General features: G+C 63.6%; 52 protein-coding genes and 1 pseudogene (2 of these 53 only partly in view). 24 read left to right on the forward strand and 29 right to left on the reverse strand.

Annotated elements, in window-relative coordinates:
- From ACH438_RS39700 to ACH438_RS39725, 6 genes are all read left to right on the forward strand, one after another.
- On the forward strand, nucleotides 1–183 hold the 3' portion of the coding sequence (locus ACH438_RS39700) for a hypothetical protein (protein WP_397015159.1). The gene continues 549 nt to the left of window position 1, outside the view; only the last 183 of its 732 coding nucleotides appear in the window; the start codon falls outside the window, past its left edge; it ends in the stop codon at nucleotides 181–183.
- A 113-nt stretch (nucleotides 184–296) separates the two neighbouring features.
- Nucleotides 297–557: a hypothetical protein gene (locus tag ACH438_RS39705; RefSeq protein WP_397015161.1), complete on the forward strand. Its 261-nt coding sequence runs from the start codon at nucleotides 297–299 to the stop codon at nucleotides 555–557.
- Between the two features lie 152 nt (nucleotides 558–709).
- On the forward strand, nucleotides 710–1,150 hold the full coding sequence (locus ACH438_RS39710) for a hypothetical protein (RefSeq protein ID WP_397015163.1): 441 nt from the start codon (nucleotides 710–712) through the stop codon (nucleotides 1,148–1,150).
- A 157-nt stretch (nucleotides 1,151–1,307) separates the two neighbouring features.
- A complete protein-coding gene (locus ACH438_RS39715; protein WP_397015165.1) occupies nucleotides 1,308–1,871 on the forward strand; it encodes a hypothetical protein in 564 nt (187 codons plus the stop codon).
- A 105-nt stretch (nucleotides 1,872–1,976) separates the two neighbouring features.
- Nucleotides 1,977–2,399, forward strand: coding sequence for a hypothetical protein (locus tag ACH438_RS39720; RefSeq protein WP_397015167.1), 423 nt, complete (start codon nucleotides 1,977–1,979; stop codon nucleotides 2,397–2,399).
- 107 nt (nucleotides 2,400–2,506) lie between these two features.
- The gene (locus ACH438_RS39725) at nucleotides 2,507–4,171 is read left to right on the forward strand and encodes a DNA cytosine methyltransferase (RefSeq protein ID WP_397015169.1); all 1,665 of its coding nucleotides are present in this window, start codon (nucleotides 2,507–2,509) and stop codon (nucleotides 4,169–4,171) included.
- A 136-nt stretch (nucleotides 4,172–4,307) separates the two neighbouring features.
- Here ACH438_RS39725 and ACH438_RS39730 read toward each other — a convergent pair whose 3' ends face one another.
- A complete protein-coding gene (locus tag ACH438_RS39730) occupies nucleotides 4,308–4,517 on the reverse strand; it encodes a cold-shock protein (RefSeq protein WP_397015171.1) in 210 nt (69 codons plus the stop codon).
- Between the two features lie 397 nt (nucleotides 4,518–4,914).
- Here ACH438_RS39730 and ssb point away from each other — a divergent pair, with 397 nt between their 5' ends.
- The 4 genes from ssb (at nucleotide 4,915) to mobF (ending at nucleotide 11,651) form a co-directional block, all read left to right on the forward strand.
- The gene (gene ssb, locus ACH438_RS39735) at nucleotides 4,915–5,556 is read left to right on the forward strand and encodes a single-stranded DNA-binding protein (protein WP_397015173.1); all 642 of its coding nucleotides are present in this window, start codon (nucleotides 4,915–4,917) and stop codon (nucleotides 5,554–5,556) included.
- Between the two features lie 276 nt (nucleotides 5,557–5,832).
- On the forward strand, nucleotides 5,833–5,964 hold the full coding sequence (locus ACH438_RS39740) for a hypothetical protein (RefSeq protein ID WP_397015175.1): 132 nt from the start codon (nucleotides 5,833–5,835) through the stop codon (nucleotides 5,962–5,964).
- Between the two features lie 101 nt (nucleotides 5,965–6,065).
- Nucleotides 6,066–6,386: a hypothetical protein gene (locus tag ACH438_RS39745; protein ID WP_397015177.1), complete on the forward strand. Its 321-nt coding sequence runs from the start codon at nucleotides 6,066–6,068 to the stop codon at nucleotides 6,384–6,386.
- 516 nt (nucleotides 6,387–6,902) lie between these two features.
- Complete coding sequence (mobF, locus tag ACH438_RS39750; RefSeq protein WP_397015179.1) at nucleotides 6,903–11,651, forward strand: MobF family relaxase; 4,749 nt, start codon at nucleotides 6,903–6,905, stop codon at nucleotides 11,649–11,651.
- A gap of 77 nt (nucleotides 11,652–11,728) precedes the next feature.
- Here mobF and ACH438_RS39755 read toward each other — a convergent pair whose 3' ends face one another.
- From ACH438_RS39755 to ACH438_RS39765, 3 genes are read right to left on the reverse strand one after another with little or no spacing between them, the layout of a single operon-like run.
- Entirely contained in the window at nucleotides 11,729–12,415 is a 687-nt protein-coding gene (locus tag ACH438_RS39755; protein WP_397015181.1) for a cysteine hydrolase family protein, read from the reverse strand.
- Between the two features lie 41 nt (nucleotides 12,416–12,456).
- Entirely contained in the window at nucleotides 12,457–13,248 is a 792-nt protein-coding gene (locus ACH438_RS39760; RefSeq protein ID WP_397015183.1) for a GNAT family N-acetyltransferase, read from the reverse strand.
- A gap of 21 nt (nucleotides 13,249–13,269) precedes the next feature.
- Entirely contained in the window at nucleotides 13,270–14,370 is a 1,101-nt protein-coding gene (locus tag ACH438_RS39765; protein ID WP_397015185.1) for an AAA family ATPase, read from the reverse strand.
- Between the two features lie 176 nt (nucleotides 14,371–14,546).
- Between ACH438_RS39765 and ACH438_RS39770 the strand changes: the two genes are divergently transcribed.
- The 3 genes from ACH438_RS39770 to ACH438_RS39780 all read left to right on the forward strand — a co-directional run bounded on the left by ACH438_RS39770 (nucleotide 14,547) and on the right by ACH438_RS39780 (nucleotide 16,922).
- Nucleotides 14,547–15,371, forward strand: coding sequence for a nuclease-related domain-containing protein (locus ACH438_RS39770; RefSeq protein WP_397015187.1), 825 nt, complete (start codon nucleotides 14,547–14,549; stop codon nucleotides 15,369–15,371).
- On the forward strand, nucleotides 15,334–15,966 hold the full coding sequence (locus ACH438_RS39775; protein ID WP_397015189.1) for an HD domain-containing protein: 633 nt from the start codon (nucleotides 15,334–15,336) through the stop codon (nucleotides 15,964–15,966). Before ACH438_RS39770 ends, ACH438_RS39775 begins: the two co-directional genes overlap by 38 nt.
- A 239-nt stretch (nucleotides 15,967–16,205) precedes the next feature.
- Entirely contained in the window at nucleotides 16,206–16,922 is a 717-nt protein-coding gene (locus ACH438_RS39780; RefSeq protein ID WP_397015191.1) for a DDE-type integrase/transposase/recombinase, read from the forward strand.
- Between the two features lie 27 nt (nucleotides 16,923–16,949).
- Here ACH438_RS39780 and ACH438_RS39785 read toward each other — a convergent pair whose 3' ends face one another.
- From ACH438_RS39785 to ACH438_RS39800, 4 genes are all read right to left on the reverse strand, one after another.
- A complete protein-coding gene (locus ACH438_RS39785) occupies nucleotides 16,950–19,001 on the reverse strand; it encodes a recombinase family protein (RefSeq protein WP_397015193.1) in 2,052 nt (683 codons plus the stop codon).
- Between the two features lie 70 nt (nucleotides 19,002–19,071).
- Nucleotides 19,072–19,299 (reverse strand): hypothetical protein, encoded by a 228-nt coding sequence (locus ACH438_RS39790; protein WP_397015195.1) that lies wholly within the window; start codon nucleotides 19,297–19,299, stop codon nucleotides 19,072–19,074.
- Nucleotides 19,300–19,381: 82 nt separating this feature from the next.
- A complete protein-coding gene (locus ACH438_RS39795) occupies nucleotides 19,382–19,861 on the reverse strand; it encodes a helix-turn-helix domain-containing protein (RefSeq protein WP_397015197.1) in 480 nt (159 codons plus the stop codon).
- Between the two features lie 179 nt (nucleotides 19,862–20,040).
- On the reverse strand, nucleotides 20,041–20,319 hold the full coding sequence (locus ACH438_RS39800) for a DUF5372 family protein (RefSeq protein WP_397015199.1): 279 nt from the start codon (nucleotides 20,317–20,319) through the stop codon (nucleotides 20,041–20,043).
- 53 nt (nucleotides 20,320–20,372) lie between these two features.
- Between ACH438_RS39800 and ACH438_RS39805 the strand changes: the two are divergent.
- The 3 genes and pseudogenes from ACH438_RS39805 to ACH438_RS39815 all read left to right on the forward strand — a co-directional run.
- Nucleotides 20,373–20,933 (forward strand): annotated as a pseudogene (locus ACH438_RS39805) (Mu transposase domain-containing protein); the annotation flags it as partial.
- The gene (istB, locus tag ACH438_RS39810) at nucleotides 20,933–21,730 is read left to right on the forward strand and encodes an IS21-like element helper ATPase IstB (protein WP_397015201.1); all 798 of its coding nucleotides are present in this window, start codon (nucleotides 20,933–20,935) and stop codon (nucleotides 21,728–21,730) included. The pseudogene ACH438_RS39805 and the gene istB, both read left to right, overlap by 1 nt.
- A 484-nt stretch (nucleotides 21,731–22,214) precedes the next feature.
- Nucleotides 22,215–22,457, forward strand: coding sequence for a hypothetical protein (locus ACH438_RS39815; RefSeq protein ID WP_397015203.1), 243 nt, complete (start codon nucleotides 22,215–22,217; stop codon nucleotides 22,455–22,457).
- Between the two features lie 74 nt (nucleotides 22,458–22,531).
- Here ACH438_RS39815 and ACH438_RS39820 read toward each other — a convergent pair whose 3' ends face one another.
- On the reverse strand, nucleotides 22,532–23,440 hold the full coding sequence (locus tag ACH438_RS39820) for a hypothetical protein (protein WP_397015205.1): 909 nt from the start codon (nucleotides 23,438–23,440) through the stop codon (nucleotides 22,532–22,534).
- A 223-nt stretch (nucleotides 23,441–23,663) separates the two neighbouring features.
- On the opposite strand from ACH438_RS39820, the gene ACH438_RS39825 reads away from it, so the two are divergent.
- Entirely contained in the window at nucleotides 23,664–24,065 is a 402-nt protein-coding gene (locus ACH438_RS39825; RefSeq protein WP_397015207.1) for a VOC family protein, read from the forward strand.
- A gap of 114 nt (nucleotides 24,066–24,179) precedes the next feature.
- Here ACH438_RS39825 and ACH438_RS39830 read toward each other — a convergent pair whose 3' ends face one another.
- Entirely contained in the window at nucleotides 24,180–24,731 is a 552-nt protein-coding gene (locus ACH438_RS39830; RefSeq protein WP_397015209.1) for a hypothetical protein, read from the reverse strand.
- Between the two features lie 252 nt (nucleotides 24,732–24,983).
- Complete coding sequence (locus tag ACH438_RS39835; protein ID WP_397015211.1) at nucleotides 24,984–25,238, reverse strand: hypothetical protein; 255 nt, start codon at nucleotides 25,236–25,238, stop codon at nucleotides 24,984–24,986.
- Nucleotides 25,239–26,197: 959 nt separating this feature from the next.
- Here ACH438_RS39835 and ACH438_RS39840 point away from each other — a divergent pair.
- Nucleotides 26,198–27,067: a helix-turn-helix domain-containing protein gene (locus tag ACH438_RS39840; protein ID WP_397015213.1), complete on the forward strand. Its 870-nt coding sequence runs from the start codon at nucleotides 26,198–26,200 to the stop codon at nucleotides 27,065–27,067.
- On the forward strand, nucleotides 27,064–27,255 hold the full coding sequence (locus ACH438_RS39845) for a DUF397 domain-containing protein (RefSeq protein WP_397015215.1): 192 nt from the start codon (nucleotides 27,064–27,066) through the stop codon (nucleotides 27,253–27,255). The genes ACH438_RS39840 and ACH438_RS39845 overlap by 4 nt, the downstream gene beginning before the upstream one ends.
- 112 nt (nucleotides 27,256–27,367) lie before the next feature.
- Here the strand turns inward: ACH438_RS39845 and ACH438_RS39850 are convergent, their stop codons facing one another.
- The 13 genes from ACH438_RS39850 to ACH438_RS39910 form a co-directional block, all read right to left on the reverse strand.
- Nucleotides 27,368–28,693: a hypothetical protein gene (locus ACH438_RS39850; protein WP_397015217.1), complete on the reverse strand. Its 1,326-nt coding sequence runs from the start codon at nucleotides 28,691–28,693 to the stop codon at nucleotides 27,368–27,370.
- Between the two features lie 20 nt (nucleotides 28,694–28,713).
- Nucleotides 28,714–30,300, reverse strand: a complete 1,587-nt coding sequence (locus ACH438_RS39855) for a hypothetical protein (RefSeq protein WP_397015219.1) — start codon at nucleotides 30,298–30,300, stop codon at nucleotides 28,714–28,716.
- Nucleotides 30,222–31,586: a DUF1173 family protein gene (locus ACH438_RS39860; protein ID WP_397015221.1), complete on the reverse strand. Its 1,365-nt coding sequence runs from the start codon at nucleotides 31,584–31,586 to the stop codon at nucleotides 30,222–30,224. Before ACH438_RS39860 ends, ACH438_RS39855 begins: the two co-directional genes overlap by 79 nt.
- A gap of 5 nt (nucleotides 31,587–31,591) precedes the next feature.
- Nucleotides 31,592–32,080: a hypothetical protein gene (locus tag ACH438_RS39865; protein ID WP_397015223.1), complete on the reverse strand. Its 489-nt coding sequence runs from the start codon at nucleotides 32,078–32,080 to the stop codon at nucleotides 31,592–31,594.
- Entirely contained in the window at nucleotides 32,073–33,242 is a 1,170-nt protein-coding gene (locus tag ACH438_RS39870) for a type IV secretory system conjugative DNA transfer family protein (RefSeq protein WP_397015225.1), read from the reverse strand. Before ACH438_RS39870 ends, ACH438_RS39865 begins: the two co-directional genes overlap by 8 nt.
- A 724-nt stretch (nucleotides 33,243–33,966) precedes the next feature.
- Entirely contained in the window at nucleotides 33,967–35,403 is a 1,437-nt protein-coding gene (locus ACH438_RS39875) for an ATP/GTP-binding protein (RefSeq protein WP_397015227.1), read from the reverse strand.
- 113 nt (nucleotides 35,404–35,516) lie between these two features.
- On the reverse strand, nucleotides 35,517–37,079 hold the full coding sequence (locus ACH438_RS39880) for an SCO6880 family protein (protein WP_397015229.1): 1,563 nt from the start codon (nucleotides 37,077–37,079) through the stop codon (nucleotides 35,517–35,519).
- A gap of 8 nt (nucleotides 37,080–37,087) precedes the next feature.
- Nucleotides 37,088–39,154, reverse strand: coding sequence for a hypothetical protein (locus ACH438_RS39885; RefSeq protein ID WP_397015231.1), 2,067 nt, complete (start codon nucleotides 39,152–39,154; stop codon nucleotides 37,088–37,090).
- A gap of 88 nt (nucleotides 39,155–39,242) precedes the next feature.
- Entirely contained in the window at nucleotides 39,243–39,665 is a 423-nt protein-coding gene (locus ACH438_RS39890) for a hypothetical protein (RefSeq protein WP_397015233.1), read from the reverse strand.
- A 346-nt stretch (nucleotides 39,666–40,011) separates the two neighbouring features.
- Nucleotides 40,012–40,431, reverse strand: coding sequence for a hypothetical protein (locus ACH438_RS39895; RefSeq protein WP_397015235.1), 420 nt, complete (start codon nucleotides 40,429–40,431; stop codon nucleotides 40,012–40,014).
- Between the two features lie 12 nt (nucleotides 40,432–40,443).
- The gene (locus ACH438_RS39900; protein WP_397015237.1) at nucleotides 40,444–41,790 is read right to left on the reverse strand and encodes a MinD/ParA family protein; all 1,347 of its coding nucleotides are present in this window, start codon (nucleotides 41,788–41,790) and stop codon (nucleotides 40,444–40,446) included.
- A 147-nt stretch (nucleotides 41,791–41,937) separates the two neighbouring features.
- Nucleotides 41,938–43,149: a peptidoglycan DD-metalloendopeptidase family protein gene (locus tag ACH438_RS39905; protein WP_397015239.1), complete on the reverse strand. Its 1,212-nt coding sequence runs from the start codon at nucleotides 43,147–43,149 to the stop codon at nucleotides 41,938–41,940.
- On the reverse strand, nucleotides 43,149–45,044 hold the full coding sequence (locus tag ACH438_RS39910) for a cutinase family protein (protein WP_397015241.1): 1,896 nt from the start codon (nucleotides 45,042–45,044) through the stop codon (nucleotides 43,149–43,151). The genes ACH438_RS39905 and ACH438_RS39910 overlap by 1 nt, the downstream gene beginning before the upstream one ends.
- A gap of 1,179 nt (nucleotides 45,045–46,223) precedes the next feature.
- On the opposite strand from ACH438_RS39910, the gene ACH438_RS39915 reads away from it, so the two are divergent.
- Entirely contained in the window at nucleotides 46,224–46,592 is a 369-nt protein-coding gene (locus ACH438_RS39915; RefSeq protein ID WP_397015243.1) for a hypothetical protein, read from the forward strand.
- 51 nt (nucleotides 46,593–46,643) lie between these two features.
- On the opposite strand, the gene ACH438_RS39920 is transcribed toward ACH438_RS39915, so the two are convergent.
- The 5 genes from ACH438_RS39920 to ACH438_RS39940 form a co-directional block, all read right to left on the reverse strand.
- Nucleotides 46,644–48,215, reverse strand: a complete 1,572-nt coding sequence (locus tag ACH438_RS39920; protein WP_397015245.1) for a class I adenylate-forming enzyme family protein — start codon at nucleotides 48,213–48,215, stop codon at nucleotides 46,644–46,646.
- A gap of 22 nt (nucleotides 48,216–48,237) precedes the next feature.
- Nucleotides 48,238–49,401: an MAB_1171c family putative transporter gene (locus ACH438_RS39925; protein WP_397015247.1), complete on the reverse strand. Its 1,164-nt coding sequence runs from the start codon at nucleotides 49,399–49,401 to the stop codon at nucleotides 48,238–48,240.
- Complete coding sequence (locus tag ACH438_RS39930; protein WP_397015249.1) at nucleotides 49,398–49,922, reverse strand: hypothetical protein; 525 nt, start codon at nucleotides 49,920–49,922, stop codon at nucleotides 49,398–49,400. The genes ACH438_RS39925 and ACH438_RS39930 overlap by 4 nt, the downstream gene beginning before the upstream one ends.
- A 63-nt stretch (nucleotides 49,923–49,985) precedes the next feature.
- Nucleotides 49,986–50,399, reverse strand: coding sequence for a hypothetical protein (locus tag ACH438_RS39935; RefSeq protein WP_397015251.1), 414 nt, complete (start codon nucleotides 50,397–50,399; stop codon nucleotides 49,986–49,988).
- Between the two features lie 127 nt (nucleotides 50,400–50,526).
- Entirely contained in the window at nucleotides 50,527–51,090 is a 564-nt protein-coding gene (locus ACH438_RS39940) for a hypothetical protein (RefSeq protein WP_397015253.1), read from the reverse strand.
- Between the two features lie 277 nt (nucleotides 51,091–51,367).
- On the opposite strand from ACH438_RS39940, the gene ACH438_RS39945 reads away from it, so the two are divergent.
- From ACH438_RS39945 to proS, 4 genes are all read left to right on the forward strand, one after another.
- The gene (locus ACH438_RS39945) at nucleotides 51,368–52,501 is read left to right on the forward strand and encodes a GAF domain-containing protein (protein WP_397015255.1); all 1,134 of its coding nucleotides are present in this window, start codon (nucleotides 51,368–51,370) and stop codon (nucleotides 52,499–52,501) included.
- Between the two features lie 264 nt (nucleotides 52,502–52,765).
- Nucleotides 52,766–55,474: an ATP-binding protein gene (locus tag ACH438_RS39950; protein ID WP_397015336.1), complete on the forward strand. Its 2,709-nt coding sequence runs from the start codon at nucleotides 52,766–52,768 to the stop codon at nucleotides 55,472–55,474.
- Nucleotides 55,475–55,499: 25 nt separating this feature from the next.
- A complete protein-coding gene (locus tag ACH438_RS39955; protein ID WP_397015257.1) occupies nucleotides 55,500–56,849 on the forward strand; it encodes a hypothetical protein in 1,350 nt (449 codons plus the stop codon).
- An 89-nt stretch (nucleotides 56,850–56,938) separates the two neighbouring features.
- A protein-coding gene (gene proS, locus ACH438_RS39960) for a proline--tRNA ligase (protein WP_397015259.1) crosses the window boundary here: on the forward strand, nucleotides 56,939–57,671 show its 5' portion. The gene runs 707 nt beyond the window's last position; 733 of the gene's 1,440 nt are visible here — the first part of the coding sequence; its start codon is at nucleotides 56,939–56,941; the stop codon falls past the right edge of the window.

Genomic DNA, 57,671 nt, shown 5'->3' on the forward strand with positions numbered 1-57,671 from the left:
ATCGCGATCGACGTCTGGACCGCCCGCGTCGCCGGAATCCCCCACCACGACCGCTACCTGCGCCGTGTCGGCTTCTACGACACAGCCGCCGACCTCTACCGACACGTCGCTCACCACTACGCGATCACCCCGACAGTCCTGCAAGCGGTCACCTGGACCGTCATCCGCGGCAAACCCAACTGATCACCGCAACCCCGCCGCCACACGACCTCCTGTCCACCTCCGGAGGGCTTCGCCGTACGGCTCAACCCGATCCGACAACACCAACCCCGCGCAGACAGAAGGGACACCTTGTCATGGGTAAAGGAAGCACCAAACGCACTGTGCAGCACTTCAAGAAGCTCCCCGACGGTTCGATCGGATGCTGGACCTTCGGATGCGACAGCCCCGCGACCCGCTGGATTGATATGGAGCGGTACGGCATTCGCCGTTGGCTCTCCACCGCGTACTGCGACAGCCACGGCGACTACGAGTTACGCGATCCGTCCCATCCCCGCCGCATTCGGCCCATCCCCACCAACCATCGCGATCAGAGCCGCGGCCCCGATCCGGACTAGGCCCACATGCCCGCCGCGATGACCTCAACCACCGCCCGACCCAAAGACCCTAGGCAGAAACGCATTTCGGCAACATCTGGTCGCTGCTGCGGTCGGTATCACTGCCAACCCTCAACCCTCCGCAATTACTTCCCTGGAAGGAGCGCGTTCCGATGAGTTCGATCCAGTTGTGGTTTCCCCTCACCGAGGTCGTTGTCCTGGCCGATCATGCGATGGCCGCCCCCGAGCACACAAGTTCCCCGTATGGTCCCGACGATGCTCCCGCGGCACCGGCGCTGGTGTGGGTCAAGGACGATGGGACCTACTTGATGAGCAACGGGCGACCACGCCAGCTCGCCGATCCCTCCAACCCCACCGGCTCCTCGCGAGTGGTCTACGCCCACGGCTGGGGCAGCGGAACCGGCCCGATGATCGGCGACAGTCCGGTCGGTGGTGACGACTTCGCCGAATACATCACCCTCACAGAACAATTCAACCCGACCAATCGCATCATCGATCTGATCCGCAAGTACGCGCCACGCGACGGCTGGATGGTTCTCACAGTCAAACCGGGACAATTCGAGATCTCGTTCACGCTGTCGCACCCGCACTAGCGCGCCAGAGGGAAGCATCCCCCCGTCTCAGCCGAACCCGACAGGCAGACCGCCCGGGGCGGTCACTGCCCGACCTCCGTACACAACAACCTCCCGTGATGGGTCGGCCGCACATGCGCCCGGTCCATCTCCGTATTCCTGAAGGGATTGATCAGCAATGGATTTCGATTCGATTGGCACCGCCACCGTCGAACTATTGTTCCGCCAGGTCACCACCAGTTGCGGCGACTACGCCCACCAGCACGAGTGGACGGAACAGGAAGTCGCTGCCGCACAGCAGCGCCACCCCGGCCAAGCCGATGTGTTGTTCCACGCGTTTGATCTGATGCACCTGACCAATGTCCGTCTGTGCTGCGAGATGCTGCTGCGCGCGCATTGCCGGGAGCTTCTCGACCGCGTCGCCGCTGGTGAGGACACCCGTCCCGGTACTGCGGTCGAAGTCCTGCTGCTCGTCCACGGCACGAGCCTCACCGCCCCGCTCACCCCCGCGGCGGTCGGGCTGTTCCTGCGGATGTGGAAAGCCACCGCGCTGCCCGACCCGGATCACCACATCGCGAACCTCGATCACTACGAGGCCACTGTCGGCACCCGCATCGACGAGTTCGAGGTCGACGCCCGCGAAACCCAGCGGCAAGACCAGCGGATCCCGGACCCCCACCCCGACTGCACGGGCGAGCATCTCGAACAGCCGGTCACCTGCCGCTACGCGACACCGTCCTAATCCCCTGCATAACGTCCGACCTCCCGATGTGTCGCCCCACCCGATTCATCACCGGATCCCACTTCCCCTGAATCCAATCTGGCACTGCGAGAAAGGAATTCACCCATGACCGCCATTCACTGGTCGCAGGTACGCGGCCTGCGCATCGAAGTCCACCGATCATTGAACGCCACCACGACCGGCATCACCGCCAGCCACGATCAGCTCACCGTGGTCGGCCTCATCGACGAGACCAGCGGCGGCAAGGTCCTACCAACTTTGTTCTGGCGGCTGTCACCGCTCAGTGATGACGCCCCGCCCGTGGCAGTGCACATCGCCTACCGCGACAGCTCCGAACGCGGGCGACCGCCCAGGAAGTACGCCTACCTGGCACCGATCGAGCTCGACCCGGACAAACCAGCCATTCTCCACGCCGCCCACGGTGGTAACTACGCCGGCGGCGGACCGATCTTCACCGACCCCATCGAGGTAGCGCTCGGCTACCCACCCGGACTCGTCCTACCGGTCTACGACCACGACCCCTACTAGCCACTCACACCTCGATACCCACACGGCGAAGGGCCGGGCAGTCCTTACCTGCCCGGCCCTTCGCCGTGTCTGCCCACTGCTTCCAGATGCGAAGGGAGACAACAGCAATGCTGAAAGCGATGTCGTGGTTCTGCGGCGCCGGTGGCGACTCGCAGGCGATGGCCCAGATCCCGGGAGTCGACATGTTCTTCGGCGCGAACCACTGGGACCGCGCCATCGAATCGTTCTGCTTCAACTTCCCCGCCGCGGACTACTGGTGCGGCGACCTCAACACCACCGACGGCCGAGACAGGGTCGCGACATTACCTGTCGCGGATATCTTCTGGGCCTCCCCGGAGTGTCCGCAATGGAGTTGCGCACAGGGCAAGAAGCGCGATTACGACGCCACCATGCAGGGCGACCTGTTCGATACTCCCCGCGACGAGGAAGCCGACCGCAGCCGCGCCCTCATGGAAGAGATCCCCCTCTACCTGCGCGCAGTGATCGCACGCGGCGGACGGATTCGCGCCGGGGTGGTGGAAAACGTGGTCGAGGTCCGGCAATGGGACAAGTGGCCACACTGGCTGGCTTCGATCCGCGAACTCGGCTACGAGACACATGTCATCGCGATCAACAGCATGCACGCCCAACCCTCACGCACACCGGTCGCGCCTCAGTCCCGCGACCGGCTCTACGTCGCGTACTGGGACAAGAAGCTGGGCCGGACACCGGACTGGTCGAAATGGCTGCGCCCGATCGCGTATTGCCCCAGCTGCGACGAATGGGTCCCCGCCCTACAGGTATTCAAGACCCCGGGCGCGGACATGGGACGTTATCGCCAGCAATACCTCTACCGATGCCCTCACACCAGCTGCCGCAACACCATTCTGGAGCCACCCGCTGCCCCGGCCGCGAGCGTCATCGATTGGTCGATGCCCGGCCAGCGCATCGGTGACCGCGACCGCCCGCTCGCCGAGAAGACAATGGCCAGGATCCGAACAGGGTTGCAGCGCTACGCCATTCCGCTCACGGTCCCCGCAGGAGGCACCTGGCGCGACACGGCCAGTCCGGTCACCCAACCGTTCAGCGCACGCACCACCCGCGACAACGACGCCCTGGCCATCCCGGCCCCGTTCCTGGCGCTGCTGCGGTCCGACCGAGCCCGAACCGTGGCCCTGTCCGACCCGCTGGCCACCATCGTCGCCGACGGCAGCAACCATGCCCTCGTCGTGCCGTGTGAAGGCCGCGAGGGCAAGGAAGCGGTACCGGCAAGCCTCCCGCTGCGCACCCAGACCACCCGCGCCGAAACAGGAGTCGCCTTCATCCCGTTCATCGCCGAACTGCGGGGCGGGGCATCCGACGCCCGATCGACTCGAGAGACGCTGGCGACCGTCACCGCGAGCGGCAATCACCACGGCCTGGTCACCCCCGACCAGTTGCCCGAACAGGTACGCCAGTCCCTGCTCATGCCCTACTACGGCACCGGCCAAGCCCGCCCAATCGGCAGACCAGTCTCCACAGTGTCCACCCACGATCGTTTCGCTCTGGTCAATCCCGACACCTTCGGAGCGATCGATATCGAGGACGTGCGATTCCGCATGTTGGAGCCGCCGGAAATCGGTTTGGCCATGGCATTCGGACGCGACTACGTCGTGTTGGGCAACAAGCGTGAACGGGTACGCCAGTACGGCAATGCGGTCACCCCGCCCGCCGCCGAAATCATCGTCTCCGCACTCGTGGAAGCCATCACCGGCGAACAGATGGAGCGCTGGGCGACCCCAGCCGCGGCATAACTCAGCAAAGGGTCCCGGGCAGTCCTTACCTGCCCGGGACCCTCCCACCATATCTATCGAGAAGGACTCGTCACACGGAGGTCAAATCTCAGGCTCAGAAGCGCGGATCAACCCTGTTCCGTGGTTGCCGTTCGACCTACTGTTCGAGGACCACAACGTTCTCGGCCTGTGGCCCTTTCGCCCCTTGCACCAGGTCGTATTCGACCCTGTCATTGTCCGTAAGGGATTTGAAACCGGAGCTCTGAACCGCAGAGAAGTGCACGAAGACGTCCGGCCCGCCGTCGTCCTGAGAAATGAATCCGAATCCCTTGTCCGCGTTGAACCACTTCACGGTTCCTGTCGCCATCGAACTTCCTTCCCGTCGGTGTTCTGCTGCTCGATCCATGTTCCCCTACTCGACTTTGAGGGAAGAGAAAATGGGAGTCCCCCGCGCGGCGTCGCATGCCGGGCATCGACGAGTTTTCAGACAAGCAGTCGAGACACCGCCGCGACGTGTAGTCAGGCGTGCGGCCGCCCCAGCCTGAGCACGCTGCTGGCCTAACCTGTTCCGTCCAGCAACGAGGGGCAGATGAGGTATGTGGGTCATCGGGCGCGTCCCGGAGTCCCGGCGATCTGCCCCAAGGGGATCAGGGGTGGGCCGGGCTCACCGATGAACCTGCGTCACCCAATGGGGATCGCCGCAAAAAGCGCGCGGCGATCCCCATTGCGCGCCGCAGAACCCCCGCCAGCCCGGCCCACCCCTGATGGCGGAGCCGCAGATCGCCAGCCCTCCGGGGCACCACCCGATCACGGGATTTCTCCGTATCGGGATTCCGGAGGAACACGGCGGTCTGTCTCTCGCTCTTTCCCTTCGTCTCAAGGAGTGCATCGTCATGGCTGGAGAACTCATCGTCACCGTTATCGGCAACCTCTGCGCTGATCCGGAGCACAAACTGTTGCCTAGCGGCCAGACCGTCGCCAATCTCACCGTCGCACAGAACTCGCGTGTCTTCGATCGCGCCTCGGGCGAATGGCGCGACGGCGCAACAATGTTCATGCGCTGCTCGGTCTGGGGCGAGATGGCCGATCACACCGCGGCCAGCCTCGCCAAGGGCATGCGCGTGCACGTCACCGGTCGGCTGCGCCAGCGCAAGTACGACGACCAAAACGGGATCACCCACTGGATCGACGAGGTAATGGTCGACGAAATCTCCGTATCACTGCGGTTCGTCACCGTTGCGGTCCTCGTCGATGAACGCGAGGACGCCGCCCCGGTCGAGTTGGACGACGACCCTCACGCGACCACGCCGGTGACGAAGAAGGCACCGGCGAAGAAGATGCAGCCCGCCCGCCGCGGCAAGCCTGCCCTTGTCGGTGCCGGAGTCGGTGACCAGCCCGACTTCTAATCACTCGCCGCTCCTACCCCGGGGCCTTTCTGCCCCAACGCTCCGACCGAACCCGCCCGTGGCGATCGCGGGCGGGTTCGGTCCGGGCCCCAATTCCGTTCGGAGGTGGCCATTATGCCTGCCCACCACACCCCGGCCCCTCGCATGCCAGCCGCTTCGGGCCACAATCGTTGCCCTGTTGCCGGGTGCGATCTCGGTATCTGCACGGCGCTGGTCTTGTTCCTGTCTGCGCATCTGCGAGCTGTCGAGTCCGAGAACCGAGCACTCGCACAGCAAATGCACGAACTCATTCAGGCTCGTGACGATCTGCTCGATGCGGTCAACGCCCATGTCTACTGCGCGCATGAGGAGCGGCTCATCGGTCAGGCCCGCTTCTACGACCGGCCTCCCCGCACCACCCGCTCTTGATCGAATCCAGTTCCCCCGATCCCGATGTCTACCGGCAGGTACCGACGTGCAATGGAAACACCATGCTCCATGCCCGCCGCGTTGTTGGAAGGAGTAGTCCGATGGGCCTGATCTGGCTTGCCGCAATTGCCATACTGCTGATGATGTTGCTGTACTGCGTCTTTCCCCTGCTCGCCCGCTTGATCGGGTTCTTCATCATCTTCGACTCACTACTCGCGATCGTCCTCATACCCGCCCGCGCGATCCCGGGCAGATTGTCCGAGCTCGCGCTCGGCTTCCTCATCTGGCTGATCGGTCACTGGGCGTGGGCGTTCAAACACGGCGTCTGGGACTCGCGTCTGGCGCTGCGTGTGTTCAGCCTGCCCGGACTGCGACGCCTGATCCCCCGTTCCACTCTCATCTACGACGACTCCCACCGGTGAATCCACCCCTCCGCTTTGCGTTCCGACTACGGACCCGTGTTGCTCTGCGATGCGCAGTAGTCGGCGTACTCGTCCGGCGCTCAGCCCTGTGATCTCGCGCAGCTCCGCTTCCCCCAACCCCCGCTCGTGTAGCCGACTCAGTGCGGCCCCTGCGCAGACTTCGGCTTCGGTCTCACTCTGTTGATAGCGGGCATTCACTGCGGCGATCGCCGCCTCCCGTCGATGCGCCGCGCGTTCCCATCGGCCGTGTTGCTTGCGGAACTCCGTCAGATCGGTTTCGTTCTCCCGCAGCACGCTCGCCCGCTCAGCCAGCAACCGCGCTGTCACCTCCCGCGCCCACTTGCGCGCATTCACTCTCTCAGTCATCGCGATGCTCCCTTCGCGTCCAGTGAGCGTGCTGCGCCGGTTCTCGGCTCACGCGCTCATTCAATTTTCCTCACCTCTTCACTTAATTCCAGAATTCCATTCCAGCCCCCATTCAATCAACCTTCCAGAACCGCGCCCATTACATCCCATATGGGCTCTCATCCTCCCCCATTTACACCTCTTGCATTTCCAATGCTACTGGCGGGTAATGTCTTTTCCGGATTCGATTCCGGCGCTATCTTCGATAGGGTGATGACCCTTCACCCGCTCCATGCAGGCGATGGCTATCTGTACCTGACCAGGCAGGTTGCCACCGGCGATCGGTTGCGAGACCGCACTCGGGACCTCACCGCCTATTACACCGAGCACGGTACCCCGCCGGGTGTGTGGATGGGTCGCGGCGCGGCCTCGCTCGGCCTGTCAGGAATGGTGACAGAAGCGCAGATGCAGGCATTGTTCGGCGAGGGGTTACACCCCGATGCCGATGCGATTATTGCGGCTGCCATTGCGAACGGTAAAACAGTGAAGCAGGCTCTCGAGGCGGCTCGGATCGGGCGAATGTTCTACGAATTCTCCACTGAGCCCTCGCCGATTCGGGACATCACCGACCGCCTGATCGCCGAGTTCACGGCTAGCCAGCGCCGCCGCCCCGATTGGGACGAACGCACGATCCTGCGCACCGATGCGGCCCGGGAACATCTCACCGATGCGTTGGGTCGTCCTCCGACGCGCGCCGAGATCGAGCAGGCGCTCGCCGACGAGAAGGCGGGCACCAGGAAGGCGGTGGCTGGGTTCGACTGCGTGTTCACGCCGCAGAAATCGATCAGCATCTTGTGGGGACTCGGCTCGGACGCGGTACGCCGCAGGATCTGGCAGTACCACGTCGAAGCAGTGCGAGAAGTGTTGGAGTTCGCCGAATCCCGGTACGCGGTGACCCGGCGCGGCGCGGACGGGGTAATGCAGATCGACGCGACCGGGCTGATCATCGCGGCGTTCACGCATTTCGACAACCGGGCCGGCGATCCGAATCCGCACACGCACGCGGTGCTGTCGGGCAAGGTACTGGGCTCCGATGGCAAGTGGTCGGCGTTGGATGCGCGCGCCTTGCACGCCGCGGCGGTCTCGCTGTCGTGCCGCTACAACGCGACCATCGTGGGGAAGTTGAAGCGGCGCATGGGGTTACGGTTCGAAGAACGCAGTCATGGTCGCGGCAAAGAACCCGTCCAGGAAGTACTCGGCGTCGGCGATGACCTGATCGCGGAATTCTCGCGCCGCGACCGGATTGTCGCCCGATTCGAGCAGATCGTCGCCGACTACCGCGCCGCCCACGGCCACACCCCCAGCAAGATCACCCAATACAAGTTGGCTCAGCAGGCCACCCTCGACACCCGCGTGGGCAAACCGCTGCCCAAAACACTGCGGTCGATGATCGCCGAATGGGACGCCCGCTACCGGTGCCTGTTCGGACCCGACCGAAGCGGGCAGCAGTTCGTCGACCAACTGCTCTGGGAGCACAACCATCCTCAGGCGAGGGCGTTCGAATTTGACGACGCCGTCGTCGCGATCGGTGTCGAGCTCGGCGGGGCCGAAGCATTGCTGGCCGCCACACCGCAACAGAGACAGCAAGCCATCTCCGCGCAGCTCACCCGGTTTCATTTCGAAACGCCCCAAGCTGCTGCCGATGCTGCCCGAGTTCTGTCGAAACGGCTGGCGTCGGATCCGGACGATACGGTGCTCGACCGCATCGATGCCGCCGTCTTCGTGGCGCGCCGGGCGATCTACGATCCGGTCGCGATCGCCACCGAGGTCGCCGAGACCGTCGCGCGACGGCGCCCGACCTGGACCGAGGCCAATATCCGCTCCGCGGTCGAAGATCGAGTCGGGCTCTGCGATTTCCCCAGCGACGACGCGCACCGCGCAGCGGTCGAGGCCGTCACTATCGCGGTGCGCGATCAGCATTCGATACTGCTGACCGTCGACCCCGATCCCGTTCCAGCCGCGATGGCCCGCGCGTCCGGCGAGAGCATCTTCACCGCCACTGCCACCGCACGCTGGACCAGTCGCACCGTCCTCGATGCCGAAACCAGGCTCCTCACCGCCGCCCGCACCCCGAACACCGAGGCCCTCACCACGCGCGCAGTCGACAAGACGATCCGCCGGATGCAGCGCGACGACGACCGGGTTCTCAACCCTGGCCAGCGGGCCATCGCACAGTATCTGTGCACGGCCACAACCCAACTCGCGGTCGCCATCGGTCCCGCCGGCAGCGGCAAGACCACCGCGATGAAGGCAGTCGCCACCGCGTGGCGTGACAGCGGCCGCGATGTCATCGCGCTGGCACCCTCGGCCTCGGCCGCACGCGAGTTGTCGGCCAGGCTCGGTGTCCCGGCCCGCACCATCCACAAACTGCTCGCCCAGGATGCCTTCGGCGTGCCCACCGGCATCACGCCCGGCGCCATGCTGCTCGTCGATGAAGCGGCCATGGCCGCCACCTTCGACCTCGACGCCCTGCTGCGCCTGGCCACCACCGGCGGCGCGGTCATCCGCTGTGTGGGCGATCCCGAACAGCTCTCTGCCGTCGAATCCGGCGGCATCATGCGCACCCTTGCTCACGACAACCGCGCCCCGTCCCTTTCCCAGCTGGTGCGCTTCGCCGATCCCGAGGAAGCTGAAGCCACCCTGGCCGTCCGAGTCGGGAAAGCCAAGCAGGCGTGGGAGTTCTACGACAGCCACGCCCGCATCACCCACGGCCTCACCGAACAGTTACGGGCCCACATTCTGTCGGCGCACATGGCCGACACCGACGCCGGAATCCCCTCGGTCATGATCGCCGCGACCCTGGTCAACGTCTCCGCACTCAACACCGCCGCCCAAGCCATTCACCTCACCGCCGGCCGTGTCCGCGCCGATCGCGGCCGAATCACTTTGTCCGACCGCAACACCGGACACTGCGGCGACACCATCGTCACCCGCCGCAACAGACCCGACTTCAAGATAATCGGTGGCCACCGCCACAACACTCAGGTCGAAAACGGCGATCTGTGGCGCATCCGCCGCATCCACACCGATGGCTCGATCACCGCCACCGGTATCGGTCACCGCGGACACGTCACCCTGCCACCGGACTACATCGCCACCGAGGTCGAACTCGGCTATGCCACCACGATCCATCGCGCAGAAGGGATCACCGTCCGCCACGCCTACACCCTGCTCGACGACACCCTCGGCCGAGCACTGGCCTACGTCGGCCTCACCCGCGGCTCCGAACTCAACCAGATCTTCCTGGCCACCGATGCCCTCATCGACATCTCCGGCGACGTGCAACCCGACGACCCCCAAGAACCCTTCCGCTGCTTCGCCCGTGTCCTGGCCCGCGAGGACGAAAACCGCTCCGCCACCGACATCATGCGCGAAGAACAAGCCGCCGCCGACCGACGCATCCGCACCAACTACCGCCACGCCATCCAGCTACTGTCCGATGCCCGCGGCCAATATCTGCTCGACCGAGCACTTCCCGCCATGTTCTTCCACGAAGCCAAACAGTCCCCGAACTATCAGGACCTGCTCGACACCATCGCACTAGCCGACGCCCACCACCTCGACACCGACGAACTCGTCACCGCCATCGCCACCAACAATTACGAAGACCTCGGAGAATCACTGGCCAACGCCCGCGACACCGCCGCGGTGCTGCGTGCCCGCGCCGACCGCTGGATCCAACAACGCCTCGCCCCGATCCCTAACCCGCTGGCCGTCGCACCCGTCGAGACCCTCACGACCGCAAGCCCGCAAGCCCTGACCGACCTCGTCGCCCGCCTCAACACATTGCCTGTCCTCACCACGCCGGCCGCGAAACGCTTCCGCGCTTTGCGTGATGCGCCCTACTCCGGCCCGTGGGCACCAGTGCCCACATCGTGGCCCGGTGCCGACATCGATCTCGCCGACTACGCACACGAACTGCACCGACGTCTCATCGGTCCCAATGCAGAGACGGTCCTTCCTACCCCGCCCTCCCCGTGCCCTGCTCCTGCCCAGTCCAACGAAGACAACAACCCCGGCCCCATCCCGACCTCCGAGATCTTCCCCCCTGCCACATGCGTCGCAAACGCCGAAACGCTGTGCTCAATAGACATATACGACCCTCATGCGCTCATCGCACAAGCCAACGCCGCTGAAACCCTTGCGGCACCGCCATATTGCGACAGCAACACCGCAGCCCCCTCCAATTGGCCTCCCAGCAGCCCTGAACGGCTGGAGAGGATGCGCGCGGATTATCACCACTACGTGCGGGAACTCGCCAACCAGCACACCGACCGGTGCCTGTACATCGCTCTGCCCGCCGTGCTGTACCGGTCGGCCGGCAATTCGAGACACTGGCCAGCTCTACAGGAAACCATCGCGCTCGCCGACGCCCACGGCCTCGACACCAACACTCTGATCGCGGCCATCAGCACCGACAACTACAGCGACCTCGGCGCATCACTGCTGCTGGTACCCGATCCCGCACGCGAACTTCGAGACCGCGCCGACAACTGGATCCGCCAGCACCTCTCCGACCTCGGAGTCACAGACACCGATATCACCAGCGAAGCCAAACCTTTCAGAACACTCACCGATCTGCCGTACACCGATGAACTCCGGCCCATACCTGATTACCCCTACTGCGATCAGCAACTGGTCGAGTTCGCGCGCGAAATGCGCCGCCGCGTAGAACAAGCGCGACAGAAGCTACCCACCAGCGCTGCGCGAAAACTATCCCCGGCAGCGATCGACCACCCGATCACCTCGCCCCCAGCCGGCACTCCTCCTACGACGTCGACTCGAAGCAGACCCAAACCCACCCGTGCGCGTCGAAAGCCAAATCCGCCCTCGACCACTCGACGCCGTAGACGACTGTGATCAGCGCAAAGCCGCAACGGCGAGAAGCCTCAGAGTGGGTCAACGACTTCGGTTCATCCAAGCCCCTGAAGGCATCATCATGGTGCGATATTCACCACTGCTTCATCCCAGTACGAAGAGTCACGTCCGTAGTTCGGGGTGGTGTAAGCGCGATCCCATGGGGCGCCTTCGGCTAGGAGCTCGCGCCACGGTGCGACTTCGACGTACAGGACCCGCATCGAATTCAACGCGGCAAAGTGCAGTGCCGGACCGTCAGTGGACACCGCATCCTCAGCGACAGCAACGTCCAGATTGTGCTCCAACGCGCCGCGCACGGTCGCCTCGATGCACACGTTGGTCTGCAGTCCAGCAACCAGAAGTCTTTGTGCCCCCATGCTTCTCAAAATCGGACCGAGCTCGGTGTAGGCAAAGAAATTGTGCCGTGTTTTCTCGAGTACGAGATCTCCCGGTCGCGGCGCGACCGCATCCAGCAGCTCGCCGCGCCATTGCTGTTCCTCCACGGAGAGTTCTGGTAGCCGATCATGACGGGTACGCCAATGCCGGGCGGCCCGTGGGTTCGCGGCCAGCAATCCGGCCGTACTACTGACTTGCCGTGAATACACCACGGGCACACCAGAATCGCGGGCAGCATCGAGCAGGTCCGCACATTCCGCGACCACCTCGTCCAGTCGCCAGATCGGCGGCCACCCGAGAACATCGCGCACCCGATCAGGCGAAATGTATCCGTTCTGCATATCGATCATCAGCACTACAAGGTCAGACATCTGCGCCCTCTCCGTTCACCCACCACGCTCGCGCGTCGCTCTCACCCGATGCCGTGTCCGCTTGTTCCGGACGCGTTCTTACCTTCGCCCGGCCATTTCCCGCTCATCATTCGATGAGTCGTCGTGTACCCCAGGCGTCGATAGATACGGCGGGCGGGGTGGTTCGGATGCCAGTGGTGCAGCGCGCATAGTTGATCGCGCGCCGCGAGTGAGCGCCGCGTCAGCCAAGCACTGACCGCGACGCCGATGCTCTGCCCTCGGGCCGAGGGTAGGGTCGCGACGGAACCCAGCCAGCCAGCGCCGCCGATCCGGCGGCAGTAGGCCCCGCACCCCACCAGAACACCCGCGCTGTCACGGACTCTCGCCCATACCTCGATTCCCGCGTCGCCGGGATGCACCGAGTGCGTCGGGTTGGCACGGGTGAGCAGTTCAATGATTTCGCCGTCACCAGCCGGACTTGTTGTCATCGCCACAACGCGCTCTTCGCCGGGCACCAGTGCCAAAGTCCCCACCTCCGAGCCTCTCACCATCTGATCCCACTGCTCGTACTCTCCGAGCCTGATACCGCCCAGATCTGTTCCCCTAGGTACCGAGATCCCCTCTGGTCGGCTGGGCAACTCAGCCAAGGCGTACAGCAACAGCTCCGATGCGCCGGGACCGATCACCGTTAGCCAGTCGACCAGACCAGGACCCTCATCGGATCCCCCAAAAGCGACACTGCCGTCGGTACTGGCCCACGCCACGGTGTGCTCGTGCGGCTCGATACTCGACGAGAGCAGATGATCCGCGGCCGCAGTTGCCGACAGCTCTATACCGGATTCCAGACGTCGCACTCGCACCGCTCTAGTGTCACCTCAGACGGCGGTCACAACGACCGGATCGAAGTCCGTCGGCTCGGACGGAATGACCAGATCGACTACGGAGTGGGCGATTTCACGAAGGTTGCCGTCCAAGACGGCTGACTGGTAGGTATCCCAGTCAGCCAGTTTGGGTGCGTCACGTGCTTCGCCGCGAGCGGTCATCCGCGAACGGATCTCAGCCGAGGAACAGTCCATCCACACGGTCACCACGGGACTCGGGCTGCTTGCCCCAGACAATCTCCGGAGGTGCTCGCCCAGCGGAATTTCCGCCTTCGCAGCCTGATGAATGAGGGATAGGAACGGTGCATCCAAGACAATCGGGTGTTGGCGCGCGATTGTGAAGCCGACACGAACCAGACCCTCGTAGATGCCTGGGGCGACCACTGTCTTGTAGTCCTGACTGTCGCGGTCGAACGGATTCTCCGTCAGGCGCGCCATCACCGCTTGTTCCAGCGTCGGCGCGAAATCATCTTTGTCCAGCACACTGGCGTCAGTAATGGAGGCGACGAACTGTGCCGCGGTCGACTTCCCGGAGGCGGGGAATCCGCAGATAGCCAAGATGCCCTGGCCGTCAAGACTTTTCGCGCTGCTGCGTAGGAGGGACTTCATCGTCCCAGGCATCTCGGCGACCTCTTGCGGCAGGGATCCCCGCCACCACGTCAGGAACTCGCGGATGCGGGCCAGAGGCATGGCCCCGCTGTTGGGCAGCGAACGCAAGCACCCGTCGGGGGTGGCTGCGAGTTCCTCGACTGTGGTGAATCCGGCGCGCATCAGCATGTTGAACTCATGAACCGTTCCGGTGAGTCGATGAAATTCGGCGGCCATGGGCTGCAGCGGTGTGGCCCCCTCGGCCATTGGCTGTAGCCGCCAGTCCTTGACGGCCGAATCAGCGAGCAGACGAAGACATTCCGCAGCGACCACGCCACGGCCGAGCACGTGCAGCACCTGTCGACCGGGGAACCGTAAGAAGACAACCTCGCCGTCGCCACGGCTACGCCAGTAGTGATGCACCAGATGGGGATCCGCCTCGAAGTGCCCGATCGCGTCCGTCAAGATCTTCAGATCGTTCCATCGACGATCGAACTCGCTCGTCACGAGATCCAGTCCACCACAACAACAGTCACGAGGGAGCCGGATCGCAAACGTCCGAGCCTTCCGCTCGTCGCCAGCCGCGAGTATGCATCGGCACCAGCTGACCCCTCAATCGGCGGTGGCACTCGCGCCTGATCGGGCATTCTTGACACGGCGGGGCATTGGGAGGAGTCGTCGACATGCTGGTCAAGGTTCTGTCCGACCACGGGAGAGACCAACTACAGGTCGCCGGACAGCAACTAGAGAATGCGTCGATGAATCACGCCGCCTGGCAGAGCTATTACGACCAGGCGTGCGATGAGTTGCTGGCGGCACGCCGCGCGAAGCCATTGTGGAGGCGGATGCTCGCCCTATCCTCTGTGCAGGAGCGGGACGCGCAGGATCGTGTAGACGGGGCCACCCGGCAAGTCGCTTTGTCGGAATCCAACGCGCAGGACGCCTACAACCGGGTTCAGCAGCAGAACGCGGGCGTATACGGCGAGGAACTGCTCGCATGGGGTTTGTCCGGCCTGGCCAACGAGTGGGTTCTGTTGCGCGGATACCGTAATCGTCGCGGCGAGACGGACGGCGTGCTTGTCGGTCCGCAGGGAGTCTGGGCTATCGAGGTCAAGCGGCGGCGAGTTCAGCTGCATGCTGTGGGCGATCAATGGTGGTACAGACGTCTCAGCGCGCGCGGCCAGGTGTACGAATCGGAGTGGGCGGTCGACAGTGCCGGCCGCAGCTGGCCGCGCCAGGTCAACGACATCGCTAGCGATCTGGAGGGCTGGCTGCACCGCAACGGGCACCGAATTCGGGTACGGACCGCAGTGATGCTGATGCACGAACAGGCACAGATTGTCGAATCTGCCAGTTCGGCAGTTGATTTCGTCGGAACAGATCCTGCTCTCCTCATCGAGGTCATCGTCCAGATTCCTCCGACCCCACTTGACCAGGACGCCTGCACCGATATCGCCCGACTGATCGAACGTGACCATCGATTTCACGCCAGCCGCCGTAGGCACTGACCCCTGGAGCGTCAATGGCAACCACCATCAACAGATCGACACCGCACGACAACTGACTCAAGCCGAACTCGCTCAAGCCCTGCCACGGCGATGGAACCATAGCCAGGGCGTCGCACGCGCTGCGGAGAGTCTGCGCCACATCGGTGGCCGCGGAGATCTTCTGGTCGCGGCCGCGTGGCTTCACGACATCGGATACGCACCGCGACTGGCTCACACCGGCTTCCATCCGCTCGACGGCGCACGATTCCTGCGTGACGCAGCACCAGACTTGGACCCTCGGATCGTGCAGCTGGTGGCAAACCACTCTTTCGCCCTCCTCGAAGCCGAGGAACGCGGACTGCGTGGCGAGTTGGAAGGAGCGTTCCCGATACTGAACGACGAGCTGCTGGTCGCTGCCCTGGTGTACTGCGATATGACCACCACACCGGATGGCGATCCCACAACCGCCGACGCGAGGATCAACGAGATCCTCGCGCGCTACGGACCCGACACGGTCGTCTCGCGATTCATTCGCCGCGCCACACCCGCCATCCAACACTCAGTACACCTGGTCCAGGACCGCATCGCGGAGGCCAGTCAACCAAATCCGCACTAACGCGAGCGGGATTGCCGTGCCACGCACCACCCAGATCCGCACATACACGATCCGACAGCTGCCAGCGGGCGAGCGCCCGCGAATTCTGCAGTCCCGCAACGTCCGATCGCGTTGTCGAGGGCCAACTGTTCCATCCGAGTGTCGTCGCAGAACCGGCGGATCACGAGAATGTCGCGTCCGGCTGAATACTGACCCTCTGATTCCGGGTGAATTCTGACCCACCTGTGAACGATCATGAGGTGCTGAACGTGGAGGACTGGGCGGAGATTCGCCGGTTGCATCGCGCTGAGGGGATGGCGATTCGGGCCATCGCTCGGCAGATGAAGGTCTCGAAGAACACGGTCAAGAAGGCGCTGGCGTCGCATGCGCCGCCGCAGTATCAGCGCAAGCCGGGCGGGTCCGCGGTGGACGAGTTCGAGCCGCAGATCCGGGCGTTGCTGGCGGAGTTTCCGGGCATGCCGACGACGGTGATCATGGAACGTGTTGGCTGGCAACGCGGCCGGACGGTGTTCTTCGAGCGGGTGCAGCAGTTGCGGCCGTTGTTCCAGCCGGTGGATCCAGCATCGCGCACTGAATATCAGCCCGGCGAGCTCGCGCAGTGCGATCTGTGGTTCCCGCCCGCGGACATCCCGTTGGGGTTCGGGCATGTCGGTCGGCCTCCGGTTTTGGTGATGGTGTCGGGCTATTCGCGGATCATCACCGCGACGATGATCCCGACGCGTCAGAGCCCGGACCTGCTGGCCGGGCATTGGGCGTTGATCTCCGGATGGGGGCGGGTTCCGCGAACATTGGTGTGGGACAACGAGTCCGCAGTCGGGCAGTGGCGCGGCGGCAAACCGCAGCTGACCGAGACGATGAACGCGTTCCGCGGATCGCTGGGGATCAGAGTGATCCAGTGCCGGCCTCGCGACCCGGAGGCGAAACCTCGGGTTGCATACTGCACCTTTCTCGCGTGATTCGATGGTTGTTGCTGTTGATGCTGGTCAGGGCTGTTGGGTGGGTGGTCGGCCGATGCGGGGTCGGTCGAGTGGGTTGTCCGGATTCGGTGGCGGGTAGAGGTTTTCGCCTTTGTCGTTGTAGGTGACCGCGGCGATGATTCCGGTGCGTCGCCAGTACTTCAGGGTGGACAGTGCGATCCCGAGGTGGGCGGCCATTTCGGCGGGGGTGAGCATGCCTTGGTCGCGTAGTCTTTGGCGGCGGGAGCGTAGCCGGTAGGCGCGGATGATGTGGTCGATTATCTTGTGGTGGAACGGTTCTCCGGTCCCGGAGCGCATTCCGCGCTGGTTGAGGATGGTGGCGATCTCGCCGCTGATGTGGTGGTCGAGCAGTTCGTCGATGAGGGTGACGGTCTCGGTGGGGGTGCGGCGGGCTTCGGGTCCGGTTTTCGGGACGGGCATGGTGAGGGTGGTGTCGGTGCCGGCGGGGAAGCGGATGTGGGCGGTGATGGTGTCGCGGTCGCGGGAGACGGTGGCGTCGGACAGCAGCAGCCGCGCGATGCGTTTGCGTTCGCGTGCCGGGGTGTCGGGGTCGTTCCAGATGGCGGGCAGGTCGGTGACCAGTTGGTGGATGCGGGCTCGTTGGGCGTCGGTGAGTTGCCCGGTCTGGGCGGCGGTGGCGGTGTCGTAATCGCGTTGGGCAGTGTTGAGTTCGCGTAGCGCGGTGTTCCAGTCGGCTTCGAGGGTGTCGGCGACGAGCCGGTTGGTGGGGTCGACGGCCAGGTAGCGGCGTCGGGCGAGGTCGGCGAGGTATTGGGCGCGTTCGACGTGGGCTGCGCGTAGTCGGTCGGCGTCGTCGGCGCGTTGTTCGAGTTCGGCGGACACGGCCAGGGCTGCTTCGACGGCCAGCGGGGTGAGGGTGTCGATGAGCAGTTGCCCGATGCGGGTGTCGAGGTCGGCGCCGGGGATGACGGCGCAGATCGGCTGGGCGGTTTCGATGCCGTCGCGTTGACAGACGTAGGTGGGGAAGTCGCGGCCTCGGCGGCGGTGATACCGCACGGTCATGCGTTTGCCGCAGCGCCCGCAGGCGATCATGCCCTGTAGCAGCGCGACACCTTCGCGGGGTGGCCCGGCGACGCGGTCGCGGCCGTGGGCGGCGGCGTTGGCGGTCAGGCGAGCCTGGTTGGCGTCGAACTGGACGAGGGTGATGTAGCCGGGATGAACATCGGGGATGAACGAAATCCATTGCTCGCGTGGTAGTTTCACCGACGATCCGGTCGCTGAGCCGGGGCGGCGGCCGTGACGGCCGTAGGTGAACGCGCCGGCGTAGCGGGGGTTGTGCAGCACCCTCAGCACGGCGTGGTGTTGCAGGGGCTTCCAGTCCAACTCTCCCTTGCGGGGGCCTTTCTGGTGCCGCCACGGGAACGACAAGCCCGCGGCGCGGAACGCTTTGACGCAGGCCGTAGCCGATCCGGTCGCGGTGAAGGTGTCGAACAGCATGCGCAGCGCCTGCTGCACGGCCTGGTCGGGGTCGAGCACGACTCGGTCGGTGCCGTCGTGGACGAGTCCGACCGGTAGCGGGGTGATCAACTCCCCGCGGCGGGCCTTGGACAGGACCCCGCCGCGCAGCCGCGCCTTGATGAAATGCAGTTCGGCCTCCGACATCTGGCCTTTCATACCCAGCAGCAGCCGGTCGTTGAAATCCCGAGGGTCGTAGAGACCGTCCTCGTCACAGATCAGGGTGCCGGTCATCGCGCAGAGTTCGAGGAGTTGGTGCCAGTCGGCGGAGTTGCGGGCCAGCCGCGAGCATTCCAGGCCGAGCACGATCCCGGCCCGGCCGAGGGACACTTCGGCGACCAGGTGCTGGAACCCTTCCCGGTCCGCGGCGCTGGCCCCTGATAGGCCCTGGTCGACATCGATGACCTGGACCTGGTCGGAGGCCCAGCCCAGCGCGATCGCCCGACCGCGCAGATCGTATTGGCGGTGCGCGGATTCGGTGTGATGCAGTACCTGTTTGAGGGTGGACTGGCGGACATACAACAGCGCGTCCTTGCTCAGGTGCATGGCGGTCACCTTGGTCGCTGCGGCCTCGACGAACATGGGCATGCTCCTTCCCGCCCCAGTCGGCGACAGCAGATGGGGCATGAGAGTGGTTGGAAGAAAACAGAATTCAGGTTCCGGTGAGCGCCAGGCCCGCCAGCGCGTCGATGAGTTCGGCGGTGACGGCCGCCGTCGTCGACACAGTCGCGGCAGCCGTGGACGGGTGCCGCGGCGCGGGGCGGGCGGCGGCCGTGGCTCGGGTCACCGCGTTGCGCCACGCGAGTAGCCCGCGTCGGGTGAGGATGCCGAACCCGAGGGGAAACGCCTCGGCTCGCGCGGTCAGGGCGGCGTGGCGCAACTGTTCGTAACGGTGGTCCAGCCCGCCCGCAGCCGGGACCGGCTCCGCAGCTGGCTCGTCCGGTGTCGGGATCGGTTGCAGGTCAGCCTGTTTCGTCGGTGCTTCCGCGAAATCGGGCGAGTGCTCGTTCGATCGATCGGGGATGCACCCGCACCCCGAAACGGTCCTCGATCGGCACCACCAGGTCCTTGGCCCGCAACGCCGGGTCACCGTCGAGCAGCTCCTGGGCGAAGACGCAGACCTCGGCAGTGAGCTTGTGACCGCCGCGGGGCCCGGGTTTGGCCGGGGCCAGCCCGTCGAGGCCAGCGGCGTCGAGGGCGGCGGCGGCCTCGTAATAGGACTGCCGCGAATACCCGAACGCCGCCGCCGACTCGGTGACCGGCACCGCATCGACGCGTACCCGGCGCACCATCTCGTACTTGACCTGCACCACATCACGGGCGTCGAAGAACTCGTTCCCGCAGAACGCTTCGTCGGTCACCGCTTGCGGATGCGGGTTCAGCGACCGCGTCGCCCGCAACTCGCCGATCTTCGGATCTTCGGTCGAACTCTGCCGCGCCATGCGTCCTCGCCTCGTCGGTCATTTCCGTCGCCGATCAGTCAGACAGATTTTGCCGACAGTCGACTGCGGCGTCCAGGGAACCGGGAAACATACTGTGGGGAATATTGCTGTGGCAGTGTGGCTTTCAATCAAGACTGCTCAGTTTCCGAGCTGCCACTGCGGCGTAATCTTCTTGACGTCTACGGCGTAATCGGATTGACGGCTGGATCCGGGCCGGGTTGGGTGCGGACCCGATCGATCAGAGAGGCCAGTTCCAGCAGAGCGCTCATGGTGAACGGGCAGCGTCCCTCGGCGATGACCACGAACGGATCCGGTGCCACGACGTCGGTCCAGCCTGCTGGCAGGGAGAACAACCGGCCATCCTGGTCGCGCATGCTGACGCGGTCCTCGCCCCAGTTCAGGCGATGCTCCACGAACTCGAACTCGCGCCCGAACAACGGGTGGAACCGATGGGTCACCCGGACTTTCGGCACCCGATCGTGGGAAGCGGGTGTAGTTGACGACGTCGTCCAAAGGGCTCGTGGAGCGGGCCAACGGCTATTTGGAGACCTCGTTCCTGCCCGGCCGAATCTTCACCAGCCCAATCGATTTCAATGCTCAGCTCGCAGCCTGGCTGATCAAGGCCAACCAGCGTCACCATCGCCGGTTGGAGTGTCGGCCGGTCGATCGTTGGGAAGCCGACCGGCGATCGATGCTCGAGTTGCCGCCGGTCGATCCGGTGGTCGGATGGCGGTTCACCACCCGGCTTCCCCGTGATCATTACGTCCGCCTGGACTCCAACGACTACTCGGTGCATCCAGCCGCGATCGGCCGCCGCATCGAAGTCCGCGCCGATCTCGACCAGGTGGTGATCACCTTGGCCGGCGCCGAACTAGCTCGGCATCAACGGTGTTGGGCCGATCACCAAACCCTGACCGATCCTGACCACGCAGCCGCGGCCGCCGACCTGCGCAACGCTCGGCGCCTGGTCGCGGTCCCCGCGATCGACACCGATGTCGAGCACCGAAACCTCTCCGACTACGACCGCATGTTCGACCTCGACGAGGCGAGCAGCAGCGAGGGAATCGCCTGATGGCCACCAAGGCCGGCACGAACGGATCACGCAACGTCGCCTCCGAAATCGCCTATCTCGCACGAGCTCTCAAGGCTCCGACCCTCGGCAACGCGGTCGAGCGGCTGGCCGAGCGCGCCCGCGCCGAGAACTGGAGCCACGAAGAATTCCTCGCAGCTTGCCTGCAGCGCGAGGTCTCTGCCCGTGAATCCCATGGCGGTGAGGGCCGCATCCGCGGCGCAAGATTTCCCTCCCGAAAGTCATTGGAGGAGTTCGACTTCGACCACCAACGCTCTCTCAAACGCGACACCATCACCCACTTGGGCACCTTGGACTTCATCACCGCCAAGGAGAACGTCGTGTTCCTCGGCCCGCCAGGAACCGGCAAAACCCACCTCTCGATCGGGCTTGGAATCCGGGCCTGTCAGGCCGGACATCGCGTTGCGTTCGCCACCGCCGCGGAATGGGTTTCTCGGCTGGCTGAGTCTCATCACGCCGGAAAACTGCAGGCAGAGCTGATAAAGCTCGGCCGGATCCCGTTGATCATCGTGGACGAAGTCGGCTATATCCCTTTCGAATCCGAGGCCGCGAACCTGTTCTTCCAGCTCGTCTCGTCCCGCTACGAACGGGCCAGTCTGATCGTCACCAGCAACAAGCCCTTCGGGCGTTGGGGAGAAGTGTTCGGCGACGACGTAGTCGCCGCCGCCATGATCGACCGCCTCGTCCACCACGCCGAGGTGATCTCGATGAAGGGAGACAGCTACCGGCTCAAGGACCGAGACCTCGGCCGCGTCCCCGCGGCCAAGACCAACGACTAATCAACCAAGGGTGGGTCCGGATTCGACCGAACAGAACGGGTCACGATTCGACCGACGTTGACAGAGAACAGCCTGGTCGCGGACGCGCCGGTACTCACGTCCAATGAAACTGGAGGTAGTCCAGCGCGAGACGACCCGTCCGGATCGCGACATTTGCCCAAGCAATGCGTTCGGCATGGTCACTTGAGAGTTTGCTCTGTCGGTTCCCGGGCGATGACGCCGCCGACGGCGCGATGACGATCACTTCCCAAGCGGTTCCGGTATACGGCTCGCGGGAGTTTGGTGCTAGTCCCACGGTTCCGCTCGCGGTACGACCATCCAAGAGGCGAGGCCCGGGCACGCTTCCTTGGCACTCAAGCACCCAGGACCCAGGCCCGTTGCGCGATGCGCGCCAGTGCGTTCCCGTGTAAGGGCTTGCTGTATGCGGCGCTAGTCCTACAGAGCCATCGCTGGTGCGACCATCCAGGAAGCTATCGCCAGGAATGTGACCGAGACACTGGAGCGTCCAAATGCCGTTGTTAATGGTGCGGCACCACGTTGTGCCGGAAAAGTGATTGCTCGTGTTGGGCGCGAGAGCGACCCTACTATCGGCAGTCTGGCCGTCGAGAAGCCGAGAACCCTCAAGATGGCCTCGGCACGACAGGATCACAAGGTCACTGCTCAAGGCCGTCTCTCCTTCTGCGCGGAAAACAAAACTGCCACGGAGCCTGCTGCGGTGGAAATGTAACGCTTGAAATCTACGGTTCGGGCCGATGCGATGTGCTGCGATGAATGAAATCCGATGCAGCGCTGAGGACCTCGTTAGCGTGGATAGTTCATGAGGATGTCGTCGCGGAGTAGTGCGTACTGCTGCGCCAGCAGATCATGGCTCGTGCGCCAGCCGTTCGCCGGCAGCAGCTTCAATGCCTCGTCGATGTGGAGCAGCGCCCGGACGGGATCACCGAGAAGGTGTAGTCCGTGTGCGAGTCGTGCGTGGAAGATGTGGTCGTCGCGGTAACGGCCGAGCACAACTTGCGCGCGACCAGCCAGAAGCTCGGCCTGGCCGTCGAATCTGTCCGCGCGAGCGAGCCCGTTGAGTGCCAAGTCCACGACCGCGCGGCCAGCACGACCGTCGTTCCACGCGGTCCACGCTGTCTCGAATTCCGTGAGCGCATAGTCAGTGGTGAAGCGTCGGTCGACGAAGGCCGCAAACGACCGCAATGCGACGATCAGCGGGTCGTCGTGACCGACCGCGGCGACGAGCCGCGACGACTCGAGGAAACGATGCAGCGCCGCGCCGTCGGAGTTCGCACGCAGTTTGCCCGCGTGGTACAGGGCCGCGTGCATGGCGCCCAGCCGGTCGGTCATCGCGAGGATGTCGGCTTCGACGGCAGCGACCAGCTCCGGTGACTCGACCTGGTCACAGGTCACGAAACCATGACCAAGCCCCCATCTTTCGACGATGCCGCGACGGTCTGCCACCACATTCTCGGCCACCCAGCCGGCACAGTCGGCCGCAACCTCGATCCGAGGGTCCGTCCTTAACCGCAACCCCCAATAGCGGTCGCACAACACCAGCGCCGGGTCATCGGGATCGGTTGTGTCGATGACGAATTGAGGCTCCACACCGAAGGGATACTCGCGCGCCAGCTTATCGGTCCGAAGCGCCAACTCCACCGGTCCCACGCCACGGAGCGCTTCTACCGCAATGGCCATCTCGTCATGGTTCACCACTAGCTGCACCTGCGTCGGCGGGCCTGGCGCTGCACACACCTGCTGCCGCCGAAATCACTGGAAATCCCCACAGCCCCGACGCTAGCAGCACAGTGAGCAGTCGGCGCGCCGGTTACGATGCATGCCAATGGAATTAGCCTTGGACGTTCACGTAGCAACGATCAGGAAAAGGCTTGCCCCGCCTATGGCCTGCCCATCCCACCCAACAAGCAGGACGGCAATGAGTCATCGAAGTAGACTGTGCCACTTCGTTATTGACGTAGATGATCTCGACCAAGCCACCGTGTTCTGGAGCGCAGCCCTCGATGCGATCGAGGAGCCGGTCAATCCTGAAAGCCGTCATGTCTACCGACGTCTGAGACTGCCCGACTCGGAGGTCCGGATACTGCTCCAAGCCACCGCGGACTACAAACAGTCGAAGGCACCGATGCACCCGGACATCGAGACTGATGACGTCGAGGCGGAGGTACGTCGGCTTGAGGCACTCGGCGCGGTTCGTCACGACCATCAATGCGAACGTGGCTACGACTTCTGGGTGATGCTCGATCCCTGGGGGAACGAGTTCTGTGTATTGCAAACCGAATTCCCCGATCTGCTAGCCCAGCGATCGGCATGGGATTGATCTTCGCGCACCGGCATTAGGTCTTCGCGGGCGACCAGCGGATCCCGGCCGCGCGACGCGACGCGTTGAGCGACCAGCCGTCACGGAGTCAAGGCGAAAACACCCGCCTGTCCATCAGTACGACAGTGCGGCCGAGAGAACTGTAGTCAGGAGCATGCCGATCGCTATGAGCAGGAGCCACGTGGCCTTGCGGAGCTTGCGGTACCGGTACAGGTGCAGATGCGAACTCCGCCAGAGCTCGTCGAGCGCGCCTCTCATCTCCTGCTCTGGAGACTGATCGGCGATCGCTGCCCGGAAGTCTTCGAAAGTCGTCCAATGCTCGCTGATCCGGGAAAGACTGTAGAGGGTCGACGCGGCGGTACGCGGCTCACTGAATCGCCGTTCTGTACTCCGCAGCATCACAAGTGCCTGCGTCGCATACACAACGGAACTTCCGACCAGGACGAGTGCCCCAAGCGCTGGAGCAAGGACCCAAGCACTCAGGGGTTTAAGCCCTTTCAGTGAGAAGGCGAGAGCTGTTCCGGCGATGACGAGGGTGTTGGCGCTCAGCACCGCACCAGCACGCGTGGATACCGCAGTTCGTTGGGCATCCTCGCGGACAAGATGCCAGTGGACCGCGTCCAGACTCAGGCCGCGGCGATTGACGTTGTGTCCCCCCAGATTCATGGCTCCGATTGTCGCCGAGAGCGACCCGTTCTTCAGATGTTTTCCGAACCGTGCAGAGACGGTCCACGGTCGTGCCTTTACCCGCGGCTGCGCCAGATATTCCAACGCACAGCGCGGCCACGACCGAGCCCCCGGACTGCTTGTTCGTAGTACAGCTTGGCTTCACATCTGTCGTCGCAGTATCGGTGACGATGACGGCCGGCCTTCGCTTGTTCTAGCGTCTTTGCGTCGACCGCTGGTCGTGGATGCCTGTTACCGCTCACGGGTGACATCGCCTACCACCCTGAGTCGTTGGATCGGGAACGGGATCACGTTGGATTGTTCGGCGTCCTTACCGAACTCGATGCCGACGATCCGCGCGGCTTCCTGCTGACGGGAGCACTGCGTTGGGTGGCAATCCCGATGAAGGATCATTGCCTCCAGCGCCTCAGCTGGGCCCATCACAATGTCGTTGGGCCTTACGTCGCAGTCCTCCAGCCTGTTCATTCGGGGGCCGTAGAGTTCCACTGCCCGCCTCCTTGCTCTGAATCGTCAATCTTGACTATTTGCGCCGTAGCCCTGCGTGGTCTCCGCCATCTTGAACGCCCATGGCCATCCCCGCTTCTGCGCGATCTCTATCAGTTGTTTTCTGGCGCAGCATGATTGCCGCGTCGCCTTGTCTCCGGATGTACACGCTTGATGACGCCCGAGAAGGACCTTGACGCCGTTCTCGTTCTCCAGGCACTCCGACGGCGGAACCCTGCCGTGGAAGACTCGAGAGATGGTCCCCGCCCTCATCCGAGGCTCCATTTTTGTTGCGCAGGAGACCATTCCGCGATTTCAGTGAGGTACTTCTTACGGCCACACGAGTCCACCGTCTCCCCGTCACCCGCCTTGCAGTTGGCGTGCGGCCAGAGGAAGGACTCAACTGTCGCCGGGAATCTCAGAACCTCATGCCATTCACCGCGATCATGGCGTTGCACGGAGGGCGGATCGATCATGACCTGACTGCCTTTTCGCGATGCCGGCCATGCGTACCGCCAAGCCATTCGGCGTCGATCCACTTACCATCGTCGAGTCGAATCCGCACCTTCCCTCCAGGTGCGTCGTACTTACCTACGTTTCTTATGTCCTCCGTGACGCAGAAGAGGACGAACATTACACAACTTCCAATAAGCAGCGCCACCAAAACCCAAGCATCCCAGGACATTACGTCTCCTAGTGCATGTCGGCTGTTCCCGAGTGGCGGCTAGTAGATCGTCGTCCTCGGTGCTATCTGCAAGTAGACACCAAATCGACCTCAAAAGACTGCTCGTGACGTGCATATCGTCAAATACGATGGAGTGCACGTAGCATGCAGTGCACGAGGCGAGCAACGCACGTAGCGAGCAGTGCGCGTGACGAGCACCCCACCTACGTGCATCCCCGGTGAACGGCCCTTTTGGATAGCGAGGCTGAGTGAAATGTCCGGATCGACTGTCTCCCGCTTGGATTTCGGCAACTTCATGCGGGACTTGAGGTTGCGTGGCCCGCGACCTGCCGTACTAACAGCCGCCACACGTCTCGGCGTCTCTCGGCCGGTGATCGATCGGCTGGAGGACGGCTCTCCGAACAGGTTGAGCGATCTACACATCAATGCCCTGCTCGATCTCTACGAGGTTGACGAAGACGCCCGAGCCAAGGCGTTGATGCTCTGGGAGGAGGTCAAGGCCGAGGAGAAGGCCAACAAGGGCCAGGGCAACGTCTGGAAGGCGTACAAGGACACGATCGCACCCAATACCGGGAAGTTCCTCCGACTGGAAAGGGTTGCAGAACAGATTATTTCGCACAACCCAGTAATCCTTCCCGCCCTGCTTCAGACCCCCGACTACCGCCGTGCACTCGACCTCGGAGGAGACCGGAACCTCTCGCTGGTAGATCTCGAGCGCCGGATCGAGCTGACCATCACCCGGCAGGCACGATTGGGCGATCCCAACTTCCGGTATGAGGCACTGCTCTGCGAGGCCGTACTTCGAAATCGCGCAGGAGAGCCCAAAGTGATGCGCGCGCAGCTGGAACGGTTAGCGGAGGTCGGTCAGTGCGACAACGTTGAAATACGGGTAGTCCCCTTCTCGGTCGGGGCTCATCCAGGGTTGATCATGCAGTCGTTCGACTGGCTCAAGTTCCCCCCAGGTACGAGCGGTCTCACCCTGCCAACCGTGGTGTATGCGGACGGCGTTATTGGATCCGTCTTCCATGAGCACGAAGAGGACGTTAACCGTTATCGACAGGCGATTGAGGACATCCGCACGGTAGCGTTGACACAGCAGGACACCAGGGACCTGGTGATGAAGATCGCGAAGGAGTACGCGGCGTGAAGAAGCCGGTCATGGGCGAGTGGTACAAGTCGAGCCGGTCGAACCAGGGCAATCAGTGCGTGGAGGTTTTCCACGCCGATGACGTGACCATGGTCCGGGACACGAAGGACGACGGCAGAGGGCCCATTCTCACCTTCCCCGCTGTCGACTGGGCGGCGTTCGTCGCCAGCCGCGTCTGGGAGAGCTGAGTCCTACGGTCGGACATGGGACGGATCGAAACCTCCTACCCCCTCGGGGATAGGCGATGTCGTGCTCACCTATTCGCTGGATCGTGCTTGCACACTTGGCCTCACCTGAACGTCAGTGCCTAATCGTGCGCGTTCGTATCCCCGCCGCTGGTCTGCGGCCTATCGTGCGGCGACGCTCTTGAGCTGCCGCTCGCGCTTTCTCGCGAGCGCTCTCGACTAACTTCCTTCGACTCTCGGCCCTTTCAGCGTCGCCCCCCGCCAGATCGTTCGTGCGACCGCTGGCGCTGCGCCTGGTCTTTTGTTGTGCGTCAACCTCTTTCGTAGATTGGATGGGCCGCTGTTTCGGCGATGTTCGCGGTGGGTCTGAAACTTCTCGCGTATCGCCGATTTCCTGGGCGTATCGAGTGTGTCGTGCTTCGATGCTGCCTGCTGGGATTCCAGACTGCTGGTATCGGGGTTCGCAGTCGAGGCACAGTTCCTTCGACCGGACCGACCGGGCGTGCTTCGGGACGAGTTGGCGGTATTCGCCGCAGTTTTCGCACCACCCGTTCAGATCGTTCTTCTCGACCTTGCGGGTGGCTTCTTTCTGTGGGTCCGCGGTTGTGTGGTCGCGCACCCAGGCGCTGATGATCGGCCGCGTTTGGCGATCAGCGTAGCGCCACTCTTGCCTGAAGATGCCGCGGCCTTGGGTGGGGAAGTGCTCGGCTAGGAATTCGAGTCGTGTGTGCGTCTGGTCAGCAAGGCTGTGTCCAGGTGATAGCTCGGGTAACCCGACCCGCCCAAGGCTGCGGCATTCGCCACACAGGCCGTCGTCACCGAGTCCGATGCGGACACGTTCGCTGTGCCGGTCGATGGCGGCCCGCTCAAGTCTGCACGACACGCACAGTGTGGTGGCGACCTCGGTGATTGCGTCGATGTCGTAGTCGTGGCGATCAATGATCGGTTCGGGGCGTGGCGTACCTGGATCGGAGCGTTCATCGGTGGCAAGGGTCTTCTCATAGTCGTCGATGATCTTGCTGTTTGGCGTGCGTGCCCGCTGGTTCGGCTCGACACGCTTGTTCGGGTCAACTCGTTGCCTGACCTTGCTCGCCCAGGTGGTCGCGTTCTCGGGTGCGGATCCCGGCGCTTGCCATTGGGGTTGCGGAATGTATTGATGCTCACCAGTTTTGGGTACACAGGCTTCGATGAGGGGGCGGAATGATTCGTTGTCGCGCCATAGCTTCCGCAGTTTCGTTAGGGCGACGGGCTGGGTTTTGAATCGCAGGGTGTTGGCGATTTCGACGACCATGGCCCAGGTTTCGTCGTCGGCGGTCGTTTGCAGTTGGCGCAGTTGCTGTTTGGCCGCACGGAGGTCCTGCGCCTGGACGAGGGTGCGGATCGCGTGAATGGACTCGGCCCAGGACGCATCGCTGTGTTGGGGCGTGGTGGGGTGGCTCATCGGGACCTCCTACCCAGCGGTCAGAGCTTCCGGCGGTGCTGGCGCCCGGTCGATTTGGGTGGTTGCCTCCGACCAGACGGTGCCGGCTTGCTGGGTGGTTGTGTCGGGCCGACTTGTTCGCTGTCCGGCGTTTCCGTCAGGGTGATCCGGTGCGCGTCACGACTGATCGCGTCCTGCGGTCCGAGCCCTGAGGACGTGCGTGGGCCAGCTTGCTGCGGTCGGATTACGTAGGGTGCGCCGGAGTGGACGGCGTCGCGAAGTTGCCGCGCGATGCTCAGGTCGCTTCGCAGGGCGAGGAGGTCCCAGTTGAAGGTGCGCAATCGGCTGGCGATGGATTCGGAGATGACGCGCCGAGGGTTTTCGCGCGTTGCCGATGCCACCGGCGGCGCTTCGGTGAGCAGCTCGTCGCAGCTGCCGAAGGTATGGGCAGCGTTGTCATAGATGATCGTTCGCTCATCCGTGTAGGTGCGTCCGTACTGGAGGTACCACCGGTCGTCTTCGAATCCGACGACGATGGTTTGGCCAGTGTCGGTCGGGTCGATCCAGGTGATTCGCACGCCCTCGGACAGGAGGGCGTCGAGGCGGTGCTGGGCGTCGTCGACGGCTTCGTCAAGCCATGTGGTCGCCCGCGGCGCTGTGGTCCAGTCCTTCTCGAATTCGGCTATGCTGCCTCGGATTTCATCCAATCGATCATGAACAGCGTCGGACTGCTCATCGGAGTCCTCTGTTCTTCGCGCAGTCTCGGCGAGCCCACTACGTGCGGCGAAGTCGATGATGTTGGCGCGCAGGTCGTCGGCATGCAGGTAGTGCTGGTATCGGCGTCCTACTGCCCACGGGTTGGCGTGCTCTCGAAGGGTGTCTCGATAGGCGTCGCAGAGGACTTCGTAACGCAGCTCATCGAGCCAGGGTTGGGGATTGGGGTCAATGGGGATCAGCGTGGTACCCAAGACTGTGTCGATGTGGGCCAGGTGCTCGCGGAGTTCCCGGGCGGTCAGGGCGATGCCGGTCATGAGCGGCCGGGCAGGGGCGCCGCTGAGTGGGTCTGGCCCGGTGATGGTGATGTCCACACGGGCCTGCGAGTCTGTTTGTGCGGCTTGGGTGATCAGCCATCGTCGGGCGGCCGACCAGCTCGGCAGTGAATTCCAGCGTGTGCCGCTGTCGGCTGTCCGGTAGCTCGTGAGGTAGCCGTTGGTGAGGTCGATGTGGTCAGTGGTTCGCGCGTCGTATACGACGCCCAGTTCGGTGGGCCGTGAGCAGACGAGCTCGCCTGCCAGCAGGATATTTCGGACCTGAATCGGGCTGGCGAGCTCAGTAGCACCGGTGTGCATATAGTCGCCTGCGATGGCGTCGAGCCTGCGTTGCATGCGGTCGGAATCGCTGTCCCAGCTCGCCGCGGCGGCTACCAGGTGGTTCCAGTGCTCGCGCCATGGGGAGGGTGCGTCGCGCCATTTACCGGTGACCGAATTGATTCCCCCGGCCAGTTGCTGTTGCTGGGTGTCGGAGACAATCACCCACTGTTGCATCACCGTCATTCGGTAGAGGTGGCGGAAGTCGTTGCGCAGTCTGGATTCTGTGAATTCGGCAGGGCTGTCGTGTGTTTCGTCCATGGTCGGACCTCCTTCGTTTCGGTTGGGTCGTGCGCCTCCTCGGCTGTACTGGGTGTGGTCGGTACTCGATCGCGCCGGTTTGTTGTCGGCGGTGGAATCCGGGGCATCGCGTGCACGGACGTGTGCCAGATCCATTGAGTAAGTGGAAGATCAGGGTTAATTGCCGCAGGCGGGCCCGACGTAGCCGTGGTGGTGAGGTAGCAGGCAGTGGGCGGGTTGGTGTCGGTGAGGATGAGCGAGGCCAGTGGTGTAGTGGCGGGTTGGTTGTAGCGCAGGGTCTTTCGGAATCGACGTCTATGCTCGACGAGCCCGCTCACCAAGGCGTGTTCGAAGACGGATTCGAACGGGATCCAGTCGGCGGTCACATTCATCAAGGCGATGCGGTCGACAACGGCGACGCCGGTGACTGTGACGCTGAAGGTGAGTAGGGCGATCAGTTTGGTGTCCGAAAGCGCCTGCCGCAGGCCCAGTTCGATGGCGAAGTGCCCCTTCAAGGCAGTGAGTGTGTCGGGGTCGAGGATGAACGGGCAGTCGGGGGCGTGTTTGATGATCAGTTGGTGGCGCCCGAACCGAGCGGGAGCGATGTCTTTGACCTCGCCGAGCGCGAGCAGTAGTCGTTGGCGCCTGCCTGAACCGGCGTACGGGCCGAAGGTTGCGGTACGGCGGGCTGCGATATCGGGTTTGTCGGCGACTGTGAAAGGCTCCGGCAGCCATAGCAACTCGGACAGTGGCCGGGTTTTCGTTGATTTCGCCTCGGCGGCGAGCAGGATGTAGCGGCGGATCGCTGGCCAGCGGCGCCGGCCCGCCATTGCGGGAATCCAGCGAACAAATTCGGCTTCGTCCCAGAGGAAGTGGAGCAGGCCCCTGAGCGTGAGCTTGGTATTGTCCAGTTCTCTCTCCTCGGCGTCCGCGTCACCCCCAGCGTCTGCGGCCTTTGTACGTCCCGAATATCGAGTCAGGGGGAAGCCCAAGGACAGGCGGGTGACTCCAAGATTCGGCTGCTCCCGGATCGCGGTGCCGACCAATGGCGCGATTCCGGTCAGTTCCGCAGGTGGGGTATAGGACAGGCATCCTGCAGAGTGGTGCGGGCCGGTGCCTGGCATGCGTTTGAGAACGTAGCGTCCGCCGATGCGGGCGACATACATGTCGACTCCACCGGTTTCGGCTGCGCTGCATAAGCACCGAGGTCGGTGTCCTGGGTTACGGTGCACTGCGGCGAGCAGCGGCTGTAGCTGGTCATCGCCGAGCCGGGCCCGGTCGATGAACTGATCATCGATCGCGTACATCAGGCTCACCGCCTGCCGATGCCGGAATCCCCGATGTGCGGAGACTGCGCGGAGATTTGCTCGGCGAGATAGTCGTCGAGACCGGCGTGCACGGGCTGTGGATGAGTCTGTGAGCGGCAGTGATGGGGGCGGCAGGCGGAGAAGTCGCTGATGCGGGTTACCCGTTCGATCACCGGCCACAACCATTGGGTGTGCCAGGCGGTCAGATCCTCACGAGGTAGATCGACGGCGTCGCGCTCACACCAATACGCTGCGATGTGCGCAGCCATGAGCGCCGTCAGTTCTTCCACGACCGCGCCATGGCGGTACCAGCAGGCCGGTACCCGGGAGCCGAGTTGGTAGCGATGCCGCAGCCAGTCCACCCAGTCGATCAGTTCCGTCCATAGCTCGGCGGCTCCGTCCTGGTCGAGATCTCGCCAGCTGTAGCGGCACGGCCATAGCTTCGATGGCGAGCTCTCCGATTCCGAATCAGATTGTGCTGGATGGTCATTCATCAGTTGCCTCCTCTCCCGCTATGGCTGTAGACCCTGGTCTTTCGAGTCCAGGGGGTGGACGCCGACCGGCGACAATGTCGTCGAAAACACGAGTGGAGCTGGTTGCCAACCGTCGGGAAGATGTGTGGTCCCAGACGCTCGGTAGGCGCAGCAGCATGGCCGGTGCGTTGCGGTAGATCAGCAGCGCATGATCGGTACCCAGTTCCCGGATTTCGTCTGTGCGCAGCACCGTGTCGTCGTGCAGGGTGTAGCTGCGGGAACCTTCGTGCAGGCTGGCCTCCCACCGGCGGCGTTCGCCGATCAGCCGTGACAGTGCGGCAAGTTCCTCGACACCGCGCAGACCGGGCAGGATCAGCATCGCCGGTGCGGATTGGGCGAGGACTCTGCCGCCCTCGGTGCCCCATCTCATTTCGTTTTGGTCCTGGTTGTGAGCGAAGGCCCACACGTTGATGCCCTTGCCACCGGAGTCGGTCATGATCTGTGGCAGATCGGGAATCGGTGCGACGTTGTTCATTTCATCGAGCACCAACCGCACAGGTGGGTCGAGCCGTTTGCCCGGCGCGAGCTGAGAGGCTCGGTCCGCGACATGGTGGACTTCTGCGGCGAGTGCGGCCACGAACGGGGCCATGGACCGCGAGGTTCCTTTGGATACCAAGTAGAGCGTGTTGGCACCCGAGAGCACGAACGAACTGACGTCGAAGGACTGCTCGACCGGTACGTCGACCGCGGCCAGCAGAGTCGGGGAAGCCAGTGGTTCCAGGAGTCGAGATGCGGCTGCGAGGACATCGTCGCTGGATTCGCTTGTAGAGGACAAGATCTGATCGAGCTCGCTGGCCCAATCGGGAAGGCTGTCGGCGAGGATGTCGACGGGTGTGTGGTTGGTACGGGTTGAAACCCAGACTCGGACCTCGCGAATCGAGCGTCCGCTCAGCGCTGCGGCGTGTAGACAACAGCGCAACATCGTGGCGGCTTTCTGCTCGAAGTAAGCGCCATTGCGAGTGCCTTCCAGGGGCATCGCACGGGCGAGGGCGTCGGCGCGGCGGATGGCGGTGTCAGGGTCGGCGCAGCCGGTGAGAATGGACCATGCGACGCTGGCGGGCCACCCGGTGAGGTGTTCGGGGTCGAACACCGCAATCTGTCCGCGCGCCATGCGATCGGTCAACGTGGCAGCGACCAGGTCGGCCTTGGTCGTGGTCACCAACACGAATCCGGGTGCGTCGATCACGCGCTGCCACGCGACGCGCCAGGTCTTGCCGGCGCCGGTGGGGCCGTGCACGATCACGCCGTCGCGGTGCTGCAACCACACGTGTCGGCGCGGCTGCTCGATAAGTGCACCGACATCGACAGCCAGTGGCGCCAAGTTCGGTTTCCAGTGCGGGAGAGACGGTTTCATCGCCGCCTCCTGATGAGGAGGTTCCGTCTGTGGTGGAGCTGGTGTCGAGCCAGCTGCGGATACTCCTTGGCGGCTTTATCAGTGGCCGAGTGCTCGTCCAGACCGAGGTGGTGTAGTTCTGCCGAGCCGGCGAGTCCATCGCGATGACGGCGACGCACGCGGGCATCGATTTCGCTGCCCGCCAAAGTAATCGCTGTGCACCACATTCCGCCGACAACGGCGATACACAGCCAGGTAACCCACGCAGGCCCTGGCCGCGGGTCGCCGGGCCACGCCACCGCCGGGTCATCGGGCTGTAGTGCAAGCCGCATCAGCGTGGCCGACATACGATATGGCGCAACAATGCCGAATCCGTGGCCAACGATCGCACCCGACAACGCGCCTCCCCCGAACACCCCGGCGATAACCGTGGCGATCAACTGACCTGCCAAGGTCATTCCCGCGGGAAGGATCGGTTCGTGCCGCGCCGGATGCGGGACTCGTCTCCCGGTGCTCACGACGACTCGCCTTCGGGCTGGTCATGGTCGGTGTTCGTGTGGGCGAGGTCGCGTAGCGACAGACTGCCAGTTGGAGTGAACCCACTGGACAAAGTGCCGGTGATGGCAGCGTCGGTGTCGGTGAGTGCCGCCTCGAACGGCGACCGGATGTGAGTGACCAAGATCGGGTCTCGCGACCCGATCTTGACCAGGGCTTGTCCGCGTCCGAGCCGCATCAGGGTTTCCTCGGTTCCGACGGGCAGGCGGTACAGGCGGGCGGTTTCCGCGGCGTCGTCGGCGCGTGCCTGCCCGAACAGGACCACGATGGAGGCTTCGGCCATCAACGAGCGTGCCGGAGAATCCGCTGGAGTATCGGCCGGATGATGGAACGCCGACACAGTCGAAAGCGCCAGTCCGCGTGACAATTTGAGGTTTGATCGGAAGACCTCGCCGGTGGAGCCGACTGCGACGTGCCAGCCTTCTTCGACAACGAGGATGGTTTGTTCGTGCGCTGCCGAGCGTGCGGCGAGTTTGTTGGCGAGCCATGTGTTCGCCGTCGTCATCACCACCCGCAATGCGGGTCCCTCGGTCGGTAACGCGGACAGGTCCATGTGGACCAATGGGTGGGTGTCGAGGGCGTCACGGACCGCGGGGCTGGTTGGTGCGTCGACCAGGCCGCGCAGATCGCGGTCCGCCAGTCGCAGCAAGGCCAGGCCGGGTTCGAGGCCCCACTCCAGCGCCCTGTCGCTCCATCGACCACCGAACTCGTGCCCGTCGCCAGGTTCGGGTTCCAGCAGCCGCATCGCCAGTTCCCGAATGATCGGGTCGCGGCCCTGTGCACGGGCATCGGCGTTCACTAGTCCGAGACCGGCGCCGACAGCAGCTTTCTCCTTCTCGTCGAGTTCGCGACCCATGGCGTCGGTGAGCACGGCCAGCACGAGTGCCTCCTGCCCGGCGGGCACCACGCCATCGAGGCCACCGCGGCGTTCGCCGCCCGCGCTGATGGCCGGATCCAGCAGATTCAGTCTCGCTCCGGATCCACCGACTTTGAACCGGATGCTCTCCGCACCAAGGGCTTCGGCCAACGCGGTGTATTCGCCACGCCCTGCTTGGGGCTTCTTGTCCAGCACCACGACTTGGCGGCCGGCGACGAGTTGCCGTAGAACACAGACGGTTTTGATCCAGGAAGATTTGCCGCGCCCGATGTCACCGATGACACAGACGTTGATGCCCGAGGTTTCGTCGCCGTAGGCCGCGAATGCATCGACGATCTCGAGTTCCTGGGAGATCGTATTGAGCCCGGCCAGGACTCCGTCTTGACGAATTCGACGGCGGCTAGTCGCCAAATTCCACGCCTCGGCCTGACGGGTGGTGGTCCACGCGCCCTCGCTACGTGGCTCGTACCAACCGTAGCGGTCCAGCCACCGCGAACGCCGCGGCGCGTGCCGTCGCATCGCTATCGGTTGCGGAACAGTGTTTTCCGTGCGATCCGGCGCAGCGGTGAAGTCGTTGTCGCTTGGAGCCTTGTGAGCGGTGGTTCTGGTGCGTCGCAGCATACGGACACCTCCTATCGGGTATGCGGGGTCGCAGCGAGTCCGCGCGCAAGCGGCAAGGTGCTAAACATCGCAACGTCGTGATCGCCTACGCACCAGTCGATTTCGGTGATCGCGGATTCGTTGGCAGCCTCGGTGACACGTAGGCATGCGCGGTCGAGGTCGTCGGTGTCGCGGCCAGTGACCGCGATGGACGCGGTGTAGATGGCGCCGTGGTGTCCGGAGCCGGGCATGAGGTCTTGGCGGCGGCGTTCGGAGGCGTCGGCGAGGACTTCGGTGGAGCCGTCGTCGAGTTTCCCCTTCTCCTGCTCTTTGGCTTTGCGTGCTTGGTCGGCGGTGGCGTCGCCTTTGGTGGCAGCGCGGGCGCGATGGGCGGGCACGAAGTCCAGTCGCACGCTGAGGGTTCGGATGGTGGGCATCGGGGCGACGTCGTCATCTCCCGGGTCGGCTTCGACTCCGGTGAGCAGCGGCGCCAGCCATAGGGGCCCCAACGCGATCGGCTCGATCGCGCGCGGGCGGATGTGTCCCACCCGGGTACGCCATTGCTTGTCCGGGCCGATTGCGACGCAATCACGTCCGCCGATGTAACTGGGCCAGCAGTTGCTCCAGCTGGCGTCGCGATGCCGGTCGATCTTGTAGCTCGGATCGAGCAATGCTCGGATGACCGCGCATGCCCGCCGTTCGCCGAGAACATCGACCCGGCCCATGCCCGCCATCGCTAATAGCCTTGTGGCCCGCTCGGTTTCGTCGCGGACTACTTGGGCGATGCCGCCGCTGATCGGCGCATTCTTGTTGCGCGCGAGCCGGGCGGTCTCGGCCATGAACGCCTCGGTCTGTGGGAATCGCAAGACCAGAAGCGAACGGTGTTCTTCTGCGAGTGGGGTGAGGGTGTCGATAAGAGTGCCGTAGGACTCCACCGCCGGCATTAGCCTGGCGTCGCGCAGTCGTGCCACACGAGCGTGTGCCCAGCGGCTGTGTCGTGTCATGTCGTGGGGCACACTGCGGTGAAGCAGTTGCAGGCCGCGTACATGAGAGCTGGTGCGCGCCATCTGTGCCAGGAACGTCCCGAACGCGGTTGACATGGCGGCGTAGGCGGCGTCACCGCGGAGTCCGTCGGCGATCCCGTCGACGGCGACGGCCACCGAATAGTACGGGCGCTCACCAGGATTGGCGGTACGCAGAATGAACATGTCGTCGAGGCCGGTCCCGGTCACCACAAGCGGAGCGGTATTGCCCAGTGGGGGTGGGAATTCCCAGCCTGGGTCCTGGGCCGGGTCACCGCAGGCAGGGTCGCCAGGGTTGCGGTAGACGTGTTCGCCGCGCCGGCGTCGGCTCCAGGTGCGCAGACCGTGGGCCCGACGCGACGCCCAGGACGGTTTGTCGCGCCATTCCATCGTGGCGGCGAATACGACGATCAACCATCCGAGCGCGGTCGCGATGGCCCAGGTCTGTCCGCCGCCGAGGACGTAGACGGCCAGCGCGGCACCGATGCTGAGCGCCCAGACGATGAGCACCGGTCGCGACAGTCCCAGCCAGCTGCGGCGGGCGATTTCCCCGCCGAGGATGGCTGTGCGCATGGCCGTGCTCATTCGCCGCTGCCCAGTTCGGCCTCGCCGGGAGCGGCTTCGGTGGTGCTGCGGGCCTTGTTCAGCGCACCGGATGCCGCTTGGGCCGCAATCGGTGAGGCGACCATCGCTGCTCTACCCAGACCACGCGCGACCGCACCGACTCCGCCAGCCGATTTCCGCACTGCCGTTCTGCCACTGCGTGATTTCGCCCCGGCGTTTGCGCTCAGTGTCCCGGAGAACCGCACTGCGGTCGGTGATCCGGCCGAGCTACCGGACCCATCTGCGCCGGAGCGTGTTCCTCCGGAACCGTCGCGGCCCGCGTTCGGGGACTCGCCACCACGACCGCCTCCGCTCGAACTGGCCGAGCCGTTACGTCCGGGGCTACGTCGGCCACTCCACCACATCGCAGTGCCAGCGCCGCCGACCGCGCCGGCCATCAGCGAACTCGCCTGCCCGAAACCTGCCGCGTCCGAACGCGAGGGCAACAGCGGTGCGTATCGCAGCACTGTCCACGGCGCCAAGCCGACGACGAGAAAGGCCACCACGACCAGGCACAGCTGGCCAAGAGTTCCGAGCTTGGCCTGTGCCGGATCACCCTCGGTCAGTGCTGAGTTCAGTAATCCCGTCATCGTGGCCAACAACAGGAACAACAGGGGTTTCGAGAACACGATGGCGATGAACAGCAGAACCGGGCGCAGAGCTTTCTTGCGCCAGTGTGGGTGCACCCACATGCCGAATCCGATTCCGCTGGCAACCGCGAGCATCGGCAGGGCAACTTGATGCATGAGCAGGCCGAAGAACACTGCCAACGCTCCGGCGATCAACAGCAGGAACAGGAACAACCCCACAAGGACACCGCCCGCCAGGTTGCTCGCACTGAGTTTGCCGGTGAACAGCTGCAAGTTGGTGATCATCTGACCCATGTCGGGTCCCGCAGCGCGGGTCACCGCGTCGGAGGCGTCGTTGGCCAGACTCACCAACAGGGTGGCGAACATCGGGGCGAACATCATCAGCAGGACCCCGGCGGGCATATACCCGAACAGATCGCCGCTGATGGTTTTGATCGTTTCGCCTTTCGCCGCCGCACGCCACAGTGCAAGCAGCGTCATCGCGCCCATGACGATGATGCCGATTCCAGTACTCAGCGCATACCAATGCAGGAACCACTCCGCGCTCGGATCGAACCGGCCGACGCTTGACAGGCCGTCGAGCACGCGTGAACTCAGTTCGACGGCACTGGCTTTCGACGAATTGGCCCAGTCATCGATCACACTTTCTGGGTTGTCGACGAACCGGATCGCTGCCACGTTCTTTTTCCACAGCCATCCGAACCCGGATAAAACTGCGGCCCCATTGGCGAACTGGGCACCGATCAGCGGATCGATAACCTTGTCGATGCGATCGGACAGGCTGGTGTTCTTCTCGAGCCAGTTTGCGGTGCCGCCGAAAAGCTTGCCCACCGAGCGGTTCCAGGCAAGGCATCGGGTCTGATCACCGGTAGCCGGGTCGGAGTTGGCGCAGTCGACGAAGTAGGCGTGTGTGCAGTAAGCGAACCCGACGTGACACGGATCAGTCCAAACCCGATCAGGGACCTTCTGGCCCGCAAGCTGTGCGCGGATCGCGTTCATCGACTGGTCGTCGGGCGTCGTAGACCACTCGAACCCCCAGGCATTCCATGCCGAGCGGCCCGTCCACCGCTTCAGATCATCCGCACACGCGGGCGCTGACATCTGGTATTCAGGGTCTCCAGCGGGAAAGACTTTGGGCAGCATGTCTTTCGGCGGCTCCGCGTGTTGGCTGATAATGGCCTGAACTTCGGCCTGACGACCGGTGACGGGCAGATCCGCACCAAGTAGTTGGGCCTTCGCCTTGTCGTCGGCAGTCCAGTACTGCAGCCGGTCTTCCACCGGCATCACCGCGTTGATGTAGGCGCCGACGTCTCCGCCACGGTCGGCACACGTGCCGGAGAACCATGCCGCCCGGAATTGGTCAGTGTTGGTGATGAATTGACGCAGGTCGGTGGGGAATCCGTCGGGGAGCGACTCCGAGGCTGGCTGTGTCGTGTTCGGCTGGGCGGAGGCCATACCTGCGCAGGAGGTCAGGACAGCGAGTATCGCTGTTACCGTGAGTATTCCGGCGATTATTCGTCGTGTGCGCATGCCCAGATCACCTCTAGTTCACGTAGAAGCTGAAGTAGCCGGAGTCCAGCGATCCACTCAGGATCGAATCCTTGCCGGGAGCGACGGTCTGATCCGGTGTCGGACCAGCCTGTGAGGTCAGGTCTTTGGCCTTCCAGTCATCGCCTTCCCAGACCAGCGAGACGGTATGTGTGGCCCAGGCAGTGATCACTGACGCCGGGTCGTGCTCGTCGATCGAGGACCGTGATACCGCCACCGTCCACACGGTCACCCGAGCCGCCAACGGCGTCTGCTCGGCTACCGACACCGCGCCAGGCACCAGATTCACCACGTCTCGATTCGGGTCCCGGCCAGTGCCGATATCGAGCGAGTGCCGCAATCCCGGTCCTGGATCCCGCGCGATCAATGCATGCTCCACCGCGGTCATCTGGATGCGCCCGACCCCGGCCTGCGTCATCGCCTGAATCACATTGACCGCGGCAGTCGCTGCCCCGCTTCGGTCGCGTGTGTAGCCGACCGGTACCCCGCCGACAGTGGAAGTGGGTCCGTGTGCGGCCAAAATCTGTGGCGCCCGATCATGTTCCCCCGGTGGGAACGAATCGCAGGAGTGCAATGCCAGCAGGCCGACCGCGATCAGCATCGCCGTAGTCAAGGCGCCGACGAACCATGCACGCTTTCGTGCGCCCGATGGCCGACCACCTCGATTCTCAGCCGATCCCGTTGAAGGCGCGGAATCGGGCGATAAGCTAGCGAAATGTGTTCTGTCTGTGGCCATTTCGATCAGCCTCCTCACGGCGTGTGAACTATCCGCCGACGACGAACAAAACGGTGGCTACGAGCGGGGACGCGAGTCCGACCAAGCCCAGAGAGATCAGGGCATCCTGCAGTTCCTCGCTACCTTCGGCTAAATCGTTGGTGTAACCGCGAGCCTTGGCACGTTTGACCTTGAACGCTCCGACGATCACCCGCACCGCGGCGCCGATCACGACCAGCGCCCACAAGAACGCCACGATCCGTTTCCACGACGCATCAAGAGCTCCGTCGAATAGCCCGAAGTTCGGGCGGATCCCGCCCAGCGGGTTGGTGATTCCTTCCGATGCCGACGCCGAAGGTGCCGCGGCGACGACCACACAAGCTGTCACCAACAGCGTGATCGCAGCTCGCGGCACTCGAATCCACTGCAGGGCAAAATACTTCCTCTCCACTACCATCACCTCCTTCATTTGGTTGGACGCTCACCAGCCCGGATTGAGCTCGTCGATCAGGTCACGTGAAACGGGTCTTCCGGTCTTCTGACTGCGGGAGAGTCCGTCATGTAGGGCGTAGGCAAGCAGCCGCTGATGAGTTGCTTCGTCGGCGTCTGCCGCCCATCGGGTATCGGGGACGAACCGGGACTCCATCGGAAGTGCCCGCGCAGCAAGGGTTTCTGCAACCGTGTCCGCGACGGTGGCGGCGACCTCTGTCCAGGCGCGCACCGACGCGCGGTTCATCCGAGCGAGCACGATCCGTTCGCCACTGGCCAGCACCGGGTCGAACGGCACCGCCACTATGCGGGTAATCCCCGCTGCTCCCAAGGTGTCAGTGATGCCGGAGTGCTGCGGGCCGACACCGCACAGAGCGATCACCGCTCGTGCGGCCAGGTCTTCGTGGCCGTCCTCAGCGATGCCGTCGAGCAGCCGCAAGGCGGACACGATCACGTCGCGCCGCCCGATGATGGGTACGACGAGTTGGGTGGCGTTGGCGACTGCCCATCGAAATCCCTCGGCCCGATCGTTGGTGCCGGTGTCGACGACCACCATCTCCCTGTGGCGCCGCAGCACCGCGAGGATCGCGGCACATTCGTCGCGGCCGATGCAGATGCTGCCACCTGGGGTCTGGTCCGAGGCCAAGGTCTCGTCGAGGGTTGGTTGCCGTTGCAGGAATCGCCCGAGTCCGGAGGCGTCGGTGTTGGCCGTGCACAGCTCGTGAGCGTGTCCGAGGACATCCCAGACGGTGTGTTGGCTGGTACAGCAAGCGGTGCGCGCAGCGAGGGTCCCACACGCCTCATGGGCGTCCCAGGCCACCACGCGCCCTCCGCGATGCCGCCCGAACAGCGCAGACAGCATGACTGTGGTCGGCGTCTTGCCGCTGCCGCCCTTGGGATTCGCAACAAGGATCACTGGTGTACCCGGAAGTGGCTGGCGGATCCGTTCCACCGCCTGCCGATACTTGACTTCCTCCCCTCGCCGTCGGGGGCGCACGCGCATGCCGAATGCGTTCGCTCGTCCGCGCCATCCCCACCGCGCGGGGTCGGTATGTACTCCGGCGGCGGGTTTGAGCAGCATCGCCAGCCGCGCCTCCCGCACTGCGGCCACCTCATCCGCGGACGGGTCGCCCGACCGGGTGAGATTCACCTCGCCGACGCCATACGGGTCGTTCTCATCGTTCACCGTCGGCCCGGCATCGTCTTCATCTGATCCCGTTGCGTTGTCCGCGTCGTCGCTGCCGATGCGGAGGCGCTGCCGACGCAGATCCACCGGCGCCTCAGCGGTGTAGTCGTCGCGTTCGGCACCATCGTTGTCCGGTTCGGATTCATTGTTCATCGCCTGCCTCCATTCCCAGTTCGTGTGCCGACGAGCCGATTTCGCGCTCGATCTCGACGCTGCGAAGTAGTCGGCGGACCAGGCGCTCACACGCCATTGGTGATCTCAGGAGCGTCCAGCAGGTGCTGGCCCCGCGTGTCTCGGAGTTCATGACGAACCTGCCATGGTCTGGGCATATTTGGCGGCCAGCGCGGGGATGGCCTTCACGTACTTCAAGGTTTGGGAGTTCTGGCAGACGCCTGCCGCATCGAAGGTTCCCTTGGGGCCGCAGTTGTACATGCTCAGCCACAATTCGGTCAGATCACCGTGCAACGTCCCCTGAGCTAGACCGGCCTTCGCTTGTTGTACGAGGTCGCAGTCGTATCTGGCCTGGCTCATTACCGAATCCGGGATGGATGTGATGTCGGCGTAGCCCTTCCCCTCGACGTCGAGTCCGTATGCAGCCCAGGTCCCGGGCATGAACTGCGCGGGTCCCCGCGCACCGTCAGGTGATACGGCATCGGTTCTGAACCCGGATTCCTGTTCTTCTTGGCCAGCCAACAGCGGGCCGGTCACTTCCGCGCAGGTCGTCGCAGCCTTGCTTATCCAGGGTTCGAATGCCGCGGGGACGGTTCCGGGCCGCAGCGCGGGCCCGCTCACGCCCGATGCCACCGGTCCGCATCCCACGACGAGCCCGGCCGCCTGCGCCACAATGACTTTCGATCGCGACGTCCTGTTTGCGTCAGGTTCCCCCGAAGTGGTCGTCGTGCTCGAGGCTTGCCGAGTGACGTCGTCGGAACCGCTCGCACTGACACCGTGTTGGGCTAGCCAGGGCACGGGGTCGATCTGGTGCCCGCCCTGTAGACGTCCGCCAGGTGTCACTTCGAAGTGCAGATGCGGGCCGCTGGCTTCACCGGCGCTTCCCACTGAACCGATGCGTTGTCCCGCCTTAACCCTCTGTCCGACAGCAGTTTTGACACCATCGACAGTCAGGCCGTCGTCGAACATATGCCCGTAGACGGTCGAGAGCAGGCTTCCGTCGATTTGGGTGTCGATCACAATCCAGTTGCCGAACCCCTGCGCCGGACCGGCCGCGACGACAGTACCGGCGGTTGCTGCCAGAATTGCCGTGCCTGCCGGAGCAGCCAGATCCACGCCCAGATGCATCTCACCGTCACGAGGACCGAATCCAGAGGACACCGTGTAGGTTCCCGCGGGCAACGGCATTACAACCGCTGTGCCCGTCTGCGGGTCGGTCCGTGGCATATCGGGCAAGCAGCCCTGCTGCACCGGTGTTCGGTCTCCGGACCCGAGCAACAGAGCGGCACCCAGGAACGCCAAGGCCGCGATCGGCACGAGAACCACCGTCAGCGCGGCCATCAGACCACTCCGATCGCATGGCGGATGCGGTTGCTGAACCAATCGGTGAGCCACTGGACAGTGGTTCTGCCGTCGGAGTCCACGACATAGTGGTCATAGCTTTCGTGGACCCCCGAGAGCAGGAACGACGCCACATCCGAGCCCTCGGACAGTAGTTTCGAAAGCGCATCGATGCCGTCGCCGCTGTTCGAGTCAGTCTTGGTCGTAAGTGATTTCGACAACCCGGTGAGGTCGGTGTTGTCCGAGCCGCCGGAGTCCTTCGCTTTTCCCGTCAGGGTGTCCAGGGCCAGGGTGGCGAATCCGAGTGCGGTCGGGATGAAGTCGAGCAGCCGGGCACCCACGGCGATCAGATCGCCTCCACTGCTGATGGTTTGGGCCAGTGCCCACACCTTGTCCTGGAGCTGACCGACCTCTTGGGCCAGTTTCGTCACATCCAGATTCGCCAGCACCGCCACTACTGCCGACACGATTTGGGCGGTGCCAGTGGTATCGGGGATCATCGCGATCAGTCGTGACGCAGTGTGTAGATCAACGCCCGCGGCCATCTTCACCAATGGCTTGAACAGGTTGTTCAGTTGGCCGAACAGATCGTGCAGCCCATTCACCTTGCCGGCGGTATCGATTCCGGGATCAGTGAGCACACTGATCATCCGTCCGAGCGCATCGGCCAGAGTGGGTATGTTTGCCGCGAAGGACAGCCCGTTGCTCACGACGTTGACCAGTTGGTTGATCACCACCGACGGCTTGAGTACCGCAAGTACCTGCGCAACTTGCGATGTCGTGTCCGAACTCTTCGAAGACAGCGACTCCGTAAGTGGTGCAATGGCATCCGACACCGCCTGCGCGTCCTTTGCCTGACCGCTCTGGTCACTGTTCTTCCCGTTCTGCGATCCGATGTCGGACAACGCGTTCAACGCGGTGCTGATATCCGAATGGCGCACCCCGTCGAGGACAGAACCGGCGGCCTTGTCCGCTGTTCCATCGGCAGCGTCCGAGAACCGCTTCTGTGCGTCCGGGGTGTTGGAGACCCAAGTACTCAAGTCAGCAAGTGGCTGGAGGGTTTTCACCAGATCAGCGGCGCTCGTGGCCAGCGCACTGGGATCAGAACCGGCGGCGGCTTGTTTGCCCAAGCGGGTGACGGTCGCGGGTAGATCCGCGATCTTGTCGGCAGATAGGTCTGTCGAGAGTGCGTGTCCGAGATCGTCTTGCTGGCCAGTGTTAGTATCGCCGCCGGTTTTCTTCGAGTCGTCGGACTGAGTCAGCGCACGTCCGATGCCTGCGGTGATCGGGTCTTCATTCGAGTCCGTGGCACAGTACTTGTCCTTGGTGGCACAGATTTCCGCCGTTACCGCCGACAACGCGCAGAAGCCACTCGAGCGAGTGCCGGCGATGCCCTGGCCATCCACAGTCGGACCCACCAGTTTGCCGCCGGCAGTGCCCTGCTTCGGATCCGCCACCAGCCCAACGGCGAGTACTCGATCCGCGGCCACCGGATCACCGCTGCATCCGATCGAGGCCGCGACATCCCCCATTGCGTCCGCTCCCTGGCTATATCCGGCCAGCACGAATTTCGTTGCCGGACAGACCCCTGAGATATCGCCTATCACCCGTCGGACGGCCGAAACACCAGTGGCTTTGCTGTCGCTGTAGGCCATGCCGTCGAACGCTTCAGCCGCATAGGCAGGGAACCGGTACTCGAACTGAGCGCCGAACTGCTGCGCCAAAGCCGTTGCTATCGAAGCAAATAGACCGACGGCTTGCGTTTCGTCGGCCCCTGCATGCGTCTCCCACGTTCCAGGAAGGAACACTCCTGCCACCGCGGGGCAGTTCACTTCGGTGGTATCCGACACTGGAGCATCGGCCTTCGCGATCCCCGGAACCATGGTCGCGGCCACCGCCGTTGCGCACGCCGCCATCAGAGCGAGCCCGCCTCCGAAATACCCGGTGCGGCTTCCGCGTGGGGACGGGACTGGCCCAGTCGTAGTACTGCGGGCCATCACTCGTTTCCTCTGAACTGTTTGCGCGCCCTAACCCATTCGTCCACGACCGAGCACTCCAGCACGAGTGGAGCGTTCACGGAATCGCTGCTCTTCCATGCCTTTTTGTATAGAGGGTGCCCTTGGGCCCGAAGATGTCGGATGCGATCTGGAGAATGCCCGGTCCGCTCGCTTATCTGATGAATATTGAGTAGGCGATCGCGATATGGGCGACCGCAGAGCTCACATGACTTCTCTGTCATTGATACACCTCCAGTTTCGAGCGCCGAGCAGCAATATCCCAGCCAGGCCACACACTGATTCATAGGCGCCGCGCGCCCTTCCAGTCGCATGGCGCGGCAATCTCATTCCGCGGGCACGACTTTTGTTGCGCGAATGATTGTGCGTTCGAGCGGTGTCTAGGAATTTGATTCGCGCTACTCGTCGAGTAGCCTTTATTCCTCGTCGAGGGTCCGGCGATGTCGAGCGGCTCGACGGGATCGAAGTTCGCTGTCGATCATCTCGTCGTAGAGGCGCTCGAATTGCTCGCTGAGTGCCCTGTCCCACACAAGGATTGGGCGGCCGTCACCGCGGAGCTGTCGCCTTCGGCAACCGTGCTCAAGGATCTTCATTTCGTCCCTCCCATCCGAGTCGGATGCACGCACGTGCGCAATGGCACGCACTTGGCGTTCATCCGAATCGCAGGAGTTTGCGTCGGCCATGCCTACGCTTCACATGCGCGCGCCGAATCCCGGCGGGAAGTCAGGATTGTAGGTTGACCAACTTGGCATCCGGTCCCGCACGGCGGTTACCGGGTAATCCCCAGAGGGGAGATAACCAATATATCCGACTGGGCATGGCCAGCACAAGAGAATTCTTCGGTAATCGGGCGCTGGCACGAGAATTGGATCGATTCTTATGGCGACTAATGTGATCTGATGTCAGCATTGTCGCAGCGCTCCCGGGTTCATACTGCGTGTCGCGCCTTGCGAGTGTTGCAGACACAGCTCCCGCGCCAGGCAGACATTATCATTGTCGACGGGTTAACCCCGACTTTCTTCACGCCAAAATCCACATCCGGACAGGAGGCGATCCATCATGTACTTGCATATCATCGCGGGCCCACCCTTCCCGAAGGAAGCAGAGGAGTACCTCGACACGCAGTTGACTCTCGACGCCCAAAACGCTGTCCATGAAGACTCAGGCGAATCCGCGGACGCGCGGATGCGTCAGTTCACTGAGCCTCAAGCGAAGTCGGCGCTGCTCGCGCTCTACCAGCAAGCTCGTGACGACTTAGCGCAGGTACGGACGATCTTCGGCGACGACAACCTTCATGCCCCGCAGTGGATCGAAGCCGTTGAGCGCGAGAAGGCGCTGCGGACTGCCTTGTACCTCGTCCTGAACGTGTATCGCCATCAGCCCGGTTTCGACCGAGACTGGACACACCACCTGCCCCAGATACCGTGATAATGATCGGCTTTTGCTGCGATTCGGATAGAGCGCACCTACTGAGCGCGGCTACGACTTGCGGACGCGATCGGCTGTCTCTTTGGCCCCGAGACGTTCGGAAGCCAGTTGACGCAAAGCGTTTCGGTCGGGTTTGTTGCTTCCGGTGGTCGGGATCTTTGCGAGGATCAGGACGAGTTCGGGCGTATAGGCGCCGCCCAGTTCGTTCCTGGCCCACTCGGCGATGTCGTCCTCCGACAGTGTGTTGTTTGGTGCCGCCACGACTGCGGCGCAGACAGACTCGTCGTTGTCAGCATTGCGCAGTCCGAAGACGACGGCCTGTTGGATGCCCGGGTGCTGATGCAGTACGTCTTCGAGCCGGGCCGGATATACGGTGTCGCGAATGCCGATGATGGTGTCTTTACTGCGTCCGACGACGGTGAGATACCCCTCGTTGTCGAGGAATCCGAGGTCTCCGGTGTGGAACCAACCGTCCTGAAGGGCCAGAGCAGTTGGTTCCGGCTGCTTGTAATATCCGCGCATCATCCCTGGGCCTCGTACCCAGATCTCGCCGGTGAGTCCTGTCTCCGCCGGGTCACCGTCAGGGTTTCGTATGGAGACCTGCGTTCCAGGCACCGGCCGACCAACGGTGCTCAACAATTCCGGGCGCTCGTGGTCTTTAGGGCTCAGTATCGAGATCTGCCCAATCTCATACGCGCCGTAGCCTTGGGTGATGATCGGCCCGAATCGCTTAATTGCCTGGGTGATTCGATGTGGCGAGCTCGGTCCTCCACTGATCATGAGCATACGTAGGCTCGATGTGTTGGTCTCATCGAGGGCAGGATGATCCAACAGCTGGTGCAGCATCGCCGGCTGCAGCCAGATGAAGGTGACCGCCTCCCGCTCAATGGCTTTCAGCACTTGATCAGGCTGGAACCAATCTTGCAGCACGACTCGGCCCCCTGCTGCGAGTACGGACTCGGCCAGGGTGCCTGCGAGGTGGCCGACTGCGGTACACATGAGCTGGATGGCGCCGACCCACATTTTGAGCGCGGGCCCGCTGAGATGGAACGGCACGGTGAAGTCCTGCGGTATGCCCTTCGGGGTTCCTGTGCTTCCTCCGGTCAGGCGAATCGACGAAAGGTCCTCTGGACGGGCCTGGATGGGAAGTGGTTCCGGCGATTCTTTGGCAGCCTGGTCTTCGATGTCCGCGACGCCCGGGTACGTGCCGAGAGCCAACGCGATGGTTCCCGGGCGTCCCTGAATGGCGAGCGAGATGCGTTCCGGATTGCGGTCCGGCGCGAATACGACTGCGGTCGCATCGATGGCCTGAAGGATCTCGGTGAGGACAGTTGGGGAAAGATCCTCGTACAGGACCGCGGTGCAGCATCCTAGGATGTTCGCCGCATACCTCAGTGTGAACGTCTCTGGCCGATTGCCGGTGGCCAGTGCGACGACGTCTCCTCGGCTCAGTCCCTGAGCCTGCAGAGCTCTCGCCATTCGATGAGCGCGGTCGAGCAGTTCCCCGAAGGTCCATGCGCCCCGCTGGTGCGTGATCGCGACCCTGTCCGCGTGCTCCGCGAACGCGGCGAGTGTCACACCGATGGAGGTCTCATCGTGCGTCGAGTGGCTTGATGCGGTCATGGCGCAATACACCTTTCACATCTCAATGGCTGACGGCGCGAACCTTGCGCAGGGCCTGCGCGATAGTGACGATTACCCGCACATCGGCGTCGATGTCATCGCTTTCCGGTTGTGCGACAGCTACTGCGCGGGTCGAAACAGCTGTTTGGTCTGCGTGAGTGTCCAGCGCCCGAAGTAGTCGCTGCGCCACTTCTTCTGGGCTGTAACCGATTACGCTCTCATTCGTCTTGTCCGGTGTTTCCAGGTAGGGGCTGATTCGCACCAGTCCGTCCCGAATCTCGATGAGACGACGATAGAAGCGTCGGTGCATGCCCGTCACCGTGATTCGATCGCGCCATGCGCTGTTCGGGATTCGGTCCAATGCGTCTTCGGGGAACTCCTTGTGAAGTGCTGTCCAGAGCGGACCCATGGCGTAGTAGGCACGCAGATGGCGCCACCAGATCCGGAGGGACGCAAGTCTTGTCGCCAGAGCCGGGTAGCTGATCCCGCTGAGGAACAGCACGATCCCGGGCAGCATCAGCCCAACCCCGGTCACTAGGAACGGCGGTGCCACCAGCCCTCCCGCCCAGTACACAAGATCTGCGACGACAAAGATTGCTGCTGCAATAGTTAACACGCCAGCCCCGGCCATCGTGATGAGAAGTGCTCGGCGTAACCGATTCTCCGCCCGCTTGGCGTACCGATGGGTGAGCACGCCAGCGCTCATGAATACGTAGACCAGGTACAAGTTCGCGGTCGTGTAGAACAGTCCGATGCTCGGGATTCCTCTTGGATTCGGTTGGGTCTGTGCCGGTAGCACTGCCGCGGAAGTCCGTAGGTCGACGGGCACCATCGCGGTCGAGACGACGAGTACGCCGATGACGACGGCGAGCACAACCGCCTGACGGCGAACTCGGACCAACGCCGGCTGAGTGTCGAACGCCGAGAACAAGAAGAAGCAAATCAGGCAGTATGCGACCGAAACGGTCAGCACGTGATTCGTCAGCCGACAGAGGATGGGTGTCACGCCTATCAAGCTGTTCCCCTGCGAAGCGGCGATTCCGAACGGAAAGCCCACAACGCCGAGCACTACAGCAGTCGCCACCGCCCGCAACCGCACATCCCACGGCTTACGGACGACCAGGTACACCATCCACATCAGGGCGCCGATGGATGCGGTCCACTCCACGACGAGCAGGCCGATCACAGCCAGCCCAGCCTGTCGGTCAGAGCCGCCCCCATTCGTTCGGCCGCGCCGTCCTTCGATGTTCCCGCCGCGAGACCGTCCAGAACCGATGCCCACTCGAGGATGATCGTGGCGACAGTCTCGGCTTCGCGTTCCTCGGCAGTGTCGTAGCAGGTGCGGCGCAACGCGCGCCTGACCACGTCGGGCGGTAGAGAACTGGTGCGTGACAGCTCCCGCATCAGTGTGTCGTCCTGCTCGTCGCTGTGGTGTCCAGCGACGATGTGCCCGATCTCGTGAACCACGATGTGGTTTTGATGGATCCTGGTTGTTTCCCGTTGATACAGGATGTAATCCGTTGTGCTGGTGGCGATCCACGCTCCGAAGGGTCCCGGCACGGGTATGGGGAAGGGCACCAATTCGATGGGCTTTCCGCGTCGTTCTCCCATGCGACGACACAGGTCGACGATATCGAGCGGCGGCCGGATCTCGAGGTCGTTTAGGACGCGGCGACAGCGCCTGCGCAATTCCCACTCGGCCCTCACACTCCCCTCCTCTCGGTGAGCAGCTCCCCACTCGATCCAGCCAGACTCCCTACCCGGGTGGCTTCACGAAAGATCCAGCGGTGAACCCAGTTTCAGTAGAATGCCCGCAAGATCGTTGGGGTCGAACTCATCGCCCCGCAGGGATATGCCTTCGACCTCGCCATCACGGGCCGCCATGATCAGTCGCAGCGTCACGTCAATCGACTCCACTGCCTCACCTGTACCGGTCAGGTACACGGCGGGAACGCCGAAGTGCTGTGCCACCGCTTCCAGAACATCCGTTAGGTCTGTCCAATCCGAGTCGCGTTCGCCGCGGCGGATCTTTTCGACCTCCTCGGGGGCGACAGCGCGGGCGAGGGTGGCGCCCACACCGTTCGCGATCTCCGCGCTCGTTTGCTCGGGTGTGCCTCGGCGATGGAAGGTGGCGAACAACTGATTGAACCGCACGCTCAGCCGCCGGGTGTTCTCCTCGGCCATTTCGCACCTCCTGTCCGTCTCTACTCGTCCCGAGTTTGGGGCGTTTTCGCAGGTACAAGCCGTACTGTACCGCTAGAAACCGCCCGTGATCAGCTGATTCACGGCGGGCGATGGCGACTCGTGTTCCTCATCGTTTGCCCTGTCGTGACTCGAACCGATCCTCGAACCGTTTGAAGGTTCCCTCGTCCAATTCCTCGCCTCGTCCCATCAGCCAGCGCCGGTACAGCTTCTCCTCGCGGTCTGGATCGTCTGGCGATACCGGCTCAGCGAGTGCCTCACCGAAGGCGAGCTCAATCAGTGGATGCGGCTGCTGCCCACGGTTTTGTTCGAGTAGGTCGGTAGCGAATGGGGCGACAAGGGCCCCGATCGCTTTGCCAATCCCGTCAACTGCGTCCGCCCATTGGGTCACAGTGGCGGACCGGAGCGCATGATGCGCGTTCAACAAGGGGAGCAGCTGATCGAGACTTATGTTCAGCGAGGTGACCCCCGGCTCGAGTGGTCGGCGGTCACCGTTGATCACGATCGGGGGGCGTCCATCTCGGTATGCAGCCAAGGCTGAACCTGGCAACCACCCATGGACTTCGTCGTACCGCTCGAACGTGCTCGCGTGCACGTTTTTGCGGAGTCGGTTAGCTTCAGCCTCTACCTGAGTTGAGACCGACGGCCCGTGCCGCGCGCGGATCGCCGCCATACTCTCACCCCGGCGGGCCTCACGCAGCACCCGAGCAAAGTACTCGCCATGGGCACCCATATCACTATCGTACTTCGAAAATCTTCTGAAAAATAGCCACGCATCGCCTCTTCGCAGGCCAGATCACCCCAGCACATCATCGATGTGGTGAAAATATGTTGAATTAGCAAGACAGACCAACTAGTCTTATGTGAAGCAGGTCACACCCGATTGGCTGTTTCGGTCGTTGGGGACCGACCTTGGAACCAGAAGTCGTACGGCTGTGAGGTGAGCAAAGATGACCGAACTGCCTGATCCCTCCGGGCCGAGGCCCGCGGATATGCCTCGACACAGCCCGAACTGCCTCCATGCAGACGGGCTCCATGTACCGAACCATTGGGTTGTCGTCGAAACGCTCGGTAGGCTCAGCGAATCTGCCGTCATTCTCGACGACATGTATCCGCGGCGATTCACCAAGCTGAATCGTGCCACCATCGCGATAAGCACCTCGATCGCTCGAGAACTACATCGGTTGGTCGAGTGCTGCACAGCAAGTCGCCGAACCGAATCGACCGACACCAGGTTGCCGTGCGCAGCGATGATCCGTCTCATTGCTGAACCAATATTCGGGCCCTACGGGCAAGTGCGCGCCGTCGCACTGTGGGCTGGCACAGTCGGCACGGTGCCACCGACAGCGCCGACCGTCGGTGTTGTGGAATGGGATTCGACTCTTACAGTCGCAGTCTCCACCGGCGCGGCAGCCCTGTTGCTCGTCGATCAAGCCCCGAAGCCGAGGATGCTGCCCGAGATGTTGTCGAGCCTCGGCTGGATCAACGACCGGTCCGAATTCATGGCACTGTTCAGATTGACCGACCCGATCGATGCCTGGTCAGGCACTGCGGCAAGGCGTTTCGACGATGGGACTCGACACCAGTTCCACATCGTCGCTCGCGCCTCCGGCACCGGGGCCAACCGAACCGTTCGCGCGATCGTATGCGATACACCCGAAGCCCAACTGCCCTCGAAACCAGATCTCTACTGCAGCGCGATCCGACATGTGCCGATCCTGCGTGGCCACGCCCTGGCCCTGGTTGACCTCAATTCCATAGCCGTACACGACTGGGTAGCAAACGACGGCGATCCCATTGCCGGCTGGTGCCACCATCAGCCCTATGTCCACCCGGCTGATAAAGAACTGCTGTTCACCACATGTCGTGACATGCTCTCCGGCATCACACTGACGGCACACATCGAAGCGCGACTTCGCTTCGACCCAGCGGACGACTGGATCCGACTTGATTCCCGATGGACCCGCGTAACCTCCGACGATCAGCCACAGGCGCTCGTCGATGTCACCACGATCCCCCCGAATCCGCCATCCATAACCGACGAATGCGAACGCTGTCACCAACTTCCGCGCAACGCTGCCTGACGTTGATACCCCCTTGCGGTGCAACAGCTCTGACGCATCACGACAGATCGAGGACGTCGTCGAGCGCAACTCACCCGGCACCGAGAAACTCCCGCTCGCGGTCAGGAAGGTGCCCTCACAGCAGTAGGATCTGGGACTGCGACGCTACGTATTGCCTTACGCCAAGCCATATTTCGAGCCTGGATCACGGTATGATCTCGGTCGTGAGTTGAGGATCCGGCTCGCGAAGCGGGCGGGTCCGGGCAGGGGGCCGTGTTGTCGAGGGTGCGGCGTTGGTCGGGCCGGGAGGTCCGGGCACTTCGTGAGGCCCGGCGGATGAGCGTGCGCGAATTCGCCCGACATCTCGGCGTCAGCGATCGACTCGTATCGAAGTGGGAATCCGGCGGTGAGACGACCTTCCCGCGCCCCGTGAATCAGGCGCTGCTGGATCGTTCGCTCAGCACCGCGGACGATGAGGCAAAGTCCGTTTTCGCCGAGTCGACTTCGACAGATTCCGTGGTTGCGCGCGATCTTCCGACGTTGTGCCAGTTGATGCCGGATATTCAGGACTTCACGGGCCGGACTGACGAAGTCCACCACCTGGGCGGGCAACTCGAGTCTGATCCCGGCACCGCGGTTCGGCTCGTCGCAGTTCACGGCACTGCGGGCGTCGGCAAGACAACATTGGTCACGCATGTGGCGCACCGCGTACGACACCGCTTTCCGGACGGGCAGTTGTACGTCAATCTCCGCGGGGCGCAGGCCCAGACGATCGACGCCAACGACGCGCTCGAACGATTCCTCCACGATCTCGGCTCAGATGTCGAAGACCTTCCCGACGGAGTGGAAGACCGAGCCCGACTATTCAGGGCGGAGTTGTCCGGGCGCCGGATGCTGGTGGTATTGGACAACGCCGGCGACGAAGAACAAGTCCGGCCCCTGCTCCCGGGCAGCGGCGAGTGCGCAGTACTGGTGACGAGTCGGCGACGACTGCTCGGTCTCGCGGGGGTGCGGCATGTGCCACTCGGCGTGATGTCGGCCGAGCAGAGTGTCGAATTTCTGGCGACCGTGATCGGTAGTAAACGCGTCGCAGAGGAGCCCGATGCTGCACGCGAGATCGTTCGGCTTTGTGGGCGTTTGCCTTTGGCTCTTCGGATCGTCGGTGCCCGGTTGGCATCGCGTCCCGCAGGATCCCTGACACGATTCGCCGATCGGCTCCGAGATGAGCACGCTCGCTTGGACGTTCTGCGAGCAGGGGACTTGGAGGTTCGGGCCTCTCTCGGGCTGAGCTACGAAAGTTGTTCCCCCGAAGTGCGATACGCGTTCAGACTCTTGGGAATGCTGGAGGCGAGCGAAATCCCGACCTGGGCGCTTGCACTGCTGGCGGACGTACCGATCGACGCCGCGGAGACTCTTCTGGAAGAGCTGGTCGACGCCGAACTGGTCGAGCCCGTTTCCGAAGCGGCTGACACCGGCCGGTACCGCCTGCACGACCTGCTGCGATTGTTCGCACGTGAACGGCTCGAAGCGGAGGAGACAACCGCCTCAAGAGTGCTGGCGGCGCGGCGACTTCTGCATGAGTACACCCGAGCCTGCGAGTATGCGACGTCCCGCATCGAACTCGGTGGTCGGCAGGCAGCCGAACCAACGTTGCCCGAAGTCAAGGCGGCCGTCGACTCCGATGTGCGTGCATGGTTCCGAGCCGAGAGATCGGGCCTGGTCACGGCAGTGACGCTGGCCAATGACCTCGAGCTTCGGACCGAAACGTGGCAGCTGGCGGAGCAAGTCGGCGCGCTGTTGCAGTGGCAATCCGGTTGGAACGAATGGGAGCAAGTCCTCGAATTGGGCCTGACAGCCGCAGTGCTGGAGGGCGAGACCGCCGGAGAAGCGCGAATTCGGTGCAGTCGCGGCCTTTTGCGCCGGGCACAAGGCCGATTTGGCGAGGCCATCGACGAGCTTCAGCACAGCGCGATGACGTTCGTCGAAGTCGGCGACGACTTCCAGTACGCGGTCGTGCAGCGGCAACTCGGCGACACCTTCCGCTACACCGGACGGCTCAGAGACGGAGTGGACAAATTCTCCGCTGCTCTGACCTACTTCGAAACCGGCGGAAACCCGCGGATGACAGCCGGAGCGCTGAACGGACTCGGCGACATCTACCGGGGTCTGAGTCGCTGGGACGAGTCGACACGTTGTCTGAACCGCGCCATCGACATCTACGCCGAGCTCGGCGACCAGCGCGAGCACGCCCGCGCGTTGGTCCGATTGGGCATCGTCTGGCGTGACCGCTGCCGATACGACCACGCCGAGGACCTCTACATGCGAGGGCTGCAGGTCTTTCGGCAACTCGGAGACCGGCGGTGGGAGGCGCGCGCCGCGCGACATCTCGGAATCCTCCAACGAAACAGAGGACGGGTTCCCGCCGCTCTCGAACAGTTCGCCGAGGCACTGACTGGCTTCGAATCGCTCGCCGATCACCGCGGAGTCGCGGTGACGCTGCGCAACATCGGTGACGCGCACCGGATCGCGAAGGATCTTCCTGCGGCCGAGGAGGATTTGAGTGAGGCTCTTCGGCGATTCCTCGAACTCGGCGACTTGAGATGGGAAGCCCGGACCCGGATGAGCCTTGCGGGCCTCGACTGCTCGCGTGGCCGTTACGAAACATCGGAGAGCCACCTCGAGGCAGCCTTGGCGACCTTGACCAAGATCGACGATCGTCCGGGGCAGGCGCGAGCCTTGCATGGGTTCGGCGTTCTACGACGCGGACAGGAACGATACGATGACTCGCTCCGAGCGTTCGCCAGGTCTCGGGACATCTTCATCCAGCTCGGCGACGAGGTGTGGGCGGCCCGACTGCTAGCCGGTTCCGCCGACACGATGCGCGCGGCGGACGACCTCGGCTGGCAGCGTGCCCTCGCCCATGCTGAGCAGGAGTGCGTCCGCGCGGGAGCTCGGACGCCGGAAGAGGTTCGCAATTGGCTGCTTGAATGGTGAAAACGCCTCACCGCAAGGAGATTCGGTGCCGAACAGGAGTCGCTACGAGAACCTGCTGCATGCTTGGAGCGGATCGCTCGCCCCGCACGCGGCCGCCCTCGCCGAAGCGTCCGCAGCAGCCCGGGCGGCCGTGCCGGTTGACTCCGAACACCAGCAGGCCGTCCGCGACGTCACAGCAGGCGTCGTAGCGCCGGCACTGGTCGGCTACGTGCTGTGGACCCTCAAGCGTGCCGAGTCGCTCGGGCTGGATCGGCTGTGCTTCTTGTCTCGCGACGGACAGGTCTTCCACGAAATCGCTCAGCGACTCGCTCCACGGCTCGCCCCCGGTCTCGAATTGGAATATGCCTACAGCAGTCGCCGCACGTGGAGTCTGGCCGCGGCGGATCTCGCGGACCTTTCTCGTCAAGACTGGCTGTTCAACAGTTTCATCAGGTCCAACGCCGAAGATGTGCTCGCCCGCCTCGGTCTGCCTCCCGAAGATTTCTTGCCACTGATGGAACAGGCAGGTGTGTCGCTCAACCCAGAATTGCGCGCCGACCAAGCTGAGCAAGGCAGCGCTCTCCGTGCGTTCACGGGAATGCCTGCTGTGTCGCGTGTGGCGGCTCCCCGCATCGAACGCATGCGTGAACTCGTCCGCGCCTACGCCGTCCAGACCAGGATTGCGTCCGCCAGGTCGGGCGTGGTCGACGCGGGGTGGACGGGTCGGATGATCGGCGCGCTCACCACCGTCACGGAGGGGCTTCCGCAGCCCCACGTGTTCTTTTGGGCGCACGAACCGCGTGTGACCGGTTGGACCGACCGCGACCGTGTCTCGGCGTACATGTACAACACCGACACCAAGGACGGCGTCGATTTGCGGGTTCCGGATACGCCGTTCGTGATCGAGACGTTCTGCATGTCCGACCACGGCATCGTGGCCGACTTCCAGCGTCTGAAGAACGGTGAGATCGTCCCAGTTCTTGAGTCCGAGACCAACCAGCCGGTGGAAGCGTGGGGACTGAAGACCGTCCGGCACACCATCGACGGCTTCTGCGACGCTCTGCCCACCTCCGCTGCCAAACTGCTGGCGACGACTGACGTCAGACCGCTCATTTCTCTTCTCCTACACACGTTTTGGATCACTCCGACTACCGCTGAAGCGGTCGCATGGGGCGCCTACCCCTATGACAGCGATCCGATGGGCCGGTCGATGCGGCCATTGGCGCGGCCCTTTGACCAGCGCCATCTACGCGACGTAATCGGTGGCGCACCTTTAGCAAAGGGAGATCGAGCGTGGCTTCAGGGATCACTCGCCCTGAGCGGTGAGAAAGGACGTGCTGTGGCGGCCCGGCTGGCTCCGACCTTCGCAGTCGCCGGGGCTCCGGCGACTGACTGATCACGACCGGAATCCCCAGCTCGCGAACGCATACCAGTTGGGTGATGCGAGTCCTAGGAGCCGATCCGCCTCCAGTACCCTCTGTGCACATGGCACGGGATGAGCGCGGCGTGACCGCCCAGAGTGAGGACTTCGCTGCCTGGTACAACGAGGTGGTCTTCAAGGCCGGCCTCGTCGACCGGGGCCCAGCCAAAGGAACCATGGTTATCCGACCGTATGGGTACCGGTTGTGGGAGCAGCTGCAGTCCGAACTCGACCGCCGCATCAAGGAGACCGGCCACGAGAACGCGTACTTCCCGCTCCTGATCCCAGAGAGCTATCTCAGCCGCGAGGCCGAGCACGTCGAGGGCTTCTCACCGGAACTGGCCGTCGTGACCCACGCGGGCGGCAAGGAACTCGAAGAGCCGCTCGTGGTGCGGCCGACCTCGGAGACCATCATCGGCGAGATGATGGCCAAGTGGATCAGCTCGCATCGGGACCTGCCGATGCTGCTCAACCAGTGGGCCAACGTCGTCCGGTGGGAGCTGCGTCCTCGAATGTTCCTGCGCACCACCGAGTTTCTGTGGCAGGAGGGCCACACCGCACACCTCGACGAAGCCGACGCAATGCGTGAGACCATGCTCGCGCTCGACATCTACACGGAGGTCGCGCGGGATCTGGCCGCGATGCCGGTGGTCCCGGGTGAGAAGACCCCCGGTGAACGATTCGCCGGAGCGGTCTCAACCTTCACCATCGAATCCATGATGCGAGACGGCCGCGCACTGCAGGCCGGAACCTCGCACTACATGGGCGTGAACTTCGCACGCGCCTTCAACATTCGCT

This window comes from Nocardia sp. NPDC020380, from assembly GCF_044386975.1.
In the GTDB taxonomy this organism is placed as follows: domain Bacteria; phylum Actinomycetota; class Actinomycetes; order Mycobacteriales; family Mycobacteriaceae; genus Nocardia.

Coding starts and splice junctions, on each gene's coding strand:
- ACH438_RS39785 (WP_397015193.1), bottom strand. CDS start 19,001: ATGTTCGTCGAGGCCGCAGCGACCAAGGTGACCGCCATGCACCTGAGC.
- ACH438_RS39725 (WP_397015169.1), top strand. CDS start 2,507: ATGCTGAAAGCGATGTCGTGGTTCTGCGGCGCCGGTGGCGACTCGCAG.
- ACH438_RS39710 (WP_397015163.1), top strand. CDS start 710: ATGAGTTCGATCCAGTTGTGGTTTCCCCTCACCGAGGTCGTTGTCCTG.
- ACH438_RS39850 (WP_397015217.1), bottom strand. CDS start 28,693: ATGAGCCACCCCACCACGCCCCAACACAGCGATGCGTCCTGGGCCGAG.
- mobF (WP_397015179.1), top strand. CDS start 6,903: ATGGGCTCTCATCCTCCCCCATTTACACCTCTTGCATTTCCAATGCTA.
- ACH438_RS39875 (WP_397015227.1), bottom strand. CDS start 35,403: ATGCGACGGCACGCGCCGCGGCGTTCGCGGTGGCTGGACCGCTACGGT.
- ACH438_RS39890 (WP_397015233.1), bottom strand. CDS start 39,665: ATGACGCAGGCCGGGGTCGGGCGCATCCAGATGACCGCGGTGGAGCAT.
- ACH438_RS39715 (WP_397015165.1), top strand. CDS start 1,308: ATGGATTTCGATTCGATTGGCACCGCCACCGTCGAACTATTGTTCCGC.
- istB (WP_397015201.1), top strand. CDS start 20,933: ATGGCCACCAAGGCCGGCACGAACGGATCACGCAACGTCGCCTCCGAA.
- ACH438_RS39865 (WP_397015223.1), bottom strand. CDS start 32,080: ATGAATGACCATCCAGCACAATCTGATTCGGAATCGGAGAGCTCGCCA.
- ACH438_RS39730 (WP_397015171.1), bottom strand. CDS start 4,517: ATGGCGACAGGAACCGTGAAGTGGTTCAACGCGGACAAGGGATTCGGA.
- ACH438_RS39795 (WP_397015197.1), bottom strand. CDS start 19,861: ATGGCGCGGCAGAGTTCGACCGAAGATCCGAAGATCGGCGAGTTGCGG.
- ACH438_RS39920 (WP_397015245.1), bottom strand. CDS start 48,215: ATGACCGCATCAAGCCACTCGACGCACGATGAGACCTCCATCGGTGTG.
- ACH438_RS39915 (WP_397015243.1), top strand. CDS start 46,224: ATGTACTTGCATATCATCGCGGGCCCACCCTTCCCGAAGGAAGCAGAG.
- ACH438_RS39885 (WP_397015231.1), bottom strand. CDS start 39,154: ATGGCCTCCGCCCAGCCGAACACGACACAGCCAGCCTCGGAGTCGCTC.
- ACH438_RS39855 (WP_397015219.1), bottom strand. CDS start 30,300: ATGGACGAAACACACGACAGCCCTGCCGAATTCACAGAATCCAGACTG.
- ACH438_RS39825 (WP_397015207.1), top strand. CDS start 23,664: ATGAGTCATCGAAGTAGACTGTGCCACTTCGTTATTGACGTAGATGAT.
- ACH438_RS39895 (WP_397015235.1), bottom strand. CDS start 40,431: ATGAAGGAGGTGATGGTAGTGGAGAGGAAGTATTTTGCCCTGCAGTGG.
- ACH438_RS39720 (WP_397015167.1), top strand. CDS start 1,977: ATGACCGCCATTCACTGGTCGCAGGTACGCGGCCTGCGCATCGAAGTC.
- ACH438_RS39905 (WP_397015239.1), bottom strand. CDS start 43,149: ATGGCCGCGCTGACGGTGGTTCTCGTGCCGATCGCGGCCTTGGCGTTC.
- ACH438_RS39740 (WP_397015175.1), top strand. CDS start 5,833: ATGCACGAACTCATTCAGGCTCGTGACGATCTGCTCGATGCGGTCAAC.
- ACH438_RS39770 (WP_397015187.1), top strand. CDS start 14,547: ATGCTGGTCAAGGTTCTGTCCGACCACGGGAGAGACCAACTACAGGTC.
- ACH438_RS39880 (WP_397015229.1), bottom strand. CDS start 37,079: ATGCGCACAGCCATCCTCGGCGGGGAAATCGCCCGCCGCAGCTGGCTG.
- ACH438_RS39705 (WP_397015161.1), top strand. CDS start 297: ATGGGTAAAGGAAGCACCAAACGCACTGTGCAGCACTTCAAGAAGCTC.
- ACH438_RS39830 (WP_397015209.1), bottom strand. CDS start 24,731: ATGAATCTGGGGGGACACAACGTCAATCGCCGCGGCCTGAGTCTGGAC.
- ACH438_RS39945 (WP_397015255.1), top strand. CDS start 51,368: ATGACCGAACTGCCTGATCCCTCCGGGCCGAGGCCCGCGGATATGCCT.
- ACH438_RS39745 (WP_397015177.1), top strand. CDS start 6,066: ATGGGCCTGATCTGGCTTGCCGCAATTGCCATACTGCTGATGATGTTG.
- ACH438_RS39900 (WP_397015237.1), bottom strand. CDS start 41,790: ATGAACAATGAATCCGAACCGGACAACGATGGTGCCGAACGCGACGAC.
- ACH438_RS39860 (WP_397015221.1), bottom strand. CDS start 31,586: ATGTACGCGATCGATGATCAGTTCATCGACCGGGCCCGGCTCGGCGAT.
- ACH438_RS39755 (WP_397015181.1), bottom strand. CDS start 12,415: ATGTCTGACCTTGTAGTGCTGATGATCGATATGCAGAACGGATACATT.
- ACH438_RS39935 (WP_397015251.1), bottom strand. CDS start 50,399: ATGGCCGAGGAGAACACCCGGCGGCTGAGCGTGCGGTTCAATCAGTTG.
- ACH438_RS39940 (WP_397015253.1), bottom strand. CDS start 51,090: ATGGCGGCGATCCGCGCGCGGCACGGGCCGTCGGTCTCAACTCAGGTA.
- ssb (WP_397015173.1), top strand. CDS start 4,915: ATGGCGGAGCCGCAGATCGCCAGCCCTCCGGGGCACCACCCGATCACG.